The sequence below is a fragment of the Acinetobacter sp. YH12027 genome (assembly GCF_013420085.1).
Taxonomy (GTDB): domain Bacteria; phylum Pseudomonadota; class Gammaproteobacteria; order Pseudomonadales; family Moraxellaceae; genus Acinetobacter; species Acinetobacter amyesii.
This window is the reverse complement of sequence record NZ_VOYW01000026.1, coordinates 1-51,722: the sequence shown is the minus strand read 5'-3', so window position 1 is coordinate 51,722 and position 51,722 is coordinate 1. Positions and strand designations below refer to the sequence as shown.

At 43.2% G+C, this 51,722-nt stretch carries 42 protein-coding genes and 1 riboswitch; of the genes, 14 read left to right on the top strand and 28 right to left on the bottom strand.

The features are described from left to right. Positions 1-165: 165 nt before the first annotated feature. Together FTT94_RS10735 and FTT94_RS10730 are read right to left on the bottom strand one after the other, a co-directional pair. Positions 166-1,881, bottom strand: a complete 1,716-nt coding sequence (locus FTT94_RS10735) for a cation acetate symporter (RefSeq protein ID WP_180170776.1) — start codon at positions 1,879-1,881, stop codon at positions 166-168. Position 1,882: 1 nt separating this feature from the next. Continuing rightward, positions 1,883-2,215 carry a DUF485 domain-containing protein gene (locus FTT94_RS10730; RefSeq protein WP_078190540.1) on the bottom strand — a complete coding sequence of 111 codons (333 nt, stop codon included), beginning with the start codon at positions 2,213-2,215 and terminating at the stop codon, positions 1,883-1,885. A gap of 181 nt (positions 2,216-2,396) precedes the next feature. On the opposite strand from FTT94_RS10730, the gene FTT94_RS10725 reads away from it, so the two are divergent. Further along, complete coding sequence (locus FTT94_RS10725) at positions 2,397-5,885, top strand: PAS domain-containing hybrid sensor histidine kinase/response regulator (protein WP_078190541.1); 3,489 nt, start codon at positions 2,397-2,399, stop codon at positions 5,883-5,885. Positions 5,886-6,332: 447 nt separating this feature from the next. Continuing rightward, entirely contained in the window at positions 6,333-7,082 is a 750-nt protein-coding gene (locus FTT94_RS10720) for a hypothetical protein (protein WP_171525947.1), read from the top strand. 427 nt (positions 7,083-7,509) lie between these two features. On the opposite strand, the gene FTT94_RS10715 is transcribed toward FTT94_RS10720, so the two are convergent. Next, positions 7,510-8,160, bottom strand: coding sequence for a response regulator transcription factor (locus FTT94_RS10715; protein WP_078190543.1), 651 nt, complete (start codon positions 8,158-8,160; stop codon positions 7,510-7,512). A 374-nt stretch (positions 8,161-8,534) separates the two neighbouring features. Between FTT94_RS10715 and msuE the strand changes: the two genes are divergently transcribed. From msuE to FTT94_RS10695, 4 genes are all read left to right on the top strand, one after another. Continuing rightward, positions 8,535-9,266, top strand: coding sequence for an FMN reductase (msuE, locus tag FTT94_RS10710; RefSeq protein WP_078190544.1), 732 nt, complete (start codon positions 8,535-8,537; stop codon positions 9,264-9,266). Positions 9,267-9,305: 39 nt separating this feature from the next. Next, positions 9,306-10,412 (top strand): dimethylsulfone monooxygenase SfnG, encoded by a 1,107-nt coding sequence (sfnG, locus tag FTT94_RS10705; protein ID WP_180170775.1) that lies wholly within the window; start codon positions 9,306-9,308, stop codon positions 10,410-10,412. A gap of 495 nt (positions 10,413-10,907) precedes the next feature. Continuing rightward, the gene (locus FTT94_RS10700; RefSeq protein WP_180170774.1) at positions 10,908-12,326 is read left to right on the top strand and encodes a deoxyribodipyrimidine photo-lyase; all 1,419 of its coding nucleotides are present in this window, start codon (positions 10,908-10,910) and stop codon (positions 12,324-12,326) included. A gap of 125 nt (positions 12,327-12,451) precedes the next feature. Continuing rightward, positions 12,452-13,066, top strand: a complete 615-nt coding sequence (locus FTT94_RS10695; protein WP_180011582.1) for a riboflavin synthase subunit alpha — start codon at positions 12,452-12,454, stop codon at positions 13,064-13,066. A gap of 71 nt (positions 13,067-13,137) precedes the next feature. Here FTT94_RS10695 and FTT94_RS10690 read toward each other — a convergent pair whose 3' ends face one another. Then, positions 13,138-14,316, bottom strand: coding sequence for an acyl-CoA dehydrogenase family protein (locus tag FTT94_RS10690; RefSeq protein ID WP_180170773.1), 1,179 nt, complete (start codon positions 14,314-14,316; stop codon positions 13,138-13,140). A gap of 305 nt (positions 14,317-14,621) precedes the next feature. Beyond that, positions 14,622-16,565, bottom strand: a complete 1,944-nt coding sequence (gene acs / locus FTT94_RS10685; RefSeq protein ID WP_180011584.1) for an acetate--CoA ligase — start codon at positions 16,563-16,565, stop codon at positions 14,622-14,624. A 284-nt stretch (positions 16,566-16,849) separates the two neighbouring features. On the opposite strand from acs, the gene FTT94_RS10680 reads away from it, so the two are divergent. Then, positions 16,850-17,428, top strand: coding sequence for a DUF805 domain-containing protein (locus FTT94_RS10680; RefSeq protein WP_168379414.1), 579 nt, complete (start codon positions 16,850-16,852; stop codon positions 17,426-17,428). Positions 17,429-17,551: 123 nt separating this feature from the next. Then, positions 17,552-18,523, top strand: a complete 972-nt coding sequence (locus FTT94_RS10675) for a mechanosensitive ion channel family protein (protein ID WP_180135108.1) — start codon at positions 17,552-17,554, stop codon at positions 18,521-18,523. Here the strand turns inward: FTT94_RS10675 and FTT94_RS10670 are convergent. The 5 genes from FTT94_RS10670 to prfB all read right to left on the bottom strand — a co-directional run bounded on the left by FTT94_RS10670 (position 18,509) and on the right by prfB (position 23,588). Further along, the gene (locus FTT94_RS10670; RefSeq protein WP_180092747.1) at positions 18,509-19,219 is read right to left on the bottom strand and encodes a 16S rRNA (uracil(1498)-N(3))-methyltransferase; all 711 of its coding nucleotides are present in this window, start codon (positions 19,217-19,219) and stop codon (positions 18,509-18,511) included. The genes FTT94_RS10675 and FTT94_RS10670 overlap by 15 nt on opposite strands. A gap of 325 nt (positions 19,220-19,544) precedes the next feature. Further along, positions 19,545-20,825 carry a 3-deoxy-D-manno-octulosonic acid transferase gene (locus FTT94_RS10665; protein ID WP_180170772.1) on the bottom strand — a complete coding sequence of 427 codons (1,281 nt, stop codon included), beginning with the start codon at positions 20,823-20,825 and terminating at the stop codon, positions 19,545-19,547. An 87-nt stretch (positions 20,826-20,912) separates the two neighbouring features. Then, a complete protein-coding gene (locus tag FTT94_RS10660; protein ID WP_111884475.1) occupies positions 20,913-22,001 on the bottom strand; it encodes an alkene reductase in 1,089 nt (362 codons plus the stop codon). A gap of 37 nt (positions 22,002-22,038) precedes the next feature. Next, on the bottom strand, positions 22,039-22,338 hold the full coding sequence (locus tag FTT94_RS10655; protein ID WP_078190555.1) for a helix-turn-helix transcriptional regulator: 300 nt from the start codon (positions 22,336-22,338) through the stop codon (positions 22,039-22,041). A gap of 154 nt (positions 22,339-22,492) precedes the next feature. Continuing rightward, a protein-coding gene (gene prfB / locus FTT94_RS10650) for a peptide chain release factor 2 (protein WP_180170771.1) occupies positions 22,493-23,588 on the bottom strand; the annotation gives its coding sequence in 2 pieces (ribosomal slippage) (positions 22,493-23,515 and positions 23,517-23,588; 1,095 coding nt in all). A 182-nt stretch (positions 23,589-23,770) separates the two neighbouring features. Between prfB and FTT94_RS10645 the strand changes: the two genes are divergently transcribed. Together FTT94_RS10645 and FTT94_RS10640 are read left to right on the top strand one after the other, a co-directional pair. Continuing rightward, on the top strand, positions 23,771-24,586 hold the full coding sequence (locus FTT94_RS10645) for a porin (protein ID WP_180170770.1): 816 nt from the start codon (positions 23,771-23,773) through the stop codon (positions 24,584-24,586). 326 nt (positions 24,587-24,912) lie between these two features. Beyond that, positions 24,913-25,698, top strand: coding sequence for a putative porin (locus FTT94_RS10640; protein ID WP_067761595.1), 786 nt, complete (start codon positions 24,913-24,915; stop codon positions 25,696-25,698). Positions 25,699-25,768: 70 nt separating this feature from the next. Here the strand turns inward: FTT94_RS10640 and recJ are convergent, their stop codons facing one another. The 7 genes from recJ to FTT94_RS10605 all read right to left on the bottom strand — a co-directional run bounded on the left by recJ (position 25,769) and on the right by FTT94_RS10605 (position 33,319). Further along, positions 25,769-27,472 (bottom strand): single-stranded-DNA-specific exonuclease RecJ, encoded by a 1,704-nt coding sequence (gene recJ / locus FTT94_RS10635; protein ID WP_180049752.1) that lies wholly within the window; start codon positions 27,470-27,472, stop codon positions 25,769-25,771. Then, entirely contained in the window at positions 27,473-28,129 is a 657-nt protein-coding gene (gene pdxH / locus FTT94_RS10630) for a pyridoxamine 5'-phosphate oxidase (RefSeq protein WP_180041705.1), read from the bottom strand. A gap of 18 nt (positions 28,130-28,147) precedes the next feature. Then, on the bottom strand, positions 28,148-29,479 hold the full coding sequence (gene glmM, locus FTT94_RS10625) for a phosphoglucosamine mutase (protein WP_180170769.1): 1,332 nt from the start codon (positions 29,477-29,479) through the stop codon (positions 28,148-28,150). Between the two features lie 118 nt (positions 29,480-29,597). Next, positions 29,598-31,064, bottom strand: coding sequence for an IMP dehydrogenase (guaB, locus tag FTT94_RS10620; protein ID WP_078190562.1), 1,467 nt, complete (start codon positions 31,062-31,064; stop codon positions 29,598-29,600). A gap of 219 nt (positions 31,065-31,283) precedes the next feature. Further along, on the bottom strand, positions 31,284-31,649 hold the full coding sequence (locus tag FTT94_RS10615) for a YkgJ family cysteine cluster protein (protein ID WP_180109622.1): 366 nt from the start codon (positions 31,647-31,649) through the stop codon (positions 31,284-31,286). 99 nt (positions 31,650-31,748) lie between these two features. Next, the gene (locus tag FTT94_RS10610; protein WP_078190564.1) at positions 31,749-32,546 is read right to left on the bottom strand and encodes an MBL fold metallo-hydrolase; all 798 of its coding nucleotides are present in this window, start codon (positions 32,544-32,546) and stop codon (positions 31,749-31,751) included. 194 nt (positions 32,547-32,740) lie between these two features. Next, positions 32,741-33,319, bottom strand: a complete 579-nt coding sequence (locus FTT94_RS10605) for a TMEM165/GDT1 family protein (RefSeq protein WP_180041739.1) — start codon at positions 33,317-33,319, stop codon at positions 32,741-32,743. Positions 33,320-33,393: 74 nt separating this feature from the next. Continuing rightward, a riboswitch (yybP-ykoY riboswitch) is annotated at positions 33,394-33,536 on the bottom strand. A 58-nt stretch (positions 33,537-33,594) separates the two neighbouring features. Here FTT94_RS10605 and FTT94_RS10600 point away from each other — a divergent pair. Then, positions 33,595-34,305 (top strand): methyltransferase type 11, encoded by a 711-nt coding sequence (locus FTT94_RS10600; protein WP_180170768.1) that lies wholly within the window; start codon positions 33,595-33,597, stop codon positions 34,303-34,305. 48 nt (positions 34,306-34,353) lie between these two features. On the opposite strand, the gene FTT94_RS10595 is transcribed toward FTT94_RS10600, so the two are convergent. From FTT94_RS10595 to FTT94_RS10585, 3 genes are all read right to left on the bottom strand, one after another. Continuing rightward, on the bottom strand, positions 34,354-36,345 hold the full coding sequence (locus FTT94_RS10595; RefSeq protein ID WP_180170767.1) for a 2-oxo acid dehydrogenase subunit E2: 1,992 nt from the start codon (positions 36,343-36,345) through the stop codon (positions 34,354-34,356). A 2-nt stretch (positions 36,346-36,347) separates the two neighbouring features. Then, positions 36,348-39,050, bottom strand: a complete 2,703-nt coding sequence (aceE, locus tag FTT94_RS10590) for a pyruvate dehydrogenase (acetyl-transferring), homodimeric type (protein ID WP_078193212.1) — start codon at positions 39,048-39,050, stop codon at positions 36,348-36,350. A gap of 281 nt (positions 39,051-39,331) precedes the next feature. Beyond that, on the bottom strand, positions 39,332-40,024 hold the full coding sequence (locus FTT94_RS10585) for a M23 family metallopeptidase (RefSeq protein WP_180059327.1): 693 nt from the start codon (positions 40,022-40,024) through the stop codon (positions 39,332-39,334). 106 nt (positions 40,025-40,130) lie between these two features. Here FTT94_RS10585 and FTT94_RS10580 point away from each other — a divergent pair, with 106 nt between their 5' ends. Further along, a complete protein-coding gene (locus tag FTT94_RS10580) occupies positions 40,131-40,571 on the top strand; it encodes a DciA family protein (protein WP_180054185.1) in 441 nt (146 codons plus the stop codon). A 97-nt stretch (positions 40,572-40,668) separates the two neighbouring features. Here FTT94_RS10580 and lpxC read toward each other — a convergent pair whose 3' ends face one another. From lpxC to gshB, 8 genes are all read right to left on the bottom strand, one after another. Beyond that, positions 40,669-41,571, bottom strand: coding sequence for a UDP-3-O-acyl-N-acetylglucosamine deacetylase (gene lpxC / locus FTT94_RS10575; protein ID WP_168379401.1), 903 nt, complete (start codon positions 41,569-41,571; stop codon positions 40,669-40,671). Positions 41,572-41,696: 125 nt separating this feature from the next. Continuing rightward, a complete protein-coding gene (ftsZ, locus tag FTT94_RS10570; protein ID WP_168379400.1) occupies positions 41,697-42,887 on the bottom strand; it encodes a cell division protein FtsZ in 1,191 nt (396 codons plus the stop codon). 159 nt (positions 42,888-43,046) lie between these two features. Further along, positions 43,047-44,309 (bottom strand): cell division protein FtsA, encoded by a 1,263-nt coding sequence (ftsA, locus tag FTT94_RS10565; protein ID WP_078190573.1) that lies wholly within the window; start codon positions 44,307-44,309, stop codon positions 43,047-43,049. Positions 44,310-44,377: 68 nt separating this feature from the next. Beyond that, positions 44,378-45,232 carry a cell division protein FtsQ/DivIB gene (locus FTT94_RS10560; RefSeq protein ID WP_078190574.1) on the bottom strand — a complete coding sequence of 285 codons (855 nt, stop codon included), beginning with the start codon at positions 45,230-45,232 and terminating at the stop codon, positions 44,378-44,380. Between the two features lie 3 nt (positions 45,233-45,235). Beyond that, a complete protein-coding gene (locus tag FTT94_RS10555) occupies positions 45,236-46,165 on the bottom strand; it encodes a D-alanine--D-alanine ligase (protein ID WP_078193219.1) in 930 nt (309 codons plus the stop codon). Between the two features lie 59 nt (positions 46,166-46,224). Continuing rightward, positions 46,225-47,673: a UDP-N-acetylmuramate--L-alanine ligase gene (murC, locus tag FTT94_RS10550; RefSeq protein ID WP_078190576.1), complete on the bottom strand. Its 1,449-nt coding sequence runs from the start codon at positions 47,671-47,673 to the stop codon at positions 46,225-46,227. A gap of 14 nt (positions 47,674-47,687) precedes the next feature. Continuing rightward, a complete protein-coding gene (murG, locus tag FTT94_RS10545; RefSeq protein ID WP_180170766.1) occupies positions 47,688-48,785 on the bottom strand; it encodes an undecaprenyldiphospho-muramoylpentapeptide beta-N-acetylglucosaminyltransferase in 1,098 nt (365 codons plus the stop codon). Between the two features lie 303 nt (positions 48,786-49,088). Further along, complete coding sequence (gene gshB, locus FTT94_RS10540) at positions 49,089-50,033, bottom strand: glutathione synthase (protein WP_078190578.1); 945 nt, start codon at positions 50,031-50,033, stop codon at positions 49,089-49,091. 327 nt (positions 50,034-50,360) lie between these two features. On the opposite strand from gshB, the gene FTT94_RS10535 reads away from it, so the two are divergent. After that, positions 50,361-51,263: a sensor domain-containing diguanylate cyclase gene (locus FTT94_RS10535; protein ID WP_180025891.1), complete on the top strand. Its 903-nt coding sequence runs from the start codon at positions 50,361-50,363 to the stop codon at positions 51,261-51,263. A gap of 125 nt (positions 51,264-51,388) precedes the next feature. Next, positions 51,389-51,622, top strand: a complete 234-nt coding sequence (locus FTT94_RS10530; protein WP_180170765.1) for a DUF3565 domain-containing protein — start codon at positions 51,389-51,391, stop codon at positions 51,620-51,622. Positions 51,623-51,722 lie beyond the last annotated feature (100 nt).

Here is a 51,722-nt window from a genome sequence, read left to right as displayed (position 1 = left end):
AAATGGTTGAGTGATGGGAGAGAATGTTCAAGAGTGGATTCTAAATGTTCAGATAAAGACATAAAAAAATGAGCGTATTCACATACACTCATTTTTACTACATTTTACTAAAATTTGCTTAACTGACAGGCATTACCTTGTTAGGGGCTTTTTAGGCGATTCAGATTAGTGATCTGAAGCACCTGAGATACCAATACCAGTTTGTGAACGTACATACTGTGCATCGAATGCTTTACGCTCAGCTTGTGCTTGTGCTGAATTATCAGTTACAGAGAACAACCAGCAGCAGATGAATGCCAATGGCATTGCAAAGATTGCAGGACCATTGAATGGGTTAACTGGTGTTTCAGAGATTGCAAATGTATCTACCCAAACTGCTTTAGACAATACAATGAGAATCACCGCAGTTGCTAGACCAACCACACCACCAATCACCGCACCACGCGTCGTTAAACCTTTCCAGAACATCGACAATACAAGCACAGGGAAGTTTGCACACGCTGCTACAGAGAATGCCAAACCAACCATGAATGCAACGTTTTGTTTCTCGAACAAAATACCTAAAATCATCGCGAAGATCGCAAGACCTAAAGTCGCGATTTTAGACATACGAAGTTCAGATTCTGGCGTTGTTTGACCTTTCTTGAATACGTTTGCATACAAGTCGTGAGAGATTGCCGATGCACCTGACAATGTTAGACCTGCAACTACTGCAAGAATCGTTGCGAATGCTACCGCTGAAATGAAGCCCATGAACAAGTCACCGCCCAATGCATCAGATAAATGCACCGCAGCCATGTTGTTACCACCAACAAGCTCTAGCTTGCCAGTTACCGCCATTTTCGCTACATCAAGGAATTGTGGGTTGTTTGAAACATAAAGGATCGCACCAAAACCAATGATGAAAGTTAAAAGGTAGAAATAACCAATGAAACCTGTTGCCACAACTACTGATTTACGCGCTTCTTTCGCATCTTTTACTGTGAAGAAACGCATTAAAATGTGTGGCAGACCTGCTGTACCGAACATTAATGCAAGACCGAGAGAGATCGCATCAATTGGGTTTGCAGCCAATTTACCAGGCCCCATAATGTTTGCAGCTTCAGTTAAAGATACATCATGCACCTTCGAGAAAACTTGGATCGATTGAGAGAACATTTCAGAGAAGCTGAAGCCCACGCCTTTCATGACCATGAATGCCATGAAAGTTGCGCCAGAAAGTAGCATCACTGCTTTAATGATCTGTACCCAAGTTGTTGCCAACATACCACCGAAGATTACATACGCCATCATCAGTAGACCAACGATCACAACCGCAATGTTGTAGTTTAGACCGAATAGTAGTTTGATCAACTGACCTGCACCCACCATCTGTGCAATCAAGTAGAACGCGACAACCACAAGCGAGCTGACTGCTGCAAGGGTACGGACAGGTTTCTCAGCCAGACGGAATGACACCACGTCAGATAAGTTAAACTTACCTAAGTTACGCAGACGTTCAGCCACCAAGAACAGTACGATTGGCCAACCCACCATAAAGCCCAATGAATACAGCAAGCCGTCAAAGCCTGAACTGAATACCATTGCGGAAATACCGAGGAACGATGCTGCTGACATGTAGTCACCGGCAATCGCTAAACCATTTTGGAAACCCGAAATACCACCACCGGCAGTATAGAAGTCTGCAGTGTTCGTGGTTTGCTTCGCTGCCCATTTGGTAATAAACAAAGTCAAACCAACAAAGATTGCGAACATGATAATCGCATGCCAGTTGGTTGCTTGTTGTTGTGCTTCACCTAAATCTGGTCCTGCCATTGCCATGCTTGACATGAGCAGAACGGGAGCCGCCAGTGCTGTTGCTTTCAATGAATTCCATTTCATCTTAGTGAAGTCCTTTTTCTTGAGTAATTGCTTCTACTTCACGCATTGCTTCTTCGTTTAATGCATCCAACTTGTTGTTTGCAATGTACGAATACACACCACAGAGCAGGAATGACAATACAATAATGCTCAAACCTAATGGCATACCAATCGTGGTTACACCACCACTCACGGATTGCATCAAGAACTCTTTGTTATAGCCCACAAGTAGCATGAAGCCGACATAGACCACCAACATGATGATCGTCAAAGTCCAGCTCAACTTACTTTTACGGCTAACCATTTCCTTAAATTTTGGATTCTGTAGAATTTGTTCTACCTGTCTCTCATCCATAATGTTCTCCTTACGCCGAACCTTGGCGCGCAATTTTCTAATTCGAATTATTTCGAAGCTAAACTTACCAATGTTCCTTATCTCTTGTAATTTAGACTTTGGTCGTTAAATTTTGAGCAATAACCTCCCTAAGCCTATGGATGCGTTATCATTAAGCGAGAATTAATATGCTGCAGGCTCTATGAATAGTTGGCTTATCGTCGGGGTATTGGCCCTTTACATCGCATTACTCTTTGTATGTGCATTCTTTGGTGAAAAGCATGCCAGCAGGCTCAGTACTCGCGGCAGAATGCTTCTCTTTAGTCTAACTTTAGGGGTGTATTGTTCATCTTGGACATTTTATGGCGCAACGGGTGCCGCCGTTCGTGAGGGCATTATTTTCCTGCCAATTTATCTGGGACCGCTGCTATTTGTTGCGCTCGGCTATGATATTTGGCGACGTTTAGGGCGTGTCCGTCAGCATCATGCCATTTCATCGATTGCCGACTTTGTAGCTGCACGATATGGTAAAAGTGGTCCCTTAGCGTCATTGGTCACGATCCTTGCCGTGATTGCCATTATTCCCTATTTAGCCTTGCAGCTACGTGCGATTGCCCTAAGTGCAACGGTCATTTTAGAACCGACCGCTGGTCTGACCGGTACCACCAACAGTGTGCTGTTTTTGACCGGTGTATTGGCGATTTTGGCGATGATGTTTGGGACACGACAGATTGCCAATACAGAACAGCACGGCGGCTTAATGTTGGCTGTGGCATTTGAGTCTTTCGTCAAGCTGTTTGCACTACTTGCAGTCGCATTTTTCTTTGTTTTTGAATCACCTGAAAACATGGCGCAAATCAGCCATGACATCAACACTACCTTTAAAGATGTCCAGCTCAAAGGTGTGCCAGAAAGCTTTTGGATTCAAACATTATTGGCTGCTTTAGCGATTATTTGTCTACCACGTCAGTTCCATGTCGCGGTAGTTGAACTGCGAGATGAAAAGCATATTCGTGGTGCTCGTCGTTGGTTTGCCATTTATCTGATTTTAACCATTATCGCGATCATCCCGATTGCCAGTTGGGCGCTGCATGCAGCACCTGCCTACTTGGCAATTCCCGATGTTGCTGTGCTCTCACTGCCTTTAAGTTATAACCAAGACTGGTTGACCTTACTGGCATTTCTCGGTGGTTTTTCAGCTTCGACAGGTATGCTGTTGGTGTCGTCAGTGGCCTTGTCGATTATGCTCAGTAATGACTTGATCATGCCTGCACTGTGGCGTACACGCTTATTGTCACGTCATGACAAACGCCTACCACTCGTACTGAAATTCACACGTCGTGTGTGTATTTTAGCTGTCATGTTATTGGGCTTCTTGTTCTTCCATTTCTTCAATGACATTGACCAATTATCGGTATTTGGCCTATTGGCCTTCAGTGCTGTGGCTCAGTTTGCACCGGCATTAATTGGTGGTTTATATTGGCGTGGCGGAAGTAAGCAAGGGGTATATGCGGGTCTGTTGGTCGGTTTTGGCATGTGGGCTTATACCCTGTTATTACCAACCGTATTGCGTAGCCTGCCTGAACAATTTAAAACATTTACCGAAAATCTTTTAAGTCAGGGTCCGCTAGGCTTGAGTTGGTTACGTCCTGAAGCACTGTTAGGGTTTGAATCTTTCGATCCACTTACCCATGGCGTAGTTTGGGCACTGGGTTTAAATATCACCCTCTATATTTGGATTTCCCGCGTCTTCCGTCCAAGTGTTGCCGAGCAAATTCAGGCCGAAAGTTTCTTTTATTATGAAACCAAGCCCCTCCCGGCTCAAAGTACATCAAACGACATCAGCTATATTCACCATGATGTGGCACGCTTAAAAGTAGGTGATCTGATTACTTTGGCAAAACGCATTACCGGTGAAGGTCCAACTATGCGCGCCTTCAACCAGTTCTGCGCACAAAACAATGTCGTTTTGAATGAAAATAGCAGCGCCAACGGCATGTGGTGGCGTTTTACCGAACAGTATCTTGCCGGCACCATCGGTGCGGCATCTGCCCGTACCCTACTCACCACAGCCATGGTCAATAATGGTTTAGCACTCGGTCAGGTCGCAAATATTCTTGACCAAGCCTCACAGTGGCAGCGCTTTAACCAAAACCTGATCATGACCATGATCGACCATATGACTCAAGGTGTGTCCGTGGTTGATGAAAATATGTGTTTGGTGGCATGGAATAATCAATACCTCAAACTGTTTGATTATCCAAAAGACATTGTCTATGTCGGTTGCCCAATTTCAGACTTGATTCGTTATAACGCTGAACGCGGCGAATGTGGTCCTGGTTCAGTCGAAGAACATGTGCGTAAACGTATGCATTGGATGCAAGTCGGCAGCGCACACGAATTTGAACGAATTCGTAAAGATGGTCGTGTAATTCAGATGCGCGGGAACCCGATCGAAGGCGGTGGTTTCGTCACGACCTTTGCCGATATTACCGCATTCCGTGAAAATGAAGCCTTGCTTGAAGGGCGTGTACAAGACCGTACCCAACAGTTGGCAGATGCCCTGTCCGAACAACAATTGGCACGTGAGCAAGCCGATAAAGCCAATATGTCGAAAAGCCGCTTCATTGCTGCTGCAAGCCATGACTTATTGCAACCGATGCATGCTGCTCGCCTTTTTAGTACCGCCCTCGAGCAAAGCGTACAAAATGACGATGATCGTAAAACGCTTCAGCAACTAGATCGTGCGCTGCATGGTGCGGAAAGTATGCTCTCTGCCCTCTTGGATATCGCACGACTCGAAGGTGGAACCATTCAACCAAAACGTCAGCCTTATCCGCTGCATGACTTACTCAGCGATCTTGAACTGCAATTTAAATCGATTGCGGCACAGCGTAATATCAAACTGACCGTACATGATGCTCAGTTCTGGATTGACACCGACCCACAGTGGATTCGTCGTATTATTCAAAACTTCGTCAGCAATGCCCTACGCTATACGGCGCGTGGTCGTGTTGTGGTGGGTGTGCTACGTTCAGCACGTCCAGGACATATTCGTATTGGCGTTTGGGATACAGGTCCAGGGATCGCGGAAGAACAGCGCATTAAGTTGTTCCAAGAGTTCGAACGCTGTGGACATACCTCTCCTTGGGGCGAACAGGGCCTGGGCTTAGGTTTAGCCATCGTGCAACGCATGACCAGCCTACTCGACTACCCAGTGCATGTGTTCTCAGAACTTGGTCATGGTTCGTGTTTTATGATTGAAGTGCCTGTGGTCGCTGCGCCAAAAGTGGTCGCTGCACCGACTCAAGCGGTTCCGCTGAAGACCAAAGCCTATAAGATTCTGTGCTTAGACAATGATGAAACCATTTTGGAAGGGATGTCGACCTTACTGACCAAATGGGGCTATCAAGTCTTTAAAGCCACTGAACCTGAACAGGCCATGGAGTTGATTCAACAAGAAAATATTCAAGTTTGGTTGGTTGACCAACACTTGAATAACAACAAGATCGGTCTCGACTTTATTTTAGATAACCGTCAGGAAAATGTCCCTGTGGCGCTGATTACCGCAGATTCTGATCCTGAACTACCGCAACGTCTAAAAGAGTTAAACATCGTCTTACTGAAAAAACCATTGAAACCGGCTTCACTGCGTTCATGGTTATCTGGTTTAAAAATTTCAAATCAGTAGCGTTGTTACAGGACATCGCTCTGTGAAAAGTAGCCCATTTCATTCACATGAAATGGGCTTTTGTTTACCTTGCTTTTACTTAAACTTACCTAACTGGCAAAAAAATTTGTCTCAACGGCAAGACCATTCAAAATAGCCCCGATATTTCGTCTATTTATTAGCCATAAATATCAAATTAAGATTGCCTATGGCAAAAGATATCGAATGCGTGAGTGAACACTTGTACACTTAGTTACAATTAAAAATCTATTTGATTTAAATCATATTTTTATAACCAAAAATAAAAACTAAAACTTTAGTCGTATATTTAGCTGCGGCCGTTCGTTTTAAAAATATTCATAAGAAGTTGATCAGTTTCAAGCCAATTCAAGAAGCGTCATAACTCAACACTTGAGAAGCTGATCTCCCCCGCATATTAGGAGTGATCTTGTGAATATTTCAGAAACAATGCCGCATGGTTTTGATCAAAATCTACAGTTTCATCGTCAGTATGGTGCCAATGCCATTTTGCCAGAGATCGATTGGCGTCAGCTATTTAAGTTCAGCAAATTAAGTGATGTGCAAGTCGAAGCGTTGGAAACACTCTATCGCAGTGCCGTTCCTCTCGCGTTACAAGTGTTTGATGAACTGAATTTTGATGTCTTTGCGCCGAATGCCTACAAACCTCAAGGCCTTGGCTTATTCGATCGACTGGCAGAGCAAGAAGACCTACTGCTGCAAAATTTAGAAGCAGAATCCAATGGCTTGGGTTTGGACACCCGTCATCAGATTTGGAGCATGCTACTGCGTGGTGGTGCGGTTTTGGTGTTTAAAGCGTGGCTCGGTAAAGTCAAAACCGACAAAAACCAGCTGGATAAAACACAGTTTGATGAATTATCTGATTTACTATTTATTAAAACAGCGCCATTTGAATTGGCACAACGTTTAAATGTCGATGCCAACTCCAAGCAAGACCATATCTTCCTGATGTATGACAATGATGTTTATCTGGACCGTTTTAACAGCTTAGAAACTGCAGCCCTATTTGTGGATTTGGGCGTTTATGATGCTGCCTTTTTGAGTTTACGTGATGACCGTGTCGCGGATTATCTCAAAGCGCGCGGCTATGTGTCCGATGAACAAATTGATGAATTACAATGTGCGCTCAACCCTTTGTACTGTACCGATCTGACGCCTAAGCAAGACTATATTGCTTAAGTTATTGTTGAAGTTGTTTATATAAGGTATTAACTGATGTTACGCAGTAACATCAGAAGCACAATTTGATTCAAATAAAAGAACGATACGCGGTAACGTCATCCGCAAGTGTTTGAGACAGGACGACTTCTAATCACAAATGTTTTTGCGATACTTTGAATAATTTGGCGCAAGTGAACGAGTTTTGCGGATGACAATGGTTTTGGGTACTTTTGCCGAAACAAAAGTACCTCCAGCCGAAGGCTGATCCCTTTATTTAATCCCTAGATGTAAGACTCCGTCGAACTGACTTAAAAATCATTTTAAAAATGCGAAATTACTTTTAGGTGCGTAATATCAGTTATTGGTTTAATTCGCATTGTTCTATCGCTTAAACAGCATAAAAAAAGACCTCCACGATGGAGGTCTTTTTTTTTGGAAAAAATCCTTAGATTTTCTTTTCTTCAATATTCAATGCATTAATTGCCAATACAGCTTGAGTTCGGTTTTGTACGCCTAACTTACGGAAAATCGCCGTTACATGCGCTTTAATAGTTGCTTCAGATACATCTAACTCATAGGCAATTTGCTTATTCAACAAACCTTCCGCCACCATCATTAACACACGGAATTGTTGCGGTGTTAAAGACTGAATACGTTCGGCCAATGCTGTTTCATCTGCAGCACGTGGGTCAAAGTTCATGTTGGCAGGTAAATTTGGTGGTAACCAAATCTCGCCTTCTAAGACTTGACGAATCGCTTCACCAATGTGGCTTGGATGCGCAGATTTTGGAATATAACCCATCGCACCATGTGCAATCGCACGTTGGATAATCGACGCTTCTTCATGCGCAGAGACCACAATGATTGGAATCGATGGATATTGTGCGCGAATATGTACCAAGGCAGAAAAGCCTGAAGCACCTGGCAAGTTTAAATCCAATAACACAAGATCAGGCTCAGGGCCATTTTCAAGACGTTCATAGCATTCATTGACTGCTGCAGTCTCATGAATTTGCGCCTGAGGCAAACTATAACGAACCGCCTGAATTAAAGCATGACGAAACAGCGGGTGATCATCAACGATTAAAATATTCATAAGCAACGTGAGAGATCTTGTGCACAATGACCCTATTCTAACCACACATGCTATGTGAAGGATATGCAAGAACTTATTTTTTTGCATTTAAAATGTAGATTTTCACCTAAAATGCGTCTTTTTTCGCATTTTCTATAAATCTTTAAATCTAATCATATTTTCATATAAATTTTATCAACACAGTAAAAATGCTTATATCTAAGCATTAGATGTTGAAATATCAACAGTTTAAAACTTGAAATTTCACGAATCTTGTGGTTTTTCCAACATATCTAAAAATCAGATAACTTTTCTGATTTTCGTTATTTTACAGTGATCCACCCATCGGGATTAATAAAAGGCATTCCGAGAAACCACACTTTTAGGTTTAAAAAATGTCTCAAGTTAATCTACAAAAACCCCTGAATATTGTTGCTGTGTCAGGTGGTCTAAACAATCCATCTAAAACTGAAGCTTTGGTACAAGCCATTGTTGATGAACTCGGTGATGCGACTCCAATCAATGTGCATTTTATTAAGTTTAGTGAAATTGGCAATTTATTAGGTGGCGCGATTTACCGTAACCAATTGCCGCAACGTGTACAAGATGACCTTGCTGCCGTTGAAGCTGCTGATGCACTGATTGTTGGAACACCAGTTTACCGTGCTTCATTTACAGGCCTGTTTAAACACTTCTTTGACTTTGTCGAACAAACTGCCTTGGTGGATGTACCTGTCTTGCTTGCAGCTTCGGGTGGTTCTGAACGCCATGCTTTAGTGCTTGAACATCAACTGCGTCCATTGTTCAGTTTCTTTCAAGCGCAAACATTACCAATCGGAGTCTATGCAACAGATCGTGATTTCACCCCTGAATACACCATTCATAGTGAATTACTCCGTGACCGCATTACTTTAGCTGTAGCACGTGCGCTGCCGATTTTGGAATGGGCTCCAGCCAAAGGTCAGCGTGCTGAAGTGGTGAAAGCCAAGTCTCAACAAGCCAACCAAAACTTGGGCATTAATAAGCAAATCGAGCAAGAAGAAGTCCTTCCTTCTGCAGCTGTTCCAAGTTTGGATGCCGCTGAAGCTCGACTGCATAGTAAAAAGCCAAAAACGCAAGTGGCCTAAACACCACAGCTTAACAATTCGATCCCGAGGGTTTGCAAAATGTCAGTACAAGAAAAAAACATTACATTTGCGTATTGGGTACCAAACGTCAGTGGTGGTTTGGTGGTCAGTAATATTGAACAGCGTACCGATTGGAGCTATGACTATAACGTGCGTTTGGCACAAGCTGCAGAAAAAAGTGGCTTTGATTATGCGCTGGCTCAAATTCGTTTTACCGCAGGCTATAACGCGGAAAATCAACATGAATCGGTTAGTTTCAGTCATGGTATTTTGGCCAAAACCGAAAAGCTCAAAGTCATTGCAGCGATTTTACCCGGCCCTTGGAAACCAGCTCTGGCTGCGAAACAATTGGCGACCATCGATCATCTTACCAATGGCCGTATCGCGATTAATGTCGTGAGTGGTTGGTTCCGTGGTGAGTTTGATGCGATTGGTGAAGAATGGCCCGAGCATGATCAACGCTATGCGCGCTCTGAAGAATTCATTCGTAGCTTAAAAGGCGTGTGGACGCAGGATAACTTTAGTTTTGATGGTAAATACTATCAATTTAAAGACTACACCCTATCTCCAAAACCGGTGCAAAAACCGCATATCGAGATCTTTCAAGGTGGCAGTTCACGTGCAGCACGTGACATGGCATCCCGTGTTTCCGATTGGTACTTCACCAACGGCAATAGCCCTGCTGAGTTGAAAAAGCAAATCGATGATATTCGTGAAAAAGCCAAAGCCAACAACCATCAGGTCAAAATCGGGGTGAATGCCTTCATTATTGCCCGAGATACGGGGGAAGAAGCCCAAGCGGTGCTTCAAGCGATTATCGACAATGCCAATACCGAAGCGGTCAATGCCTTTGGCGATGCAACTCGTGAAGCAGGTGCATCCACCAAAGAAGGCGAAGGAAACTGGGCAAAATCTACTTTTGAAGATTTGGTTCAATATAACGACGGCTTTAAAACCAATCTAATTGGCACGCCACAACAAATTGCAGAACGCATTGTGGAACTCAAAAGTGTAGGCGTCGATTTGGTTCTCTCAGGTTTTCTCCACTTCATTGAAGAAGTGGAATACTTTGGCGAAAAAGTGTTGCCACTGGTTCGTGAACTGGAAGCTCAACAGCAGCAAGTTGTGCAGGCTAAATCAGCATAATTGTTGATGCAGTCACAGCTCATAAAATCAGCATAATAATCACAACCGGCTCACTTCACTTTCCTCCCCTAAGGCTCGGCTTAGGGGATTTTTTATCGCCAGTCCAATTTAAAGACATGCTCTGTTTCTACAAAACGAGCGGAATTGTAAACAAAGAAAAAGCCCGACATCCTGTCGGGCTTTTTCTATATGGATACTTAAGCATGACTCCTGTCTTGCTTCACAGTCCTGATGGTGAACACTTTGTTATTGTTTTATGTTCCGGAACGTCCTGTTCCTGTATGAGTTCATCTTAGGTAAAATTTAAAAGTACGCCTAGCGTCAAAAACTTCGTTACTTGTACGCTTAAGCTGACAAAATTGTGCGCAATCGGTTAACTTAAACCATAGATATTATATGGTTTTTTATAAAAATCGATATTTTTTAAATGGTTTTATCACCAATAGACACCCCGTAATTCCTATGATATTTCCAACAAAACACGAGGCAATAAGCATGCAACTGGTTTGGTTTCGACAAGATTTAAGACAACATGACCATAGCGCACTGTGGCAGGCGACACAGTCTGGTCCAACGATTGCCTTTATTGCGCTTTCTCCTGAACAATGGGCAAGGCATGACGATGCCCCCATTAAAATCCATCGCTATCTTGCCCAACTGGAACTTTTGCGACAGCAATTGGCTGAACTAAATATTCCACTGATTATTCAGCATATTCCCCATTGGTCAGACATCGCCAATGAGCTATTAACCCTATGTACTCAGCTCAATATACACACTGTTCATGCACATATTGAACATGGTGTGAATGAACTTAAACGAGATCGCGAAGTACAACAGTTATTAGAACAGCAGCACATCTCTGTTGAGCTGTACCATGACCGCACCCTGTTTCCTGTTGGCAGTATTCGCAATCAATCTGGACATCCTTATCAAGTTTTCGGTGCATTTAAGAAAAATTGCTACGAAAAATTAAGCATCAGTCTGCCTACTTGTTATCCCGCTATTGAAGCCCAAGCGGCTCTCGAACCGCATCCGCTGTGGCAAAATCAATTTGATTTAACTCCTTTTTATCCCACATCGCTGTTAGCTGCTCAAATCGAGCTTTGGCCGATTGGAGAAGATCACGCACTACAGTGCTTAGATGAATTTATTGAACAACATCTGCATCGTTATGCTGATGATCGGGACTTTCCAGCGCTCAATGCTACCAGTCGAATTGGCATGTATCTCAACTTGGGCATCTTGTCTATTCGCCAATGTCTGCAAGCCCTGTTTCGTGAACAAGGTGGCTATTTCCAGATCGACCACAGAGGGCAACAAACGTGGCTCGATGAGCTACTTTGGCGTGAATTTTACCAACACATTTTATTTGACTACCCGCAGGTATCTCAGCACCAGCCGTTTCAAACCAAAACCTTAAAAATAAAATGGCGCCATGCACCACAAGACTTGGCTGCATGGCAGCAAGGTCAGACAGGCATTCCAATTGTCGATGCAGGGATGCGTCAACTACTGGCTACGGGTTGGATGCATAATCGGGTGCGGATGATTTGTGCCATGTTCCTCAGTAAGAATCTACTGATCGATTGGCGGTTGGGGGAGCAATGGTTTATGCAGCACCTTGTCGATGGTGACTTAGCAGCCAATAATGGCGGTTGGCAATGGTGCGCCTCGACGGGTACAGATGCTGTACCTTATTTTCGGATTTTTAACCCGATCAGCCAATCTCAGAAATTTGATCCGAACGGGGATTATTTACGTCAATGGCTACCTGAACTGGCAGATTTGGATGCAAAGCAAATTCACCAACCCTTTGCCAAAAATCCTCAACTAGAATTGAACTACCCTCAACCGATCGTCGATTTAAAGCAGTCTCGCTTAGCTGCAATTGAAACTTTCCGAGCATTGTAGGCCATTGCCAAGATCGAACTGCTAGGGATCAAAACGCTGTACTGAAATGGTCACTCTAAGGCATAGCCGATCGGTCGTTTTGTCCCTACAATACAGAAAACGCAAATCATTTTAGAGACGCTCACATGTATACAGGCATCGTGCAAGGTTTAGAAAAAGTCTTAGACATTCGTCAAGGCAATGGCTTCACAACCTTGGTGATTTCAAATCATCAGAATTTTTTTCATGATGTCTTTATCGGAGCAAGTGTAGCGATTAATGGCGTGTGTTTAACGGCCACACATATTGATTTGGCAGCCAACCAAGTACATTTTGATGTTTCTGAATTGACCAATCAACTCACCACGCTAAAAGCTCTCAAGGCCGGTGATGAGGTCAATGTCGAACGCTCAGCCAAAGTTGGCGCAGAAAATGGTGGTCACAATCTATATGGACATATCGAAGGCACAGCCACGATCAAAAACTTAGAACATCGTGGGAAAACCTTTCATCTCGATATTCACATTCCGGCAGGCAATATTAAATATTTCTTTCTCAAAGGTTTTATTGGACTCAATGGTTGCAGTTTGACTGTGAACCGTGTTGATCGTGCCAATAGTGAAATTTCAATCGATCTCATTCCTGAAACACTGCGCCTCACTACATGGAAAGATGTCCAAGTCGGTGATGCCGTGAATTATGAAATTGATCAAACAACGCGAACCTTAGTCGATACCTTAGAAAATATTCATCAGCGTTAAAATCGACTGACAGCACATTGCAAAAAGCCTCCCTTTCGGAGGCTTTTTATTGGCTCATTTGCAATATACGTTTAAGAATAAAAACTTGGATCTGGCACTTTGGCTGTGAGCACCCATTCACCAACTTCCTGATATTTATAATCAATCGGATCGTGCAGGGTCTGGGTACGCACATTGCGCCAGAAGCGGTCTAAATTCAGTTTGGCCGTCGTGGCACGTGCGCCCATCACTTGGAAAATATTTTGCGTAATGTACAGCGAACTATTGGTGGCCGCAATTTTGGCTGTTGCAATCGCAATAGAGACTTCTCCACGTTGTTCCGCCGTCAAAGCTTCACCAATCTCCCAAGCCCCTTGCAAACGCTGAACCGCTTTATCTGCCAATAAACGTACACTTTCTAATTGCACATAAAACTCAGCAAAATGCTTTTGAATAAATGGGTCATTCACTGCATTTTCAGCCAATGATTTTGACCACGCCTTTTGGTTTTGAACCGTCTGTTTTGCTGTTTCAAAAGCCCCTTCTGCCACCCCTAAAAACAAATGCACAAAGATCAACTGTGCAATCAATGGACGCAAGCTGGAATACGGCGTACTCAAAGGCCCCGGGTTCAGTAGTAATTCATCTTTGGAAATTTTTACCTGTTCAAAATGACTGCTTCCACTGTCGGTTTGACGTTGTCCCATATTGTCCCAATCGCCGAGAAAACTGACGCCTTCACGTGCTGCAGGAATCACCCCGATCAATAATTTTCCGTCATCATTGAACCCAGAACACAGCAAAATGTCAGAATCCATGGAACCCGAACAAAAACTTTTATCGCCATGAAACACATATTCATGTTCAGACAGTTGCGTCACTGTCGTACGACGGTCCAAAGGGTTTAAGGTGTTGCCCCAAAATAAATGCTCACGTGCAGTCTGTTCAAACCATGGGCCATATTGCTCTGGCTGCGCGAACAACTGTACGGTTGCAATCAATAAATGATGGAAACCATAAACATGCGCCAATGAGCTATCCACTTGGGCAATGGTTTGAATGGTTTTAAAAATCGTCTGCCAATCTGCACCCTGTCCACCATATTGCTGTCCAATGGACAGTGCAAGCAAACCACTTTGACGAATCAAATCACGTTCAGCTTTGGGATTTCCCCCCTGCTTATCACGCTGAGCAGCCGTGGTGGCAAATTCTGCCGCCAGTTTTTGGGCAATATCGATTGGATCTTGAGTCAATGGAGTTGAAGCGTTCATATGTCTATCTGATTATTCTGTTACCGTTTTAGCTTAACAAAGCGCAGGCATTCAGCTTATCTCAATGCCTGCAGTCTATATCTGTAAAATCTATATCTCATGAAATCTAAGTCACCTAAATTCAGGCGACTTATGGCTTGGTCTTTTTATACGTCGTATGTACGGTGGATTAAAAGCATCATGAACATCCCTTCTTCCTAATCAACTTTCCTAAGGGAAAGGACGTTCAATATTGCCTTAATAACCCGTCGTATGAGCGATAGTGAACTTTCATCAGAACGCTATCACTCATGCTCAAATTGCTCTTATGACTTCGGATAAACCGTCACAATCAAATGTTCAACCACTTGAGGTTCTGCCAAGGTCGAAGTGTCGCCTAAAGAGTCCAGCTCATTGGCCGCAATTTTTCTTAAAATTCGGCGCATGATTTTACCAGACCGCGTTTTAGGTAAGGCTGGCGCCCAATGCAGTGCATCTGGCGTTGCCACTGGTCCAAGGACTTTTCGTACCCAAGCCACCAGTTCCTGACGCAACTCATCCGTCTCGGCTGTCCCGGCTTGTAAGGTCACAAAGGCGCAAATCCCCTGTCCCTTAATATCATGCGGCATACCCACCACCGCAGACTCTGCCACAGCATCATGTGCAACCAGCGCACTTTCAATTTCAGCCGTTCCTAATCGATGCCCTGAAACGTTTAAGACGTCATCCACACGGCCCGTAATCCAATAGTAGCCAGACTCATCACGACGTGCGCCATCACCTGTAAAATACGTCCCCGGATAAGTGGAGAAATAAGCTTCAATAAAGCGCTCAGGATCACCCCAAATGGTTCGCATTTGTCCCGGCCAAGAATCCTTAATCACCAAGTTACCTTCTACGGCGCCTTCAAGCTCATTGCCTTCAGCATCAACTATCGCAGGTTGTACACCAAAAAATGGACGCGTCGCCGAACCCGGTTTTAAATCAGTTGCCCCCGGCAATGGCGTAATCATGAAACCACCCGTTTCTGTTTGCCACCATGTATCCACCACTGGACAGCGGCTTTCACCTACCACGGTGTAGTACCAATTCCATGCCTCTGGGTTAATGGGTTCACCCACCGAACCCAGTAAACGCAAACTACTGCGGTCACTTTCTCGGACAAAGGCATCGCCTTCTCGCATCATGGCGCGAATTGCAGTCGGTGCCGTATATAAAATGGTGACATTGTGCTTATCGACAATATGTCCCGTACGTGCCCAACTTGGATATTGCGGCACCCCTTCAAACATCACGGTCGTGGTACCATTCGACAAGGGACCATACAATACATATGAATGCCCAGTGATCCATCCGACATCTGCGGTACACCAAAACACATCATCTTGTTTTAAGTCAAAAACTTCACGGAAAGTACAATTCACATAGGTTAAATAGCCTCCCGTGGTATGCAATACACCTTTCGGTTTTCCAGTTGAACCTGATGTATATAAAATAAACAGCGGGTCTTCGGCATTCATGGGTTCAGGTGGACAAATATCATTAACCGACATGATTTCCATGTGATACCACAAATCACGATCCGCTTTCATTTCGATCGGGTTACCTGTACGGTGCACCACAATGACATTTTGAACCGAAGATGTGCCTTCGATGTCGAGTGCAAGGTCGACATTTTCTTTGAGTGGGATGGGCTTACCACCACGCATCCCACAATCTGCAGTAATCACGACTTTCGCCTGACTATCATCAATACGACTTGCCAATGAGTCTGGTGAGAATCCGCCAAAAACCACGCAGTGTACTGCACCAATTCGGGTACAAGCCAACATCGCAATTGCCGCTTCGGGTACCATTGGCATATACAGCACCACACGGTCGCCTTTACCCACGCCATGTTTTTTCAGCACATTGGCAAAACGGCAAGTTTCATCATGCAGTTCTTCAAAAGAAATGATTTTATGCCGTGAAGGATGATCACCTTCCCAAATAATGGCCGGTTTATGTGGATGTTCTTTTAGATGTCGATCGAGGCAGTTGGCACTGACATTCAGTTCACCGTCAGCAAACCACTCGATCTTGAAATCATCTTGCTTAAAATTGGTATTTTTAACTTGGGTAAACGGTTTGATCCAATCGATCTTTTGCGCTTGCTCCGCCCAAAACTCATCTGGTTGTTCAATCGATTTTTGATAACGCTCAAAGTACTCCGACTCATTGATGCGCGCGGTTTTTTTAAAGCTTTCAGGTACTGGATAGATCTCTTTCATATTGTATTTTCCTTGATCTGATTCATCTCATCACGAGATGCCATGCCACATTTCTACTTTTATAATTTCTGCATCACAGCAGTATGACGATTAATTTTTAATCGCAGCAATCATGCTTTGGTCGTATTATTCTTTCCCATTTAAAGCATATTTTTGAGCAAAATTTCAACAAAAACATGTTTCAATTCAGTATCTGATCAGTTCATTTGAACCTATAATGCAAAGGTAATTTTACTCAGCATTCCGCATTTTTATTCTTCCATACACGTTGAGTTGACCCAAGCATGAATACCCAAGACTCTTCTTTCTTTTCCCGTCAGACGAACACTACATCGGACAATCCCTTGAAACCAGATGGACGTTTTGGTCGACTGAGCATGATTGGTTGGTATGGCTTTCTCAATATCATCAGCTTTTTTGCCTTGATCGCCTTAAGCCTTGCTGTGGGTATTTTCAACATCAATACCATGGCGTTAAATGAGCAATTTGTTGGCATATTCACAGGGGTATCTGGCCTCGCCTATTTGGCGATTATTATTCTCTACATTTATTTTTATTGTGTCTTTGTCGTGCGTCGGCTGCATGACCTCAATAAAGCCGGTTGGTTGCTACTATTATTATTTATCCCCGTGATCAATCTGTTCTTTATCCTGTATTTATTATTGGCCTCAGGCACACCGACCGTAAATCAATACGGCGCGCCACGCCCTGCTGCGGTTTGGGAAAAAATTCTGGCATGGTTGATGATTTTAATCAGTGTCTTGTCGCTCTTGGCTACAGGTAGCATCACCTCGTATATGATGGGTAGCGGAGAAATTGAATCGCCTACAGAAATCATTCAACAAGGTACTGAATACTTCTAAGCCACTGACCGAATTTGAGCCTGTCTGAATTTTGATACATCTGTTCGCAAGCCTGTAAATGAGGGTTATTTTCGCCACTAATTTCAGGCAAAATAGCGAAAAATCTGAACATTTGGAAAACTCGTGGCTGAAAAAGAAAATGCCTTGAGTGATGTCACTCAAGGCACGACTCAACTTTTGCAAGAGGCAACAGAAAAAACCGCACAAACCGTGCTGGAACATACCTCTAAATATAATGACGCATACTCAACGATCGATAAATTTGTCGATGGATTTTGGGAACGCCTGCCTTATATTTGTATCGCATTAATTGTTTTTACGATCTTCTATCTACTGTCTAAACTCTTTAGATTCTTTGTTCGTAAAGCGCTCACTGACCGTTCTTATTCAAAACAAAATCTAGTTTTGGTCCTGAACCGTGTCGGTAGCTCAGCCATTATGTTCTTCGGTTTCCTGATTGCAATGGTCATTGCGATCCCTGGTTTCACACCGGGTCAGCTCATGAGTGCCTTGGGGATTGGTTCGGTTGCAATCGGTTTCGCGTTTAAAGATATTTTCCAGAACTTACTGTCGGGTATTTTGATTCTCCTCGGTGAACCGTTCAAAATCGGTGACGACATTATTGTGTCAGGAATGGAAGGTACAGTTGAAGATATTCAAATTCGTGCAACCTTCCTACGCTCTCCCGATGGTCGTCGTATCGTGATTCCAAACGCGACGGTTTACACCAGTGCGGTAACGGTGAATACCGCTTATCAACGTCGTCGTTGTGAATTTGTGGTGGGTATTGGTTATGAAGATGACATTCAAAAAGCTAAAAACATTGTTTTGGCCATTTTAGACAAAGACCCGACCATTTTGAGCCAACCTGCGTTTACCGTAAACGTGAATGCTTTGGCTGATTTCTCGGTCAATCTGAATGTCCGTTGGTGGGTAGATACCACAGAAACCACCACTGCGAACTCGATCAGTGAAGTGCAAGAACACGTTATCCAAGCATTCAATCAAAATGGTATTTCAATTCCGTACCCTGTACAGGAAGTGAAAGTTTACCGTGGTGATCAAGCTGAGGTAGAAGCTTCAACAGCTAAATAATCGCCCTAAAACGTACGGAATCACAGTTTCTGTACGGATAATTCGGTTGCCTAAGCTGACTGCTTGGCAGCCGTTTTTTATGAGTAAATCTACCTCATAAGGGATATATCCACCTTCAGGTCCAATGATGATCGTACATCCATGTTGAATTCCTGTAGGCATCACATCTTCGACATAAGGATGCGCCACATAAGCGGGATAGTCTGACGAGATCATGCTCGGTAGAACATCCTCCACAAAGGGTTTAAAACGTTTATACAGTTCAATTTTGGGCGCAATAGTGTCACCAGCCTGCTCCAAACCTAAGGTCACATAGTGATCGAGCTGCTGTAAAAATGGGGTCTGCCAATAGCTTTTATCCACGCGATAACTGTGCAGCAAAATGATTTTTTCTACGCCTAAGGTGACGGCATCCATGATCAGACGGCGCAACACTTTCGGACGAGGCATTGCCACAATTAAAGTCACCGGATGCTTTGCTGGTACTTCTTCTTCTTGTAAGGGTTTAAGTTGAATGCCGTTATCCGTAATACTGACGATTTGGGTTAAATAACGCTTTCCTTCCCGAATCCCGACTTTGAGGGTATCGCCCACTTGTACATCGACATGGGTTTTTAAATGCTCAATTTGGCGTTTGGCACTGATATTCCACAGTTCAGATTCAGTTTGACGTGGGTCAAGCAGGACAATGTTCATAAAAATTCTCTTACCCAGTTCAATTGGATACGCGAAAACGTCATCCACAACGGTTCAAGGCAACACTCAATAGAATCACTCAAGTTTCAGCGATTATTTGTTAGACATAAAAATTCGACGCGTTTTGTCGGTGAGCTGCACTGCACCGCAAGATGGCTTCCTTGCGAAGCTTCGCATTCCATTTTGCCGAATGAGAAACAACGTTTCGTAAGAGTACCTCCAGCCTAAGGCTAAGCCCTTTCTTCAAACCTTAGATGTAAGACTCCATCGAGCCTATTCATTCATCTATTTAAAACAACAACCAATTTAAATCATGGTTGAAAAATCAAAGGTATTGATCAATCACCTGAATATGCTTTTGCAGCGACCCGGTATTCTTTTGCATAATCAGCTGCGCTGCATCATTTAAAGCCTGCGCTTTCGCAGTATTTTGAATGATCTCAACCAATGCACTGGCCGCCTGCTCAAAATCCTGCACAACCACAACCGCATGAGCCGCTACAAATTCATCCACAATGGTTTGAAAATTAAAATAATGCTGACCTAATACTGTCGGGACATGCAGCGCGATAGGCTCCAAAATATTATGTCCACCGCCCGGTTCATTTAAAGAACCACCGACAAAACACGCCTGACTCAGTGCCAGCCAAAGCCATAATTCGCCCATACTATCCGCCAAATATACTTGTGTTTCAGGCTGAATCGTTTGCTTTAAACTGCGGCGCTGTGTGCGTAAATTCAGTTTCTGCGCTTCTACAAAAACGTCATCAAAGCGTTCAGGATGCCGTGGTACGACGATACATAACAGCTCAGGCTGTTGTTGCAAAATCGGCTGCAGCGCTGCGAGTAGTTTTTGTTCTTCTGGCGCATGCGTACTGGCAATGGTAATGATTTTGCGCTCTTGCAAAGCCCAATCTTCACGCAACTGCGCTGCTTGTTGCACAAAGCTATCGGGTGCATGAATATCAAACTTGATACTTCCCACGACCTGACTGGTATGGGGGTTTGCACCCAACTCAATAAATCGCGCTAAAGTTGCCTGATCTTGCGCCAATAATTGTTTCAAACTCTTTAGCATCGGCTGCGTCAAACTCGGGACTTTGCCATAACCTTTCGCCGATTTTTCAGATAATCTGGCATTAATTAATAAACACGGAACGTTGGCCTGATCGGCTTCAATCATCAAATTTGGCCAGAGTTCAGTTTCGACCAGTGCCAACATTTTCGGTTGATATTTTTCGATAAAACGACGGACTAATTTTTTTTGATCTGCCGGCAAATACACGGCCTGAAACAGTGATTCATAAGGTGCTTTTAAAAATAATTGTTTCGCACGCGCTTGTCCGGTTTTGGTGGTATTGGTGACTAAGACTGGATGGCTTGCTTTGAGATAATGTTCAATCAGCGGCTGTGCAGCGTTGGTTTCTCCTACGGAAACCACATGAAACCAAATTGCATTGCGGTTTTTAACCGGCTGAAATGGCCCAAAGCGCTCAAGACACTCTTGCTGATATAGTTGGAGATCTTCAGCACGTTTTTTGATGCGCCATTGATATAGCGGCTTAATCAGCGCCAAAGCTGCGTTATACCAAAAAGGAGTAGTCAAATTATTACGCTCAAAAACGGTTTGAATCGGCAGAATATATCAGAGCATTATCCACATGTTAATGGATAATGCGTATTCAAGTGTCGATTAATAGGTTGAACGACCTGAACCAAATTTATTTTTCATGCTTGGATAATCAATATAGCCTTCGGCAACATCTGTTCCAATCATATTTTCCAACTGCAATTCATTCAGTGCAGCATTCGCTAGCAAACGTTCAAACAAATCTGGATTGGCAATATAAGCTTTACCAAAAGACACCGCATCGGCTTTACCTGAGGCCAATAAATCAACAGCATCTTCACGGCTTAAACGCATATTGGCAATGTACGGCACTCCATTTGAGCGCTGTTTCAGATAGTCACTAATACTGTCATCCGCCAGATATTCACGGGTAAAGAAAAATGCAATCTTCCTCTGCCCCAACTGCTCTAAGGCATAGCCAAAGGTTTCACGTGGATCATGATCGCCCATATCGTGTTCATCACCACGCGGCGCAAGATGTACACCTACACGACCTGCACCCCACACTTCGATCAGCGCATCCACCACTTCAAGCAATAAACGTGCGCGGTTTTCGACAGAACCACCATACTCATCTTCACGTAAATTGGTTTTGCTTTGTAGGAATTGATCGATCAAATAACCATTGGCCGCATGCAATTCCACACCATCAAAACCGGCTTCTTTGGCTTTGATCGCAGACTGTTTGTATTGTTCTACAATGCTTTTGATTTCTGCAATCTCTAATGGACGTGGCACGACATATTCGCGTTTTGGGCGAAGCAGACTGACATAACCCGCCTGTTGTACCGCACTGGCAGAAACTGGTGTATCACCATTCAAAAGGTCGGGATGTGAGACACGTCCGACATGCCACAATTGTGCCACAATTAAACCTTGCTGTTCATGTACGGCTTGGGTCACCAATTTCCAGCCCTGAACTTGAGCATCGGTAAATAAACCCGGCGTCTGCAAATAGCCATTAGCTGCTTCTGAAATGACTGTTGCTTCTGAAATGATTAATCCAGCACTTGCACGCTGTGCATAATATTCAGCCATCATCGGCGTTGGAACACGGTCAATGGTTGCACGACTACGGGTTAGTGGCGCCATTACAACGCGATTTTTGAGGTGTAAATCACCCAAAATGAGAGGAGTATTAAGTTCAGCCATATATGTCTCGCCTAACACTTCAAATGCGAAAAATGATTTAAAGTGAGTTCTGCAGATAATCAATATATTGCTGAATGAGTTCTTCATTGCGCGAAAAATACGACCATTGACCATATTTCTCGGCTTGAATTAAGCCCGCCTGTTGTAACACAGACAAATGATTAGACATCGTAGACTGCGAAACATTACCGAGTTTTTCGATATTGCCAGCGCATACACCACGATTAAAGCCGCCACATTGTTCTTCTGACAAAAATTGTTCAGGTGTTTTCAACCATTCCAAGATTTGACGTCGAGTCGGATTGGCAAGTGCTTTAAAAATTAAATCAATATCCATAATTTAAACGGGTTTAATTAAATAAAAATTTGGACAACAAAGTTCTATTCAGCATCTTGAATACACTATATCGTATTTTTTCGATTTTTATATCGATTTTTTTAGATATGATGATCAAAAACAGATAGAACTTTGTTTTCTATATAAATTTAAATTACAAACCTTGTTTGAGGCTGGCTTCAATAAACTTATCTAAATCACCATCAAGTACCGCGCCGGTGTTTGAACTTTCCACACTGGTACGTAAGTCTTTAATACGCGAGTCATCTAAAACGTATGAACGAATTTGGCTGCCCCAACCGATATCGGACTTGGTGTCTTCCAACGCTTGTGCCGCATCATTACGTTTTTGCATCTCAAGTTCGTACAATTTTGCACGTAACTGTTTCCAAGCATGGTCACGGTTGGCGTGCTGTGAACGTTGGTTCTGACATGCCACCACAATCCCTGTTGGAGCGTGAGTTAAACGTACTGCAGAGTCTGTTTTGTTAATGTGCTGACCACCCGCACCAGATGCACGATAGGTATCAGTACGAACATCAGCTGGATTGATTTCAATTTCAATATTGTCATCAATTTCAGGGGATACAAAAACCGCTGAGAATGAAGTATGGCGACGGTTACCCGAGTCAAAAGGTGACTTACGGACTAAACGGTGTACGCCAGATTCTGTACGTAACCAACCATATGCATACTCACCTTCTACACGGATCGTTGCAGACTTGATCCCTGCCACATCACCATCAGACTCTTCCATCACTTCTGCTTTAAAACCATGACGTTCAATCCAACGTAGATACATACGTAGTAACATCGATGCCCAGTCCTGTGCTTCAGTACCACCTGAACCTGCTTGAATTTCGACATAGCATGGGTTCGGGTCCATCGGATTACTGAACATACGACGGAATTCTAATTTCGCAAGTTCTGCTTCCGCTGAAGTTAACTCTGCTTGCACATCTGCAAGTAAGCTTTCTTCTTCTGCTTCAACCGCAAGATCAAGCATGGCTTGTGCATCTTCCAACTGAGTCGACAAACCTTCTAAAACGTTAATCACGTTTTCAAGTTCGCCTTTTTCTTTGGCCATGGCTTGAGCATGGTTTTGATCATTCCAAATTGCGGGGTCTTCTAACTCGCGGAGAACCTCTTCTAAACGCTCTTTTTTCAGATCGTAGTCAAAGATACCCCCGTAGTGTTTGACCACGGTCATTTAAGTCTTTTAGCTGTAATAGATACGGATTAATTTCCACGCGAAATACTCTCAATCAAAAATTTTGGCTTAAATAGCCGATCATTATATCACAGAGCTTTTATCCAATTTCAGCAAGAATTGGCAATCTCAATCATTAACGTCAATGTACAGAATATGAACAATACGCTCGCCTTATTATTTATTACATTTTATTTACAACAATAATGTTTCGAGGGTTTTATGAATAAAACATTACTTGCACTAGGCTTAGCTGTTATCACGTCATCAAGTTTTGCGTATGATGGCCAAATTGACGGTGGTTTTACTTATAAAGATTGGGACAATGATATTGTTGATACTGATAATACCTTCAACCTAAAAGGTACTTTGTATTTTGACTCAGTACAAACTGGTAAAGGCCCTTTAAATGAAGCTGCTTTTCTAGGTCATAACAGCAATGCCTATCTTGGTTATTCATATAAAATTTTGGAAACTAATGAGATTTTCGGTTCCAAACTTGAATCTGATACTCATCACCTTAATGCTAGTATTGAGTATTTTGTCGAACAATTCTACCTAAATGGTGAAATTGGTTTTGGTCAATCCAATATAAAAGCAACTGAATTTGGTCAAACGATTGATGATGAAGATGAAGATGTGACAACTTACCGCGCATTAGTGGGTTATCTTCCTGTTTCTAACCTTTTACTTGCTGCAGGTATCGACGGCATTAAAGTTGAAGATGGTGATGACGACAACCGTTTTGCGGTGAAAGCAAAATACGTTACAGCTTTAAATAATGGTCAATACATCAACCTTGAAGCAGATGGTGCTTTTGGCGACGTTGATTCTGCAACAATTGGTGCAGACTATTACTTCGACCAAGCTTTTAGCGTGGGTGCAGCTTATAACATCGTTGATGATGGTAATGAAGACACGGATTACTTCGCTATTCGTTCAAAATACTTCCTTAACCCGAACCTAGCAATCGGTGGTCAAGTTGGTTTTGGTGATGACGTTCAAGCGTTCAACATCAATGCAACTTTACGTTTCTAATTTCGTTTGAATTAGGAATGTGCATTAAAAAAGCACCTCAAATTTGAGGTGCTTTTTTCTTTTCGATGTAATATTTACTTTAAAAAAAGTCCAGTTGTTGACCAAATAATCTACAAATTCATAATATCTATACAGTTTTAATAAAACAAAACATTAATAATAATTATATATTTTTCAATATCTTAAATAATTAAAATTACATAAAATTACCGAATACACAGTTCTGCAACTTTGCAGCGATTGACCATCTTTAAAAATTCTCTAGACTAAAACTTGTAACAAAAAATGTATTAAATTTAGCCAAACAATTTAGAGGGGTAGTTTCCATGAAAAAACTCGCAATTGCTTCAGCACTTCTTTCTGCACTTGCTATTACAGGTACAGCTCATGCTTATCAAGCAGAAGTAGGCGCTTCAGCTGGTTACATCGACCCAGATAATGGAAGCTCTGGCAGTGAATTTGGTGTAAACGGTACTTATTACTTCAACCCTGTTCAAACGCGTAACGCTCCTCTTGCAGAAGCTGCATTCTTAAACCGTGCAAGTAACGTCAATGCACACGCAACTTTCGCTGATCGTGGCAATGTTGACGACAATACTTATGGCGTTGGTATCGAATACTTCGTACCAAACTCAGATTTCTATGTATCTGGTGATGTAAGCCGTAATAATGTCGAAGTTGACACTGCAGTCGGCACAATAGACAACGATACAACTTATTATGCAGCTGAAGTGGGTTACCTTCCTGCACCTGGTTTCTTAGTTGCTGCCGGTCTAAAAGGTTGGGACAATGACGATGACGACGGTGTAGATCCAACTTTACGTGCTAAATACGTAACAACTTTAAGCAATGGTAAAGACATCAACCTTGAAGCGGGTGCAGCATTCGGTGATCTAGATGAATTCAATCTAGCAGCGGATTACTTCATCGACAAAACATTCAGTGTTGGTGCTGACTACTACAACAACGATGTCACTGATCGTAACGAAGTAGGGATCAATGCACGTAAATTCTTCAACCAACAAGTGAGCCTTGAAGGTCGTGTTGGTTTCGGTGAAGTTGGCAACAATGACTACAATTCATTTGGTGTAGCAGCGAAATACCGCTTCTAATCCATTGAAGTCAAAACCATAAAAAAACCGCTCTTCTGAGCGGTTTTTTATTTGCCTGTAAAAATGGAATTTATTGAGCCAAGTGTAAAACTCTCAATTGAACACTGACATTTCCTCTAAATTCATTTTTATCGAGTTCGTAGACCAAGCGGATTTTATCTTGCATAGGATTAAATTCATATTTTTCTGCCGCATTAAATGCAATTGCGTCCACCATTAAACCATTATCTAAAGCAAGTTTTAATTTCAAATGTAGGTCTTTCAACCAACGATAATCTAAAATTTTAAATAGGCCTTCATAGACCGGTGCAGGGAATTTTTGTCCCCATGGACTTAAATTTTGCAGAAGATCGACGGTTTCGACATTAATGGCCGAATCGGGCAATTCGCCATCTGTCCAAATAGTGGCCTGAAATAAACTTTCATCTTGCGCAGCGATGAGTGCTTCAAAAGCGGTTTTAAATTCAGAAAAATGCTGCTTTTGAATGGTTAGTCCTGCTGCGGCTGCATGTCCACCAAAATGACTGACCAAATGCGGATGTAATTCAGCAATACGCTCAATACTGTCTCGAATATGAATACCTTCGATAGAACGCGCAGAGCCTTTAATATGTACGCCATCTTCATCTGCAGCAAAGACGATTGCAGGTCTATGGAATTGTTCTTTCAAACGCCCTGCAACAATCCCAATCACCCCTTGATGCCAATGCTGTTCAAACATGATCAAGGCTGCAGGTAAGTTATCCTGATCAAGCTGAATATGTTCTAACTCAGCCAGAGCTTCCTGTTTAATCTGCCCTTCGACTTGGCGTCTTTCAATATTGAGTTGATTCAACTGCTGCGCAATCGGATAAGCCGTACTTAAATCCGCCGCAATCAGACACTCAATCCCAATATCCATAGTCTCCATACGCCCAGCTGCATTGAGTCGTGGGCCGACCACAAAGCCCAAGTCTTGTGCTTTTAACTGTGCGGGATCACGACCAGCGATATCCAATAATGCACTGATCCCTGGACGACATAGTCCTTGCTGTATCCGCTTCAAACCAGCATCGATCAAGATCCGATTATTCAGATCTAGACTTGCAACATCGGCATAAGTGCCTAAAGCCACCAAGTCCAAATATTGGCTGAGGTTGGCTGTAGATTTAGCATTTTTTTTACGCATACTGGCCAAATTGGCCAACACATAAAATGCAACACCTACGCCAGCCAAGGCTTTACTTGGAAATTCACATCCCAACTGATTCGGATTCACCACCGCTTCTGCTTGTGGTGTTTCCTTCGTAGTCAGGTGATGGTCTGTAATGATCACCTGCATACCATGCGCCTGTGCCTGTGCTACACCAGCATGGCTCGAAATACCATTATCGACTGTAATCAGCACATCTGGGGTAAAACTCACGAAGGCTAAATCAGCAATGGCGGGTGTCAGGCCATAACCATACTTAAAACGGTCTGGAACCAGATATTCAACATCCGCGCCCATATCACGCAGTGCCAAGACCATCAATGCAGTACTGGTTGCACCATCGGCATCATAGTCGCCTACAATGACAATTTTTTTATGTGCATCAATAGCTTGGTCGATCAACTCTATAGCTTGCTGCATGCCTTTTAAGGTCGGGGCATGTAAATGCTTGAGCTTCAATTCCAGTTCTTGTGCGGAAGAAACCCCGCGACGTGCCAATAAATCAGCAATAAACGGGGCAACGCCCTGAATATCTTCAGGGCGCGTCAAATAGGGTCTTTGTTGAATTAAAAGTTTAGACATTTATGGCATCAGTCGCTGTAAAACCCATTGACCATCCTGTAGTTTATAACTCAAGCGGTCATGTAAACGATTCGGACGGCCTTGCCAAAATTCATAATAATCCGGAACTAAACGATAGCCGCCCCAAAACTCAGGTTTCTCCAAAACGTCTTTGCTTTCCACTTGATCATGCAAATTTTGGAAACGCTGTTGTAATTCTTCACGACTAGCGATAACACCACTTTGTGGAGTACTAATGTGCGCTGCAATTTGGCTATCACGCGGTCGTTTATGGTAATAATCCGTAGATTCTTCGAGAGATATCTTTTCCACACGACCACTGACCCGAATTTGACGTTCCTGCTCTTGCCAATAAAACAATAATTCTGCATAAGGATTATCGAGCAGATCATTGCCTTTTTGACTGTCATAGTTGGTGTAGAAGTCATAACCTGCATGGGTCGCACCGCGCAACAAGACCGTCCGCACGTGCGGACGACCTTGGGCATTTGCCGTAGCCAAAGACATAGCATAGGGTTCATGCAGTTGTGCTGCTAAGGCATGGTTAAACCATAATAAAAACTGCTCATGTGGATCACGGTTCACCTGATCTTCATGCAACTCACCTTTTTGATAAGTTAAACGCAGTTCACTTAAGTCCTTAATCACATCATTCATGCAATATCCCCTCTTGATTTAAGCTGCATTGGCACGAACAGCATTGGCCAAATGATTTGCCAACGCTGTGACTTCTTCAAGGTCATTACCTTCAACCATGACACGAATGACCGGCTCTGTGCCTGATTTACGAATCAAGATGCGACCACGTCCTTTAAGCTGAGCTTCAGCTTTTTCAAACTCGCTCACCAGTGCAGGTACGGCGTAGGGATCAAACATCGCAGCCAAGCGAACATTCACCAAGACGTTAGGTAATAACTCAAAACCTTCCACCAATTCATGCAAAGCTTTACCTTGCTCAACCATCACCGTTAATACCTGAAGTGAAGCAATGATCGCATCACCAGTGGTGCTCTTGTCCAAAGTCAGAATATGACCTGATGGCTCACCGCCCGTTACCCAGCCCTTTTCTTCTAGGCCTTGTAATACATAGCGGTCACCAACTTTGGCACGAAGCAACGGCACTTTGGCTTGATCTAAAGCAATTTCAAGCGCCATATTGCTCATTACGGTACCCACGATACCCGCAGGCTTTTGACTCGCTTGAGTGGCTAAAATATAAAGAATATGGTCACCAGTAATTTGCTGACCGTTTTTATCGACCATAATCACGCGGTCAGCATCACCGTCAAAGGCAATCCCTAAATCCGCCTGATGTTCAACCACTGCTTTTTGTAAAAACTCAGGATGCGTCGAACCACAGTCTTTATTGATATTCAAACCATCCGGTTCGTTAAACAGCGCAATCACTTTTGCACCCAGTTCACGATATACCGATGGACCAACGCTATAGGCTGCACCATTGGCACAGTCCACCACAATTTTTAAGCCTGTCAGGTCAAAATGGTACGGGAAGGTTGATTTACAAAACTCGATATAACGACCATTGGCATCTTTTACACGCACACTTTTACCTAAGTTTGCAGGGTCTTCGATCACCAAGTCATTTTCAAGTTCTTTGTTAATGGCTTCTTGAATTTCATCCGGCAATTTTTTACCTTCGCTCGAGAAAAACTTAATGCCATTATCAAAATACGGATTATGCGACGCCGAGATCACGATGCCTAAGCTGGCATGTAATGCACGGGTTAAATGGGCAATTGCGGGTGTAGGTAATGGACCCAACAAATGAACATAAACACCTGCTGCGTTTAAACCGGCTTGTAATGCTGACTCTAAAATATAGCCCGATAATCGGGTATCTTTACCTAGTACAACGATGGGCTTTGCTTTTTTACTGTATTGTTTTAATACTTTACCTGCGGCAAATCCTAGTTTTAATGCAAATTCAGGGGTAATAGGCAATTCACCGAATTTGCCACGAATGCCATCTGTACCAAAATAACTCATGTTGTACTCACTTCTTAATGGTGATCTTAATCATCACTTTTTACTGCAAATACTTTACACCAAAAACAAAAAGGCCGTCATATTAATGACGGCCTTTTCGGCTAAAAGCTACTAAATATCAACCAACACGGTAGTTTGGTGCTTCTTTAGTAATAGTCACGTCATGTACGTGAGATTCAGACATACCTGCCGCAGTAATTTTGACAAACTGTGCATTTTTACGTAAGTCATCGATCACTGCAGAACCGGTATAACCCATAGATGAACGTAAACCACCCATCATTTGATGAACGATGTTACCCATTGGGCCTTTGTACGGTACGCGACCTTCAATACCTTCTGGTACAAGTTTTTCAGCACCGGCTTTTGAGTCTTGGAAATAACGGTCAGCAGAACCTGTTGCACCTGCCATCGCACCCAATGAACCCATACCACGATACGCTTTGTAGTAACGACCTTGGAAGAATTCAACTTCGCCTGGTGCTTCTTCCGTACCCGCCATCAATGAACCTACCATGATGGTACTCGCACCTGCACCAATCGCTTTTGCCATATCACCAGAGAAACGGATACCACCGTCTGCGATCAATGGAATTTGGTCTTTCAGTGCATTGGCAACGCTGTCAATCGCAGAGATTTGCGGCATACCAATACCAGCAACGATACGTGTAGTACAGATTGAACCTGGGCCAATACCCACTTTCACTGCATCTGCGCCAGCATCTAATAATGCAAGTGCTGCATCACCAGTCGCGATGTTACCGCCAATCACTTGAACTTGTGGATAGTTGGCTTTAACCCAACGTACACGTTCAATTACACCTGCAGAGTGACCATGTGCAGTATCAACAACAATCGCATCAACACCCGCTTCTACCAATGCTTCTACACGACTTGGTGTTTCTGCACCTGTACCAACTGCAGCACCAACGCGTAAACGACCTAAGTCATCTTTGCAGCTGTTTGGATAGTTTTCAGCTTTACGGAAATCAGTAACCGTGATTAAACCTTTCAGTTCGTTGTTGTCATTTACAACAAGGACTTTTTCAATACGGTGTTTTTGAAGTAATGCTTGGATGTTTTCTTTTGATTCGTTTTCACGAACAGTCACCAAACGATCATGGCCTGTCATGATGTTACTAACAGGTTGCTCAAGATTGGTTTCAAAACGAGTGTCACGACCAGTAACAATACCCACCACTTGACCGTCTTTCACCACTGGTACACCGCTGATGTTATTTGCTTGAGTTAAAGCAATCAGCTCACGTACAGTCGTTTCTGGTGTAACGGTAATTGGGTCTTTCACCATACCTGCTTCAAATTTTTTCACGCGGCGAACTTCTGCAGCTTGTGCAGCAATATCCATGTTTTTATGCAGGATACCGATACCACCGTTTTGCGCCATTGCAATTGCCATACGTGATTCAGTCACAGTATCCATCGCAGCAGAAACAAGTGGAATATTCAAATTGATGCCACGTGTGAAACGTGTCTTAAGAGAGACATCTTTTGGGAGAACAGTAGAATAGGCAGGGAGTAATAAGACATCATCAAAGGTTAGGGCTTCTTGAACGATGGTCAACATAACAGTCTCGCTGGTAATTTCCGTGAGCCATTATATACAAATTTCCGTTCAATTTTCATTTTAATTGCGGCAATTCTTTACAGAGTTTTCAATATTAACCATCGAATATGCTGTTTTCAGCAAGAATACACTGAGGGTTAGTCAGCAACTTGTTCAATACAGGCAGAATCCGAAGACTCTACCGCTTAATTTCAATAAATTTATTCTGGAACTAAAGCCTTAACTGACTTGATCGAAATCTTCATCATTTTCAGCGTCATGCAGTGGAATACTGATCAATGGAATCATTTGATGCGCGATGCGTGCTTTATTACATTGCTCATCAGCTATCTGCACACTTTTACATGTGGAACTCCGAGCCTCGTACACCCTACACCTCACTGCTTGCCCAATTTTCCCACCCAAAGCGATACAACGAGACTGTGTTTGATTGGTGCCCGCCATACATGAATACACGGCATTAACCGGCTCAGTATAATGTTCGGGCATATTCAGCCCTTCTGCCCAATAAAAAGAAACGCGATAGTGGGCACAACATGCTCCACAGGTTAAACATGCATCCTGAGTCGGTATTTGAGACAACATTTTTATCTATTCTCGTCATCTAAAAGCTTATTTTATGGACGAAAAATACTAAAAAATGTTATCTGCAAACTCAATTATTTTTTCTGAATTTTCAAGTCATTATACTGGGCAAGTAAAGACTGTTTCATCCATTAAATCGACACCACACTGCAAGGTTTCGATCCAATCTAAGAATTGGTTGATCTGTTCTTTACCAATAAATGGCGTGCCGTGCTGCGGTACGATCATTTCCACATCCATCGTCCGTACCATGTTGACCCACAGACGGATCACTTTGTTCGAACACATGTAGCGCTGATGGAAGCCTTTCATTTTAGGAATATGAGCGGCAAAATTTTCTAAAGGTTTAGAGGCATCATCCACCATAGATGCGCCCATATCCCCTGAGAATAAAATTTTGGCAATCGGGTCATAAAATTGGAAGTTACCAACCGAATGTAGGAAATGTGCAGGAACAGCCACCAAATGACTGTTGCCTAATGGAATCACCTGACCATGATCTGGCAGTTCGATCAGACGATCCAACCAGTTGCCTTTCATCCGGTCACTCATAAATGCAGAGTTTAAATGCGGTAAGAAACGCGCCCACAGCTTAGATGCCACCACTTTGGCGTCGGTATAAACCAACCAACGCGGCATCGAGGTAATAATGTCTGGGTCCTGATGCGAGGCCATCACATAGTCAAGATTGGTCAAACGGGTATATTTATTCAGTTCCATAGTCAGTGGGACATAAGTCAAGTCACCACCTGGATCAAGCACCGCTGCGCGCTCATTATCCAAAATCAGGAACTGGTTCGCCTGTACGCCCTCGCCTTTTACCAAGCTGGTAAAGCTAATACATTTATGCTTTCCATCATCATAAAGTACCTGTGATGTTGTGCGTTCGAAAGCCATTCCCATTCCCCAAATTTTTTATCAAAAAAAATATATTCTATAGGTGAATAACATATATTTATTTAGGGAAACTTACAATAAATATTAAGTCAATATTATCTGAAATATCAGTGAATTGGGTCTCATTTATTGGCAAAGAATCCTGAGTTTTTAACTCAGGATTTCATGTATTTTTAATATGGTGAGATCATTATTTAAAATAAATAGTGTTGTGCCAACGCAGCCAAACCAATCACCAAGAATACTAGGGCGCCAATTTTATGAATCAGTGAAATCGGTAGTTTTTCAGCTAGCTTGTTCCCAATAAATACCGCAGGCGCATTAACCAACATGATGCCTAATGTCGTCCCCAAAGTCACCCAGCCAATACTGTCAAAGCGTGCAGCCAGTGCAACAGTGGCAATTTGGGTTTTATCTCCAATTTCAGCCAAGAAGAACAAAACGAAAGTGGCGGTGAAAACCCCATATTTTTGCCACTTATTGATACTTTCAGATTCATCATCCAATTGATCGGGGATCAACATCCACACCGCCATAGCAATAAAGCCCAGAGAAACGATCCACAATAAAACGGTTGGACTTAAAACAGTGGTAATCCATTGACCCAGCACAGCAGAAACCCCGTGGTTCACCACAGTCGCTAGGAAAATTGCAATTAAGATCGGAACGGGTTTACGAAAACGTGCAGCAAGCAGTAAGGCAAGTAATTGTGTTTTATCGCCCATTTCTGACAGGGCAACAACAGCAAGGGAAATGAAGAAAGCGGTTAACATGGTGCATTTCTCTGGCTAGCAATAACATATACCGATGACTTATCCCTCCTGCTAGCCAATGTGCAGAGTGATAAATCAAAGGTCTTGCCAACAAAAGAAAGCTACGAAGAGCTCATTTGGTTCTTTGCTATGATGACCATGCTCGTTTTAGAGCAAATATGTTGACCATCACCTTTTTACTTTGCGTAAAAAGCGGCTACTCCCCAATGAAGTAATGCTATTCTAGCGAGGAATGCATGTTTTCGCAATTTTAATTTTCGATGACTCAATTTGATATGCAAAACAATAATCAAAAATTTCAAGAATTTATTCAACACTATATGCATGTGCAGGATGTATTAATCATTGCAGGTGGTCCATCTCAGCTCAATTTCGACTTAACCACCATTCAGCCCTCAAAAAAACTGCTGATCATTTGCTGTAATCAAAGTTTTCTTCAACTTCCTCAGGCTCAAATTGCCCATCATTCAGATTATGCATGGTGGTTACACTATCAACCCATGCTCAAAGCCTGCTTTCAAGGTGACATCATTAGCGGATGTGGTTTAGGTCACAACCGTCCATATCCTGAACATGAAGTGATTAACTTCAAAACCGTGCGCATCGATACGCAAGCGGAGTTATTTCATTCACCGTACTTTGTGTATGGTAATAATTGCGGCCTTCAAGCCTATTCACTCGCACATCTCTTTCAACCGCAGCGTATTTGGCTGATGGGCTATGACTTCCAGCACCAACAGGGCCAAACACATGCGTATCAGCATCAACATGTGCAAGAACTGGAGCATTATGAAAAGTTTTGGGGCTTATTTTTAAAAGACTTCCAACGCTTTGAACATTTACGACAAAAGCTTTGGTCGACGGCGCACCCACATCGTACACTTCCACTCACTTATAACCTCAATGCAAACTCAGCATTAAAGCTCTACCCTTCACCCATTGAACTTCCTGATTGGCTTTGTCAGTCCACCACCACGACGCCATAAAAAAACCCTGCCAAAGCAGGGTTCATTTTGAAACTTAAACAGGTCAGATTAGATCAATAAAGTTCGGATATCTTTGAGCAGCTTCGTCAGCTTATTGGCAAAACGTGCAGCATCCGCACCATTAATTACACGGTGATCGTATGACAATGACAGCGGCAGCATCAAACGTGGATCAAAGCCTTCACCATTCCACACCGGCTGCATAGTTGCAGGTGAAATACCTAAAATCGCCACCTGTGGCCAATTAACCAGCGGTGTAAATGCCGTACCACCAATTGAACCCAGACTGGTAATGGTAAAGTTCGCACCTTGTAGATCTTTCGGCGACAGTTTTTTGTCACGTGCTTTTTGACTCAGCTCACCCAGCTCAATTGCAATCTGCTTAATCGATTTTTGATCTGGATTACGCAGTACAGGCACGGTCAAACCATCAGGCGTTGCCACGGCAATCCCCATGTGGATTTCATTGCGTAACAATACTGACTTGCCATCATCAGACAAATGACCTGCAAATTCACGCTCTTCTTTCAACAAGTAAGCCACTGCTTTGATGATGAAGGCCATAATGGTTAAGCCAATACCTTCTTTCTTAAAGTTGGCTTTTAAATCATTACGCCAAGCTTCAAGATCGGTAATATCCGCAGCATCGAACTGCGTCACTTGCGGGATAAAATTGTTTAAAGACAATTGCGGAATCGACACTTGTTGTAAACGTGTCAAAACTTTCTCTTCGACACCACCAAAAGCATCAAAGCTTGGCAATTTCGGTAAGCCTGAAACCTGTGCCACAGCTTGAGCTGCAGGTGCAGCTTGCGGAGTGGTCAAACGGGTTTTTACATAAGCGAATAAATCTTCTTTCATTAAACGCTCATGCGGGCCAGATGCTTTGACTTCTGCCAAAACCACACCTAATTCACGTGCAAGCTTACGAACGGCCGGACCTGCATACACTTTGGCATTGGCAGCATTTTGCTCTTTGGTGAGCTTATCTGCGCCTTGTGGTTGCGGTGCTGCTGCTTCAACTTTGCTTTCAGCTTTAGGTGCAACTGTCGCAGGCTGTGCTACAGCTGGTGCAGGTTTCGCTGCTGGCGCTGGTGCAGGTGCTGCAACAGCTTGACCTTCGGCTTCAATCGTCACTAAAGCGACGCCTTCAGAGACACTTTGCCCTAACTGAACATGAATCGCGGTGATTTTACCAGCGGTAGAGCTTGGTACTTCTACCGTTGCTTTGTCTGATTCCACCACGATGATACTTTGGTCTTTTTCAACCACATCACCCACAGCGACTAAAATTTCAGCCACTGCTGCTTTATCAACACCTAAGTCAGGCACTGCAATTTCTACAGGCCCAGACGCCGCAGCCGTAGACGGCGTTGGTGTTGCTTCTGCGACAATGGGTGCAGCAACAGGCTGTGCAGTTTCTTGCACAGGAGCCGATGCAACCGCAGCAGATGAAGCCGCCGTTTTCACCGTTAAAATCACTACACCTTCTTTCACTACATCGCCAGCACTGATTGTGATCGATTCAACACGGCCTGATACAGTACTTGGGACTTCGACTGTCGCTTTGTCTGATTCCACCACGATAATACTTTGATCGACATCAATCTCATCACCAACAGAGACCAAAATCTCACTTACCGTAGCTTTTTCTACGCCAATATCAGGAACTTGCACATCGATGCTTTGCGACTGAGGAGCATTGGCTGCAACAGATGCTGCTGCAGTTTGTTCTGCTTCCACAACCGGAGTTGGTTCTGCTGCTTCGTCTTCACTTGCATTTTGTACTGGCTCAGCTGTAGCAGTACTTTGACCTTCTGCTTCCAACTCGATCAGCACAGCACCTTCAGCAACACTGTCACCCAGATTAACTGCAATGCTTTTCACCACGCCTGCCGAAGTGCTTGGTACTTCAACAGAGGCTTTATCAGACTCTAACAACACAATGCTGTCATCGACGCTAATGCTGTCGCCGACTTTCACTAAAATCTCAGCGACCGTTGCTTTATCTACACCAATATCAGGAGTCGTAATTTGCATGATTAGTTCTCCTCTTTGTAGTCAGCCACAGCATGCAGTTCCGGCGTTTCCTGCGGAGCCCATGCCACTGGACGGTCAGTATCTAGTTCAAAGCTTGAGATAGCATCTTTGACTAAACGCGCATCAACTTCGCCTTCATCCGCGAGTTTTTTCAATGTTGCTACCACAATATGTGCGGCATCGACACCAAAGTAGCTACGTAAGTTGCCACGTGTATCTGAACGACCATAACCATCTGTACCTAATGCAACGAACGGACGATTGTCTGGAAGATAAGCACGGATTTGTTCGCTATAAGCACGCATGTGATCGGTTGCCGATACCACAATACCGTCTTTTTCACGAAGTAATTGAGAGATCCAAGCTTCTTTCGTATCTTCAGCCAATGGATGTAGGCGGTTGTATTCTTCACACGCCATACCATCACGAGCTAATTCGTTAAAGCTAGTGACGCTCCACACGTTTGAATGAATTTGATATTCATCACGAAGGATTTTCGCCGCTTTAATCACTTCACGCAGAATCACACCTGAACCCATCAACTGAACCGTTGCTTTCTCATCTTCTTCGAAGAGATACATACCACGTTTAATGCCTTCTTCAGCACCTTCAGGAATAGCAGGGTGTTCGTAGTTTTCATTCATTACTGTTAAGTAATAGAACACGCGCTCTTGGTTCACGTACATGCGTTTTAAACCATCATGTACGATCACTGCCAACTCATAACCAAAACATGGGTCATAAGAAATACAGTTTGGAATCGTATTTGCCAAGATATGTGAATGACCATCTTGGTGCTGTAAACCTTCACCGTTCAGTGTTGTACGACCCGCAGTTGCACCGAGCAAGAAGCCTTGCGCCTGCGCATCACCTGCAGCCCATGCAATATCGCCAATACGCTGGAAACCGAACATCGAGTAGTACATATACATCGGAATCATTGGCAAGTTATTGGTTGAATAACTGGTTCCTAACGCAGCCCAAGCACTCATCGCACCCGCTTCGTTAATCCCTTCTTGTAACATGTGACCATCTTTAGCTTCACGGTAATGCATCAACTGTTCTTGGTCTTCAGGGGTATATTTTTGACCATGCGCAGCATAGATCCCCAACTGACGGAACATACCTTCCAAACCGAAAGTACGCGCTTCATCTGGCACAATTGGTACGACACGATCTTTAATGGCTTTTTCTTTCAATAATGATGAAATCAAACGTACCATCAACATGGTCGTCGATTGCTCTTTACCGCCACTGCCTTTCAGTACCGCATCAAACACAGACAATTCAGGAATCGCCAGCTGTTCACTTTCTTTACGACGTGCAGGTAAATAACCACCCAATGCCTCACGACGCGCCTTCATGTATTTCAATTCAGGCGAGTTTTCACTCGGACGATAGAATGGCACTTCTTCAAGCTGTTCATCGGTAAATGGCAAGTTGAAACGGTTACGCACGTATTTCAACGACTCAAGCTGCATTTTCTTGATTTGATGCGTCTTATTGACTGCTTCAATCTCTTCCGACAAACCATAACCTTTGACTGTTTTTGCCAAGATAACTGTTGGCTGACCCGTTTCCTTCATCGCTTCGGCATAAGCCGCATACACTTTGAATGGGTCATGACCACCACGGTTCAGGTTATCAATATCTTCATCGCTTAAGTTGCGCACCAACTCTTCAGCTTCAGGATACTTACCAAAGAAATGTGCACGCGTATACGCACCACCTTTCACTTGATAACGCTGGAAGTCACCATCGACCGCTTCTTCCATCACCGCTTTTAAGGCACCTGAATCATCTTTTGCCAGTAACGGATCCCAATGACGACCCCAAACCACCTTAATTACGCGCCAGCCTGCACCACGGAACAATGATTCAAGTTCTTGAATAATTTTACCATTACCACGAACTGGGCCATCTAAACGCTGTAAGTTACAGTTCACGACCCAAATCAGATTGTCGAGCTTTTCACGACCTGCAAGTGAAATGGCACCTGTACTTTCAGGTTCATCCATTTCACCATCACCGAGGTAAGCCCAAACTTTACGGTTTTCTTCTTTGATCAGGCCACGGTTCATCAAGTACTTTTGAATGTGTGCTTGATAGATCGACATGATCGGGCCTAGACCCATCGATACGGTTGGGAACTGCCAATAATCTGGCATCAAGTACGGATGTGGGTATGAAGGTAAACCTTTACCGCCAACTTCACGACGGAAATTATTTAAATGTTCTTCAGTCAAACGACCTTCTAAGAACGAACGTGCATAGATACCTGGCGCACAGTGACCTTGATAATAGATCATGTCACCGCCAAAGCTGTCGCTATTGGCACGGAAGAAGTGGTTAAAACCCACGTCATATAAAGTGGCAGATGATGCAAAACTTGCCAAGTGACCACCTAAATCGTCACCTGTTTTATTGGCACGCAGTACCATCGCTAAGGCATTCCAGCGGATCAGCGCACGAATACGGCGCTCCATATCCGAATCACCCGGCATAGGCGGTTGTTCTTCAACTGAAATGGTATTTAAGTAAGGAGTATTTAGTCGCTGAATGGGAACGTGCTTAGCAATCGCTTGTTGATAGAGTTTTTCAAGCAAAAATGCAGCGCGGTCAGTTCCCATGTGCTGTAAAACTGAATCAAATGCGTCCTGCCATTCTTGGGTTTCTTGCGCATCTGTATCGCCATAAAACGCCATACTTCACCTATCCTATGTGCTAAATATATGGCTCTATTAGTACCATATTTTGGCTAGGCTGAGTTATCGCCACAGATGAATACGAAATAGCTCTATTATTTATTTACTAAATACTTATTGATTAACAATTACACAAATTTACATTTTTGGGTCAATTTTCGCCATATTTCATACAGACAATATTTTTTAGAATGATAATTTTATAGTTATTAGCGATAAATAAAAAAGCCATTGTCTGTAGAGGTTCAGACAATGGCTTCGTATACAGATGTTGTATGCGCTTATGGCAACATCGCTAAATACGTCGATGGGTTTTTGCGTTGACCATCTTTCACTACTTCGTAATGCAAATGTGGGCCAGTACAACGACCAGTACAACCAACGTTAGCAATATGCTCACCCGCAGCAACACGGTCGCCTACACGTGCAATTAAGCGTGATGCATGTGCATAACGTGTCAGGTAACCATTACCATGGTTGATTTCAACATATTGGCCATAACCTGTGCCCCAGCCTGATTTGGTTACAATGCCTGGACCCGTTGCATAAATAGGTGTACCACTTGCCGCAGAAAGATCTAAACCTGAATGATTTTCTGCACGGCCACCCATGGTACGGCCACCATAATTTGAGCTCACGCGCTTCATGTCTGGAAGTGGGTGGGCAATTAACCATGAATATGGATTATTTGAACTTGCTGAATAGTTTTGAGAGGAATTGCTTGAACCGTATTTTTTTGCGATTGTCGCATTGTTGAGTTCAATTGATTTTTCACGAATTTGAACATTCAACTTCGTTTCCGCTGGAACATCAATATCATTGCTTTCAGAGTAAGCACCTTGAGACAAAGTGCGAGTTAACTGTTCAATACGATCTGATGAGTCTGCTTGATTTAATTCAACTAAATCTGCAAAAGCGACTGAAGCGGCCGAAGCTGCCAATGAAAACGCCAATAAAATACGTCGTAAATGCATAAAAAACCTCTATAAACTGTTCTCTTTTGTTCCTTGTGTGATTTCGTCCTTGATATCAGCCAAAAGGAGCGCATAAGATTAAGACATAAACATGTAGGAAATATGTATGTCAGAACCTGTCAACGTCTTTCAACCAACAAGAAAACACATAAAAACAGGAAACTTGTCGTTTCTCTCAACGCAAGTTGCTGCATGGCAGAAACTTACGAAAATTGTTCAACCGCTATTGCCCCAACCGGATCAATGGCAAGTTGTTTGTTATATAAATGGTGTACTTATATTAACTGGAGAAAATCAGGCACTGATTAGTCAGTTGGCCTATTTGCAAAAGCAATATATTGCACAATTATCACAAATATACGAATTCAAGGATTTGCACAAGATTCAAGTCCGTCTGAGAACTCCGTCTCCAACGCCCCATTCCCCTGAAAAAATTTCAAGAACCCTCAGTACAGAAACTCAGGATTTACTCCGTAATGCTGCTGACTTTGTGAGCGACCCTAAGCTTAGCCAAGCAATGCTGCGTTTGGCAAGCAATAAAAAGTAACCACCCAGTTGTAACAGACAAATTTGAATGCTCAGAATGTGACAGACTTAACACTTACAAATGATACAATATAACATCACTATTATAAGACAATGACTTATGTCACATTCACATAACTAATTGGGCAATCATTAATGTCATCAAATGTTACAATTTCATAGCTATCTGGATCACTTTTGACATTGCGTAATAACTGATTATTTAATGCATGACCTGACTTATAGGCATCATATTTCGCAATAATTTGATGACCAAGCAAATATAAATCACCCACAGCATCTAATATTTTGTGACGAACAAACTCATCCGAGAAGCGTAAACCCTCTTCATTGACCACACCATTTTCATCTACGCCAATGGCATTTTCGAGACTCGCCCCCAAAGCCAAATTATTGGCTTTGAGATAATCCAAATCTTTCATAAAGCCAAAAGTCCGCGCTTCACTGACTTCATAGACAAATGTTTCGGTTGAAAAGTCGATGGTTGCCGATTGAAATTCTTTCTTAAATGCAGGATGGTCAAAATCAATCGTAAAATTTAATTGGAAACCGTCATGCGGTTGAAAGGCAGCACGTTTATCATCAATCAGTGCTTCGACAGGTTTAAGTATTTTTATGAATTTTTTAGGTGCATTTTGTTCTTGTAGTTCACCTTGCATAAGCAAATAAATGAACGGGCCTGCACTCCCATCCATAATAGGCACTTCAGATGCCGACACTTCCACAATCAGGTTATCAATCCCTAAACCAGCAATCGCACTCATAATGTGCTCAATTGTGCCCACCTTGGCGTTTTCTTGCACCAAGTTAGAACACATGAATGCTTCTTGAATCAGCATAGCATCAGCTGGAATATCAATCGGTGGATTTAAGTCGATACGACGAAACACAATGCCCCCATCGGCATGATGTGGCACAAAGTTAATCATCACTTTTTGCCCACTATGCAGTCCGATGCCACTCGCTTTCACGATGCGTTTCAGGGTACGTTGTTTCAACATGTGTCTTCTATCATCAGTTCACAAAACCGCTATACGTTAGCATATTTAGCCATTGATAAAAAACAAAAAGGTAGCTGATCAGCTACCTTTTGTAATCAATAGACACTTAAGTCATTGAATTTATGTTATTTACGTTGCTGATTTTTCAAGTAGTCTTGAATACTCATTGGCGTAGGGCGTGAATTCGATGCTGACGCCGCCGCAGCCGCCGGAGCAGCTGCTTCATTGTGCTGACGTTGAATCGCTGGTACATCATCTTCATCTACAGGTGCTTGTGCAGAAGCGACTGTACGCGTTGCTTGTGCGACAGGGCGTTTCACTGGCTCAGCAGAATCGGCAGAATTACGCGTTAAACCCGTTGCGATCACAGTTACACTAATTTCATCACGTGCATCTGGATCAAATACCGTACCGTAGAAAACTTGACCTTCATCAAGATCCACAATTTGGTTCACTACATCAGTGATTTCTTCAATTTCACCGAAGGTTACGTCATCGCCACCTGTTACGTTAATCAAAATGCCTTTTGCATTCATGATCGTCACGTTATCTAACAATGGGCTACGGATCGCTTGTTCAGCAGCTTGACGTGCACGGTTTTCACCACGACCAGAACCTGCACCCATCATGGCATAACCACGTGTACTCATCGCAGTTTTCAAATCGGCGAAGTCAAGGTTGATATGACCAGGACGCACCACAAGATCAAAGATACTACGTACAGCATTTAACAGTACGTCGTCTGCTTTTTTGTAAGCATCTTTCATCGAGATATCACGGAACACTTTTAGCAGGCGTTGGTTCGGAATAATAATTAGAGAATCAACATGTTGCTCAAGGGCTTCGATACCTTTCTCAGCAGATTGCTGACGACGTTTACCTTCAAAGTTAAACGGAGTCGTCACCACACCTACAGTTAAGATACCCATTTCTTTGGCAATTTCAGCAACAACCGGCGCAGCACCTGTACCAGTACCACCACCCATACCTGCAGTCACGAACACCATGTCCGTTCCTTCAAGGTGTTGGCGAATCAACTCACGGCTTTCTTCAGCAGCAGTTTGACCCACTTGTGGATTTGCACCTGCACCCAAACCACGGGTACTTTGCTCACCCAGTTGGATTTTAAATTGTGCATTCATGCGATCGAGTGCTTGTTTGTCTGTATTGGCACAAACAAATTTCACACCCTCGATATCTGATTCCAACATGTGTTGCACAGCGTTACCGCCAGCACCACCTACACCGAATACTGTGAAACGGGCTTGACCGTTGCTGTCGCTTTGATCATCTTCTAAAAATTCAAATGAGGCCATGCCTAAAAAATTCCTAATCCATAATTGGCAGACACTTCAGCCCGTATACTGCCTTGATCTTAATAAAAATTGTTTTTTAGAATGCTGTCCAAGTTCCAGCTTGTCAAGTACAAGCAATAATCCGTACAACTTCCCAACAATATTCCCAAATATTTCAACTTAAAAGATCGACTTCAAGGTGTCATTGAAGCCCGACCATGCCCGTTTTACCCGATTCAATACTGAAAGTTTTTCCGTATCTTCTGGCTCAACGATCGTATCTTGTGTTTCGCTTTGACTGAAAATTAACAGACCTGCGGCAGTCGCGTATTGTGAACGACGTAAAGCTGCTTGCTGTTGATCATCGGCATACACTTGCATAGGTGGATTACCTAAATGTGCAGAGACACCTAAAATCCGGCGTGCAAATGTCACCATTCCTTCAATTTGGCAGGCATCACCTGTGAGTACAACACCATGGTATAAACCATGAATCGCACCATGATCGACCAATTCATTACGCACTTGATTAAAGATTTCTTCATAGCGCGCAATAATAATTTCGGTCAGTTCAATTCGGCTAATGGTTTGTGGACCATCAATCCCTTGGAACTGAATCATACTTTCAGGTTTAACCACTTTCAGGTCAACACAACCATACAACAGTTTAATGCGTTCCGCTTCTTCTGTTGTGGTTTGCAATACAGCAGCAATATCACGTGTTACATGCTCGCCGCCACGTTGCAAGGTATGTGTCATCGCCAAGCGACCATCTAAATACACCGCGATATTGGTCGTACCTGCACCAATATCAACCAAGCACACACCATATTCTTTTTCATCTTTAAGCAAACTGGCTTCAGCTGTTGCTAATGATGAAATGACCATGCGTTCAACACCAATATTGGCGCCTTTTAATGCACGATCCAAATTCTGCATGGTGCTGATGGGCAACATCATCAAATGATAATGTCCTGTCATACTCCGTGCTGACATGCGAATCGGGTTTAATACCCACTCAGGTTCATCATCTAGTTCAAAACCTAAAGGTACAGCACTCACCAAATAGTGGTCAGACGTTAAATGACTGGCTTTGGCCAGTTCTAATGCACGCACCACTTCATTGGTGGTAATCGCATGGTCATTATTTTCAATTGGAGTGCGACCAGAGGCATAAAAACTTTTTAGTTCAGCACTTGGAATGGAAATCCACGCAGAATGTACACGACATTCCGCCATATCTTCCGCTTCCTGCACTGCATTTTTAATTGCGGTAACAACTTTATCGAGACTGACAATTTTCCCTTTATTCATGCCGCGGTTACGAGCGGTCGCCATCCCTACCACTTGGATATTGTCTGGCGCGTGTACCTTACCAATCAAAACTGAAACTTTGTGTGTCCCAATGTCAATCGCAACAACCGAGGGAACAGCTTCATTCATTATTTACTACTACCATTCACATGTTTGTTTAATTTATGGCTTAAAGCCTCTACTTATAAAGCCGATCATTATGGCTTTACCGGCGCTGCATTCGCAATGCCTATGTCATCACTGGTTACAACAAACTGACCATTTACCGACTTTGCTGGCACAGAGTTTTTCCATTGAATCGCTAAACCATTTCGGTAGCGCAAATCGATGGCAGAAATTCGTGGCCATACAGGTTTTAAGTCACTGTGTGCGAGATAACTTAAACGCTGCAACTTACTCATGGTCTGATCTTGATCGACAATCACGCGTAAGCCTGAATCAAACTGCATAAACCAAGTCATTCGTTCGGTTAAATATAATTCTTTTAAACGAATGCCAACAGGTATAAATAATTGATTAATTTCATTATAGCGACGCATCATCATTTTGGACTGACTCGTCGGCCCATGCAATAACGGCAAATTCTGATGATTGGTCGGGGTTAATTCGGCAAATACATCACCACTGTCGCTTAACAGTCGCCCAGTTCCCCAACGTGCAATCGCTTGACGCGGCATCACCCGTACACGAATTGCATTTGGCCAAGCACGTGATACCACCACGCGATCGACCCACGAAATTTCTAAAGTACGGTCACGAATGACACGTAAATCAGAGGTAAAATAATTTTGAGTCATCATCGGTGAAACGTATGACATCACTTGTTGTTTTTCTTGGGCGCTACGCACACCCACCACATCAAGTTCAGCCACACGTGCATCCGTCATGACTTTATATAGCCCCCAAATTCCGGCAATCAAAACCACACATGCAATAAACAACAACAGCCATCCACCCACATTGGTAAGCTTTTCCTTACGTGTCGGTGGTTTGTCATGTATCGATGTCGTTGCTGCACGTTTACGGCGCATAGACGCAGGAAGTTGAGCCATAATTTAGTGTGCCGCACCTGTCAGGGTTTGTTCCAAAATCGCGACACAAAGATCATCAAAACTATAACCTACGGCATTGGCCGCTTTTGGCACTAGAGAATGACTGGTCATACCCGGAACAGTATTTACCTCAAGTAACCAGAAGTTTCCTTCGGCATCCTGCATCGCGTCAATACGACCCCAACCACTCGCACCTACCGCTTGGAAAGCGCGTAAAGATAAAGCTTGTAGACGCTTTTCTTCATCTTCAGTCAAGCCACATGGAATACCATATTGCACATCGTTACGGTTATATTTCGCTTCGTAATCGTAAAAAGCCACATCTGCAGGCGGTTCTAAACGAATCACAGGTAATGCCTGACCATTTAAAATCACAATGGTAAATTCACGTCCGGTAATCCATTTTTCAGCCATCACAACTGCATCATGCTGGGTCGCTTTTGCAATTGCGGTTGCAAAGTCTTCAATTTTTTCAACTTTGCTCATACCAATGCTTGAGCCTTCATGCACCGGCTTAATGATAAATGGCAAACCAATTGAATCTACAATTTCTTGTAAATCTGAATCTTTGCTGACAATACGATAAGGTGCTGTCGGTAGTTCTGAACCTTGCCAAACTTGTTTAGTTTTGACTTTATCCATACCAATCGCCGAGCCTTGAACGCCCGTTCCAGTGTACGGAATGTTTAACCATTCCAAAGTACCCTGAATTTGACCATCTTCACCACCACGGCCATGAAGTACGATAAATGCACGGTCATAAGCCACCAACTCAGTCACACTGCGTTGCTGCGGATCAAATGCTTCGGCATTTACACCCGAACGCACCAATGCTTCAAGTACAGCTTTACCACTATCGAGAGAAACCTCACGTTCGGCAGATTTCCCACCTAATAACACGGCAACTTTGCCGAATTTTGAAGCATTTGACACGTTTATATCCTTAAACTTTTATCTACGGTCTAAACAAACTTTGGATCACCCAGCGGTGATCATTTTACATAGAGATTGTTTTGAGCAAGTTCGATTGAGATTGCTCCAACATTACCTGCGCCCTGTGTTAATAACAAGTCATTTGCTTGTAACACTTTTTTCATTACTGCTTGTAAGTTGCCTTCTACTGGATCGATGAGAATCGGCTCAACCTCACCACGGAGACGAATGCTTCGAGCCAACGCACGACTATCCGCACCGACAATTGGTTTTTCACCTGCAGGATAAACTTCTAATAACAACAGTTGATCGACTTGAGACAAGACATCGACGAAGTCATCAAAACAGTCACGCGTACGGCTAAAACGATGTGGCTGGAACATCATCACCAAACGACGATCTGGATGACTTGCACGTGCTGCTTTAATGGTCGCTTCCACTTCTTTTGGATGGTGACCATAGTCATCGACCAATTTCACCAAGCCATCTTCAACTTCAAATTCGCCTTGGACTTGGAAACGACGACCTACGCCACTGAAGCTTTCTAAGGCACGTGCAATCGCAGCATCAGAAACGCCTTCATCCGTTGCAATACCAATCGCTGCCAAGGCATTTAAGATATTATGCAGACCCGGCAAGTTAATGGTTAAACGTAACGGCTCACGGTCTTTACGCAAAACTGTAAAGTGTGATTGCATGCCTTCTTGAGCCACATCAACGGCACGAATGTCGTTGTCTTCATTGAAACCATACGTCACGACAGGACGACCAATACGCGGCATAATTTCACGGATGTTGGCATCATCACCACACATCACAGCTAAACCGTAAAATGGAAGGCGCTGTAAGAATTGTACGAAGGTATCTTTCAATACATCGAAGCTACCGCCATAGGTATCCATATGGTCCGCGTCGATATTAGTGACAATCGTTGCCATCGGCTGTAAATGCAGGAATGACGCATCTGACTCGTCCGCTTCTGCCACGATATAACGACTTGCACCCAATGCAGCATTCACACCAGTACGATTTAACAAACCACCAATGACATAAGTTGGATCCAGATTTTCTTCTGCCAACATGCAGGTCACAAGACTGGTTGTCGTGGTTTTACCATGCGTCCCAGCAACGGCAATACCATGACGGTAACGCATTAATTCACCCAACATTTCTGCACGACGTACAACAGGTGTACGGGTTTCAATCGCCGCTTTCACTTCTGGGTTTTCAGAATCAATGGCTGTTGATACCACGATTACATTGGCGCCTTGAATATTTTCAGCAGCATGACCGATGAAAACTTGAATGCCGTTTTCTTCAAGCTGAGCCGTAGTTTTCGACGCTTTAATATCTGAACCTGAAACTTTATAGCCTTGGTTTTTCAATACTTCGGCAATACCGCACATGCCCGCACCACCAATCCCAATAAAATGGATGTGTTTAATACGGCGCATTTCTGGCACTTTAATGAGCTTTTTCGCTTGATCGGCAGGCGTTGATGGAGACATAGATTACTCGAATTTTACAAATCTTGAATTAAACCAACCACGTGCTGTGTCGCATCGGGTTGTGCCTGTTGTCGAGCCTTAACCGCCATTTCCATAAGTCGTTGGCGATTCATCAGCGGCTTCAACAACGCTGTTAAACTTTCTGCGGTCATGTCCGCTTGTGGGCAAATTTTTGCGGCATTGATATTGGCCAAGAATCCGGCATTTGCAGTTTGATGGTCATCCACTGCACTTGGCAGAGGAACAAACACGGCTGCTACACCCGCTGTCGCAATTTCAGTGACGGTTAGCGCACCAGCACGGCAGATAATCAAATCCGCTGCAGAATAGGCTGCTGCCATATCTTCAATAAACGGCTGAACTTCAACTTGCATATGTTCAGGTGCATTTGCATAACGAGCCAATGTGCTTTCAGCATTATTTTGACCACACTGATGATATACACTGAGGGGCTGTTCTAATTGCTGCAAAGCAGCCGGCACACATTCATTTAAGGCACGTGCGCCCAGTGAGCCACCTACAATTAAAACCCGTAATGGCAACCCAGCTTTTTCACGCTCTTGGTAACGCCATGACGGATTTAAAATTTCTGTAATTTCCTTCCGTACAGGATTGCCTGTGGTCACGATTTTATCTTGAGCTGGAAAAGTATTTGGAAATGCCTGACACACCGTTTTCGCCACACGCGATAATTGCGTATTGGTAAAACCTGCCACAGCATTTTGTTCATGGATAATAACCGGAATACCCAATGCACGAGCCGCCAAACCACCCGGTCCAGCCACGTAACCCCCAAAGCCTGCAACTGCATCAACTTCGAGTTGTTTCATATAACGCATAGCACTCAAAGTAGCTTTGAGAATTTTAAACGGTGCCATCAGCTTACGCACGACTCCATTGCCGCGTACGCCTTGGATATCAATTTGATAAATTGGAATATTATGATTTTTAAGCAGGCGATTTTCCATGCCTGTTGGCGTTGCGAGCCAAGAAACTTCACAGCCTTGTTGTTGCAACTCTTTGGCAACAGCGAGCGCTGGAAAGACGTGACCACCGGTTCCGGCAGCCATCATCATGACATGTTTCGGCTTTACTTGCGTTACTTCGGTCACTGTCTAATTCTTCAATTCTAAAAAGAGGCTAATGATATTCGATTTTAAGCAAACAATTGTAATCACAAACGCATGACCGTGAAAGGTAATTTACTTTTTTTCAACAGGCGTATGATTGTTTTTTTCTACTATTTTAAAAGTTTAAACTAGTTTTATTATTAATCTATGAGAATTGAAAAAAAATCAGACAATTTTTCACTTTAATTGCATTCACTTACATTTTTTTTGCTTTTTTAGCTCCCCTCCCCTTAGCGCAGGACAAAAAAAGAGCCCGTGAAGGACTCTTTTAAATCTAGTGCAAAATTAAGCTTTTAAACCTGCCTCAAGGACATCAAATAAATCATCGGCAATCGAGGTGCCAAATTGCGCATCAATTTCACGTACGCAGGTTGGACTGGTGACATTAATTTCAGTCACGTAATTACCAATCACATCCAGACCAACAAACACTAACCCTTTTTCACGAAGGAATGGCCCAACTTTGGCTGCAATGGCTTTATCATTTTCGGTCAATGGACGCGCCTCGCCCAAACCACCTGCCGCCAAGTTGCCACGCACTTCGCCATTTTGCGGAATACGCGCCAAACAATACGGTACGGGTTCGCCATTGATCATCAAGATGCGCTTGTCGCCATCCACAATTTCTGGGATGTAACGCTGCGCCATAATCGGCTGTGTGCCGTTATTGGTCAGGATTTCAATGGTTGAACCAATATTAACGCCATCTTGGTATAAACGGAAAATGCCCATACCGCCCATGCCGTCTAATGGCTTCACAATCACATCGCCGTGTTCTTGCAAAAATTCACGAATCAGGCTTTGCTGCGAGGTCACTAAGGTCGGTACTTGAAGTTCAGGGAATTGCGTCGCAAACAATTTTTCATTGCAGTCACGTAGGCTTTGTGGCTTGTTAATAATCCATGCGCCTTCGCGTTCAGCCTGTTCCAAAATATAGGTGGTGTAGACAAAGTTCATATCAAACGGCGGATCTTTACGCATCAAAACCACGTCATAAGCTGCAATTGATTCTTTTTGTTTTTCGCCGAGTTCGTAATAGTGGTTGTAATCTTCAAAAACTTTTAGCGGAGAAATCAAACCAAAGGCTTTGCCTTGATCGATATATAAATCTTGCTGTAATGCATAGCCTAGCTCATGTCCACGACGTGCTGCTGCCCACAGCATGGCCATTGAGGTATCTTTTTTTAGGTTTACATTTTCGATGGGATCCATCACAACAAGTACACGCATTATTCAGTGCTCTGTTCATTATTAATTTATGAATGAGTATAGCCGAGATTTTTCTTTTGTTTATTCTGATTTTGCATGTGTATGTATGGATTCGTGTGATGCAGGCGATAATTCAAAACATTTCTATCATCGGCTTTATCTTAATAATGGAAATAAGCCATGAAAGCATTATGGCGTTAGGCCTGTGTAAATCGACGCCAAGCAATTGAGACAGATATTCATCACATCTACATCTCGCCCATCATTATTTTTGGTGAAAAAACACGTGCTTTTTATTTTTTTTAGCTATTGTGTTAATTATTGTAAATAAAGAAATAGAATTAATTAATGATCAACATTGAGCAGATGGCTATCATTCTTGATGCTTTGCCAGACCCTGCTTTTGTCATATCGCGTAGTAGAAAATACGTTGCGGTTTTTGGTGGGCGCGATAATCGCTATTACCACGATGGTTCCGGTCTTGTTGGTACCTATATTTCAGATGTGATCAAGCCAGATAAAGCCAACTTGTTTATGCAACTGATCGACCAAGCTCTAGCGTCAGGAAATCTACTCATCGAAGAGTACGAATTGAGCAATAGGGATGTAAAAGGTCTGCCCGATTATGGTCCTGAAGAGCCCATTTGGTTTGAGGTGCGCATCCAAGCCCTCAGTTTTTCAGTAGATGAAGAAGACGTTGTGCTTTGGGTCGCAAGTAATATTTCAGCGCGTCACAACTTGGAAATTAAGCTGAAGGAACTCAGCCATACGGATCAGTTAACCGGTCTTTTCAATCGAAGAAAATTAGAGCATGACTTAGCATTACATTATGAGTCATACCTACGACATTCCATACAGACCTCGATTTTGATGTTCGATCTTGATAACCTCAAAAAAATCAACGACAGCAAAGGTCATCATGTCGGTGATGAGGCAATCCGAGCAGTCGCAGATATTCTTCGTTTAACGCTGCGCAAGACTGATTGCGCCTGCCGCTTAGGTGGAGATGAGTTTGTGGTCGCATTACCCAACACGGGCTGTGAACAAGCCATTCAATTTGCCAAACGGATTCATGAACATTCCAGAAAAGAATTAAGTCGGTTTTCAATAGATAACGCCCATGTCACCGTGAGCATAGGAGTAACAACCATCATGCCTGAAGATTGTACCTACGAAGATACAATTAAGCGTGCTGATCTAGCGCTGTATAAAGCCAAACATGGCGGGAAAAATAGAATTGTCGCGGCGTAAGCGTGCGGCAGAAATAAACCAAATTTCACAGTCTATTTAGCAATTTGATATTCAAGCCGTTGTGATTGCTCAGCATGAGCTCTCTCCCCTTTTCAACATAAGTTCAGTTTAGATAGGTGTCCGATATGCAGCAAGCCATTGTTGATTTTGCCTTGGATGATGAAAATCATTGGTATGCTATTTTAGCTTGTGGCCATACACAGCATGTCCGGCATGATCCGCCTTGGCAAAACCGTCCTTGGGTTATCACTGAGCAAGGACGGAACGAAAAGTTAGGGGTAATGTTGGAATGTAAGAAGTGTGATGAAGAGATCAAAAAAGGGAGCTGTAAGCCACTGCTGTCCCATAGTTTGCTTTAAATAAAAAAACCTGAGTCCTAACAGTTAAAATATGAGTGCAAACAAACACTTTAACGACCAGGATTCAGGTTTTGTCACATCAGAATACCGTATTTCATGA

Bases quoted from the DNA above. Each gene is read 5' to 3' on its own strand.
- FTT94_RS10735 (WP_180170776.1), bottom strand. From the start codon at position 1,881: ATGAAATGGAATTCATTGAAAGCAACAGCACTGGCGGCTCCCGTTCTG.
- FTT94_RS10730 (WP_078190540.1), bottom strand. From the start codon at position 2,215: ATGGATGAGAGACAGGTAGAACAAATTCTACAGAATCCAAAATTTAAG.
- FTT94_RS10725 (WP_078190541.1), top strand. From the start codon at position 2,397: ATGAATAGTTGGCTTATCGTCGGGGTATTGGCCCTTTACATCGCATTA.
- FTT94_RS10720 (WP_171525947.1), top strand. From the start codon at position 6,333: ATGCCGCATGGTTTTGATCAAAATCTACAGTTTCATCGTCAGTATGGT.
- FTT94_RS10715 (WP_078190543.1), bottom strand. From the start codon at position 8,160: ATGAATATTTTAATCGTTGATGATCACCCGCTGTTTCGTCATGCTTTA.
- msuE (WP_078190544.1), top strand. From the start codon at position 8,535: ATGTCTCAAGTTAATCTACAAAAACCCCTGAATATTGTTGCTGTGTCA.
- sfnG (WP_180170775.1), top strand. From the start codon at position 9,306: ATGTCAGTACAAGAAAAAAACATTACATTTGCGTATTGGGTACCAAAC.
- FTT94_RS10700 (WP_180170774.1), top strand. From the start codon at position 10,908: ATGCAACTGGTTTGGTTTCGACAAGATTTAAGACAACATGACCATAGC.
- FTT94_RS10695 (WP_180011582.1), top strand. From the start codon at position 12,452: ATGTATACAGGCATCGTGCAAGGTTTAGAAAAAGTCTTAGACATTCGT.
- FTT94_RS10690 (WP_180170773.1), bottom strand. From the start codon at position 14,316: ATGAACGCTTCAACTCCATTGACTCAAGATCCAATCGATATTGCCCAA.
- acs (WP_180011584.1), bottom strand. From the start codon at position 16,565: ATGAAAGAGATCTATCCAGTACCTGAAAGCTTTAAAAAAACCGCGCGC.
- FTT94_RS10680 (WP_168379414.1), top strand. From the start codon at position 16,850: ATGAATACCCAAGACTCTTCTTTCTTTTCCCGTCAGACGAACACTACA.
- FTT94_RS10670 (WP_180092747.1), bottom strand. From the start codon at position 19,219: ATGAACATTGTCCTGCTTGACCCACGTCAAACTGAATCTGAACTGTGG.
- FTT94_RS10660 (WP_111884475.1), bottom strand. From the start codon at position 22,001: ATGGCTGAACTTAATACTCCTCTCATTTTGGGTGATTTACACCTCAAA.
- FTT94_RS10655 (WP_078190555.1), bottom strand. From the start codon at position 22,338: ATGGATATTGATTTAATTTTTAAAGCACTTGCCAATCCGACTCGACGT.
- FTT94_RS10645 (WP_180170770.1), top strand. From the start codon at position 23,771: ATGAATAAAACATTACTTGCACTAGGCTTAGCTGTTATCACGTCATCA.
- FTT94_RS10640 (WP_067761595.1), top strand. From the start codon at position 24,913: ATGAAAAAACTCGCAATTGCTTCAGCACTTCTTTCTGCACTTGCTATT.
- recJ (WP_180049752.1), bottom strand. From the start codon at position 27,472: ATGTCTAAACTTTTAATTCAACAAAGACCCTATTTGACGCGCCCTGAA.
- pdxH (WP_180041705.1), bottom strand. From the start codon at position 28,129: ATGAATGATGTGATTAAGGACTTAAGTGAACTGCGTTTAACTTATCAA.
- glmM (WP_180170769.1), bottom strand. From the start codon at position 29,479: ATGAGTTATTTTGGTACAGATGGCATTCGTGGCAAATTCGGTGAATTG.
- guaB (WP_078190562.1), bottom strand. From the start codon at position 31,064: ATGTTGACCATCGTTCAAGAAGCCCTAACCTTTGATGATGTCTTATTA.
- FTT94_RS10615 (WP_180109622.1), bottom strand. From the start codon at position 31,649: ATGTTGTCTCAAATACCGACTCAGGATGCATGTTTAACCTGTGGAGCA.
- FTT94_RS10610 (WP_078190564.1), bottom strand. From the start codon at position 32,546: ATGGCTTTCGAACGCACAACATCACAGGTACTTTATGATGATGGAAAG.
- FTT94_RS10605 (WP_180041739.1), bottom strand. From the start codon at position 33,319: ATGTTAACCGCTTTCTTCATTTCCCTTGCTGTTGTTGCCCTGTCAGAA.
- FTT94_RS10600 (WP_180170768.1), top strand. From the start codon at position 33,595: ATGCAAAACAATAATCAAAAATTTCAAGAATTTATTCAACACTATATG.
- FTT94_RS10595 (WP_180170767.1), bottom strand. From the start codon at position 36,345: ATGCAAATTACGACTCCTGATATTGGTGTAGATAAAGCAACGGTCGCT.
- aceE (WP_078193212.1), bottom strand. From the start codon at position 39,050: ATGGCGTTTTATGGCGATACAGATGCGCAAGAAACCCAAGAATGGCAG.
- FTT94_RS10585 (WP_180059327.1), bottom strand. From the start codon at position 40,024: ATGCATTTACGACGTATTTTATTGGCGTTTTCATTGGCAGCTTCGGCC.
- FTT94_RS10580 (WP_180054185.1), top strand. From the start codon at position 40,131: ATGTCAGAACCTGTCAACGTCTTTCAACCAACAAGAAAACACATAAAA.
- lpxC (WP_168379401.1), bottom strand. From the start codon at position 41,571: ATGTTGAAACAACGTACCCTGAAACGCATCGTGAAAGCGAGTGGCATC.
- ftsZ (WP_168379400.1), bottom strand. From the start codon at position 42,887: ATGGCCTCATTTGAATTTTTAGAAGATGATCAAAGCGACAGCAACGGT.
- ftsA (WP_078190573.1), bottom strand. From the start codon at position 44,309: ATGAATGAAGCTGTTCCCTCGGTTGTTGCGATTGACATTGGGACACAC.
- FTT94_RS10560 (WP_078190574.1), bottom strand. From the start codon at position 45,232: ATGGCTCAACTTCCTGCGTCTATGCGCCGTAAACGTGCAGCAACGACA.
- murC (WP_078190576.1), bottom strand. From the start codon at position 47,673: ATGTCTCCATCAACGCCTGCCGATCAAGCGAAAAAGCTCATTAAAGTG.
- gshB (WP_078190578.1), bottom strand. From the start codon at position 50,033: ATGCGTGTACTTGTTGTGATGGATCCCATCGAAAATGTAAACCTAAAA.
- FTT94_RS10535 (WP_180025891.1), top strand. From the start codon at position 50,361: ATGATCAACATTGAGCAGATGGCTATCATTCTTGATGCTTTGCCAGAC.
- FTT94_RS10530 (WP_180170765.1), top strand. From the start codon at position 51,389: ATGCAGCAAGCCATTGTTGATTTTGCCTTGGATGATGAAAATCATTGG.